At 39.3% G+C, this 54,245-nt stretch carries 41 protein-coding genes, 13 tRNA genes and 1 pseudogene (2 of these 55 running past the window's edge); 44 read left to right on the top strand and 11 right to left on the bottom strand.

Annotation, left to right across the window (positions count from 1 at the left end; all coding sequences use genetic code 11):
• The 14 genes and pseudogenes from J9537_RS08730 to J9537_RS08665 form a co-directional block, all read left to right on the top strand.
• Positions 1-46: transfer RNA gene (locus J9537_RS08730), tRNA-Asn, on the top strand (it extends 28 nt beyond the left edge of the window).
• A gap of 49 nt (positions 47-95) precedes the next feature.
• Positions 96-184, top strand: a tRNA-Ser gene (locus tag J9537_RS08725).
• A gap of 16 nt (positions 185-200) precedes the next feature.
• A tRNA-Glu gene (locus J9537_RS08720) sits at positions 201-272 on the top strand.
• Between the two features lie 13 nt (positions 273-285).
• Positions 286-358, top strand: a tRNA-Val gene (locus J9537_RS08715).
• 3 nt (positions 359-361) lie between these two features.
• Positions 362-437 (top strand) — tRNA-Asp (locus J9537_RS08710).
• Positions 438-470: 33 nt separating this feature from the next.
• Positions 471-546: transfer RNA gene (locus tag J9537_RS08705), tRNA-Phe, on the top strand.
• Position 547: 1 nt separating this feature from the next.
• Positions 548-628, top strand: a tRNA-Tyr gene (locus tag J9537_RS08700).
• 8 nt (positions 629-636) lie between these two features.
• Positions 637-707, top strand: a tRNA-Trp gene (locus J9537_RS08695).
• A gap of 11 nt (positions 708-718) precedes the next feature.
• A tRNA-His gene (locus J9537_RS08690) sits at positions 719-791 on the top strand.
• Positions 792-801: 10 nt separating this feature from the next.
• Positions 802-873, top strand: a tRNA-Gln gene (locus J9537_RS08685).
• 69 nt (positions 874-942) lie between these two features.
• Positions 943-1,013: transfer RNA gene (locus J9537_RS08680), tRNA-Cys, on the top strand.
• A 24-nt stretch (positions 1,014-1,037) separates the two neighbouring features.
• A tRNA-Leu gene (locus tag J9537_RS08675) sits at positions 1,038-1,121 on the top strand.
• 58 nt (positions 1,122-1,179) lie between these two features.
• Positions 1,180-1,252 (top strand) — tRNA-His (locus tag J9537_RS08670).
• Positions 1,253-1,477: 225 nt separating this feature from the next.
• Positions 1,478-1,963: pseudogene (locus J9537_RS08665) on the top strand (cysteine hydrolase family protein); the annotation flags it as partial.
• An 80-nt stretch (positions 1,964-2,043) separates the two neighbouring features.
• Here J9537_RS08665 and J9537_RS08660 read toward each other — a convergent pair.
• Entirely contained in the window at positions 2,044-3,210 is a 1,167-nt protein-coding gene (locus J9537_RS08660) for an RtcB family protein (protein ID WP_218255739.1), read from the bottom strand.
• A 376-nt stretch (positions 3,211-3,586) separates the two neighbouring features.
• Positions 3,587-4,423: a MerR family DNA-binding transcriptional regulator gene (locus tag J9537_RS08655; RefSeq protein WP_218255737.1), complete on the bottom strand. Its 837-nt coding sequence runs from the start codon at positions 4,421-4,423 to the stop codon at positions 3,587-3,589.
• A 77-nt stretch (positions 4,424-4,500) separates the two neighbouring features.
• Here J9537_RS08655 and J9537_RS08650 point away from each other — a divergent pair, with 77 nt between their 5' ends.
• The 7 genes from J9537_RS08650 (at position 4,501) to ilvA (ending at position 14,663) form a co-directional block, all read left to right on the top strand.
• Positions 4,501-6,243: an ABC transporter ATP-binding protein gene (locus tag J9537_RS08650; protein WP_218255735.1), complete on the top strand. Its 1,743-nt coding sequence runs from the start codon at positions 4,501-4,503 to the stop codon at positions 6,241-6,243.
• A complete protein-coding gene (locus J9537_RS08645) occupies positions 6,224-8,029 on the top strand; it encodes an ABC transporter ATP-binding protein (protein ID WP_218255733.1) in 1,806 nt (601 codons plus the stop codon). The genes J9537_RS08650 and J9537_RS08645 overlap by 20 nt, the downstream gene beginning before the upstream one ends.
• 430 nt (positions 8,030-8,459) lie before the next feature.
• Positions 8,460-10,142, top strand: coding sequence for a dihydroxy-acid dehydratase (ilvD, locus tag J9537_RS08640; RefSeq protein WP_218255731.1), 1,683 nt, complete (start codon positions 8,460-8,462; stop codon positions 10,140-10,142).
• Between the two features lie 20 nt (positions 10,143-10,162).
• Positions 10,163-11,860, top strand: coding sequence for a biosynthetic-type acetolactate synthase large subunit (ilvB, locus tag J9537_RS08635; protein ID WP_218257355.1), 1,698 nt, complete (start codon positions 10,163-10,165; stop codon positions 11,858-11,860).
• A 1-nt stretch (position 11,861) separates the two neighbouring features.
• Positions 11,862-12,338 carry an acetolactate synthase small subunit gene (ilvN, locus tag J9537_RS08630; RefSeq protein WP_010745028.1) on the top strand — a complete coding sequence of 159 codons (477 nt, stop codon included), beginning with the start codon at positions 11,862-11,864 and terminating at the stop codon, positions 12,336-12,338.
• Between the two features lie 59 nt (positions 12,339-12,397).
• Positions 12,398-13,393, top strand: a complete 996-nt coding sequence (ilvC, locus tag J9537_RS08625) for a ketol-acid reductoisomerase (RefSeq protein ID WP_010745027.1) — start codon at positions 12,398-12,400, stop codon at positions 13,391-13,393.
• A 13-nt stretch (positions 13,394-13,406) separates the two neighbouring features.
• Complete coding sequence (gene ilvA, locus J9537_RS08620) at positions 13,407-14,663, top strand: threonine ammonia-lyase IlvA (protein ID WP_218255729.1); 1,257 nt, start codon at positions 13,407-13,409, stop codon at positions 14,661-14,663.
• Positions 14,664-14,705: 42 nt separating this feature from the next.
• Here the strand turns inward: ilvA and J9537_RS08615 are convergent, their stop codons facing one another.
• The 3 genes from J9537_RS08615 to J9537_RS08605 are packed head-to-tail and all read right to left on the bottom strand — an operon-like array spanning position 14,706 to position 16,379.
• Positions 14,706-15,467, bottom strand: coding sequence for an ABC transporter permease (locus J9537_RS08615; protein WP_010745025.1), 762 nt, complete (start codon positions 15,465-15,467; stop codon positions 14,706-14,708).
• Complete coding sequence (locus J9537_RS08610) at positions 15,464-16,102, bottom strand: ABC transporter ATP-binding protein (protein WP_218255727.1); 639 nt, start codon at positions 16,100-16,102, stop codon at positions 15,464-15,466. The genes J9537_RS08615 and J9537_RS08610 overlap by 4 nt, the downstream gene beginning before the upstream one ends.
• Before the next feature lies 1 nt (position 16,103).
• Positions 16,104-16,379: a hypothetical protein gene (locus tag J9537_RS08605; RefSeq protein WP_218255725.1), complete on the bottom strand. Its 276-nt coding sequence runs from the start codon at positions 16,377-16,379 to the stop codon at positions 16,104-16,106.
• A gap of 334 nt (positions 16,380-16,713) precedes the next feature.
• On the opposite strand from J9537_RS08605, the gene tuf reads away from it, so the two are divergent.
• Together tuf and J9537_RS08595 are read left to right on the top strand one after the other, a co-directional pair.
• Complete coding sequence (tuf, locus tag J9537_RS08600; RefSeq protein ID WP_010745022.1) at positions 16,714-17,901, top strand: elongation factor Tu; 1,188 nt, start codon at positions 16,714-16,716, stop codon at positions 17,899-17,901.
• Between the two features lie 130 nt (positions 17,902-18,031).
• The gene (locus J9537_RS08595) at positions 18,032-19,075 is read left to right on the top strand and encodes a glycerol dehydrogenase (RefSeq protein WP_218255724.1); all 1,044 of its coding nucleotides are present in this window, start codon (positions 18,032-18,034) and stop codon (positions 19,073-19,075) included.
• A gap of 21 nt (positions 19,076-19,096) precedes the next feature.
• On the opposite strand, the gene J9537_RS08590 is transcribed toward J9537_RS08595, so the two are convergent.
• Complete coding sequence (locus tag J9537_RS08590) at positions 19,097-19,846, bottom strand: amino acid ABC transporter ATP-binding protein (RefSeq protein ID WP_218255723.1); 750 nt, start codon at positions 19,844-19,846, stop codon at positions 19,097-19,099.
• Positions 19,847-22,009: an amino acid ABC transporter substrate-binding protein/permease gene (locus J9537_RS08585; RefSeq protein ID WP_218255721.1), complete on the bottom strand. Its 2,163-nt coding sequence runs from the start codon at positions 22,007-22,009 to the stop codon at positions 19,847-19,849.
• A gap of 245 nt (positions 22,010-22,254) precedes the next feature.
• Here J9537_RS08585 and uvrB point away from each other — a divergent pair, with 245 nt between their 5' ends.
• The 7 genes from uvrB to whiA all read left to right on the top strand — a co-directional run bounded on the left by uvrB (position 22,255) and on the right by whiA (position 32,431).
• Entirely contained in the window at positions 22,255-24,246 is a 1,992-nt protein-coding gene (gene uvrB / locus J9537_RS08580; RefSeq protein ID WP_010745018.1) for an excinuclease ABC subunit UvrB, read from the top strand.
• A 76-nt stretch (positions 24,247-24,322) separates the two neighbouring features.
• Complete coding sequence (gene uvrA, locus J9537_RS08575; RefSeq protein WP_218255719.1) at positions 24,323-27,145, top strand: excinuclease ABC subunit UvrA; 2,823 nt, start codon at positions 24,323-24,325, stop codon at positions 27,143-27,145.
• Positions 27,146-27,246: 101 nt separating this feature from the next.
• Positions 27,247-28,503 (top strand): carboxylate--amine ligase, encoded by a 1,257-nt coding sequence (locus J9537_RS08570; protein ID WP_218255717.1) that lies wholly within the window; start codon positions 27,247-27,249, stop codon positions 28,501-28,503.
• Between the two features lie 2 nt (positions 28,504-28,505).
• Complete coding sequence (locus J9537_RS08565) at positions 28,506-29,219, top strand: amino acid racemase (RefSeq protein WP_218255715.1); 714 nt, start codon at positions 28,506-28,508, stop codon at positions 29,217-29,219.
• Positions 29,220-29,514: 295 nt separating this feature from the next.
• Positions 29,515-30,402, top strand: a complete 888-nt coding sequence (gene rapZ / locus J9537_RS08560) for an RNase adapter RapZ (RefSeq protein WP_010745014.1) — start codon at positions 29,515-29,517, stop codon at positions 30,400-30,402.
• Positions 30,399-31,397 (top strand): gluconeogenesis factor YvcK family protein, encoded by a 999-nt coding sequence (locus tag J9537_RS08555; RefSeq protein ID WP_010745013.1) that lies wholly within the window; start codon positions 30,399-30,401, stop codon positions 31,395-31,397. The genes rapZ and J9537_RS08555 overlap by 4 nt, the downstream gene beginning before the upstream one ends.
• 98 nt (positions 31,398-31,495) lie before the next feature.
• A complete protein-coding gene (whiA, locus tag J9537_RS08550; RefSeq protein ID WP_218255714.1) occupies positions 31,496-32,431 on the top strand; it encodes a DNA-binding protein WhiA in 936 nt (311 codons plus the stop codon).
• Positions 32,432-32,453: 22 nt separating this feature from the next.
• Here the strand turns inward: whiA and J9537_RS08545 are convergent, their stop codons facing one another.
• Positions 32,454-32,969, bottom strand: a complete 516-nt coding sequence (locus J9537_RS08545) for a thioredoxin domain-containing protein (protein WP_218255712.1) — start codon at positions 32,967-32,969, stop codon at positions 32,454-32,456.
• A gap of 279 nt (positions 32,970-33,248) precedes the next feature.
• Between J9537_RS08545 and nifJ the strand changes: the two genes are divergently transcribed.
• The 4 genes from nifJ (at position 33,249) to glmM (ending at position 40,482) form a co-directional block, all read left to right on the top strand.
• Positions 33,249-36,920 (top strand): pyruvate:ferredoxin (flavodoxin) oxidoreductase, encoded by a 3,672-nt coding sequence (gene nifJ, locus J9537_RS08540; RefSeq protein WP_218255710.1) that lies wholly within the window; start codon positions 33,249-33,251, stop codon positions 36,918-36,920.
• A gap of 201 nt (positions 36,921-37,121) precedes the next feature.
• Positions 37,122-38,006 carry a diadenylate cyclase CdaA gene (gene cdaA, locus J9537_RS08535; RefSeq protein WP_218255708.1) on the top strand — a complete coding sequence of 295 codons (885 nt, stop codon included), beginning with the start codon at positions 37,122-37,124 and terminating at the stop codon, positions 38,004-38,006.
• Complete coding sequence (locus J9537_RS08530; protein WP_218255706.1) at positions 38,003-39,103, top strand: CdaR family protein; 1,101 nt, start codon at positions 38,003-38,005, stop codon at positions 39,101-39,103. Before cdaA ends, J9537_RS08530 begins: the two co-directional genes overlap by 4 nt.
• Before the next feature lie 23 nt (positions 39,104-39,126).
• On the top strand, positions 39,127-40,482 hold the full coding sequence (gene glmM / locus J9537_RS08525; protein WP_218255705.1) for a phosphoglucosamine mutase: 1,356 nt from the start codon (positions 39,127-39,129) through the stop codon (positions 40,480-40,482).
• 84 nt (positions 40,483-40,566) lie between these two features.
• Here glmM and glmS read toward each other — a convergent pair whose 3' ends face one another.
• Positions 40,567-42,375 (bottom strand): glutamine--fructose-6-phosphate transaminase (isomerizing), encoded by a 1,809-nt coding sequence (glmS, locus tag J9537_RS08520; protein ID WP_218255703.1) that lies wholly within the window; start codon positions 42,373-42,375, stop codon positions 40,567-40,569.
• Positions 42,376-42,854: 479 nt separating this feature from the next.
• On the opposite strand from glmS, the gene J9537_RS08515 reads away from it, so the two are divergent.
• The 8 genes from J9537_RS08515 to yihA all read left to right on the top strand — a co-directional run bounded on the left by J9537_RS08515 (position 42,855) and on the right by yihA (position 50,724).
• Positions 42,855-43,142, top strand: coding sequence for a hypothetical protein (locus J9537_RS08515; protein ID WP_010745005.1), 288 nt, complete (start codon positions 42,855-42,857; stop codon positions 43,140-43,142).
• A gap of 10 nt (positions 43,143-43,152) precedes the next feature.
• Positions 43,153-44,181 carry a signal peptide peptidase SppA gene (gene sppA / locus J9537_RS08510; protein WP_218255701.1) on the top strand — a complete coding sequence of 343 codons (1,029 nt, stop codon included), beginning with the start codon at positions 43,153-43,155 and terminating at the stop codon, positions 44,179-44,181.
• Positions 44,182-44,183: 2 nt separating this feature from the next.
• A complete protein-coding gene (locus J9537_RS08505) occupies positions 44,184-44,729 on the top strand; it encodes an RDD family protein (RefSeq protein WP_218255700.1) in 546 nt (181 codons plus the stop codon).
• A complete protein-coding gene (locus J9537_RS08500) occupies positions 44,726-45,649 on the top strand; it encodes a tetratricopeptide repeat protein (RefSeq protein ID WP_218255699.1) in 924 nt (307 codons plus the stop codon). Before J9537_RS08505 ends, J9537_RS08500 begins: the two co-directional genes overlap by 4 nt.
• Positions 45,650-45,752: 103 nt before the next feature.
• On the top strand, positions 45,753-47,036 hold the full coding sequence (tig, locus tag J9537_RS08495; protein ID WP_218255697.1) for a trigger factor: 1,284 nt from the start codon (positions 45,753-45,755) through the stop codon (positions 47,034-47,036).
• Between the two features lie 254 nt (positions 47,037-47,290).
• Positions 47,291-48,670 (top strand): GH25 family lysozyme, encoded by a 1,380-nt coding sequence (locus tag J9537_RS08490; RefSeq protein ID WP_218255695.1) that lies wholly within the window; start codon positions 47,291-47,293, stop codon positions 48,668-48,670.
• Between the two features lie 153 nt (positions 48,671-48,823).
• Positions 48,824-50,071 carry an ATP-dependent Clp protease ATP-binding subunit ClpX gene (gene clpX, locus J9537_RS08485; RefSeq protein WP_010744999.1) on the top strand — a complete coding sequence of 416 codons (1,248 nt, stop codon included), beginning with the start codon at positions 48,824-48,826 and terminating at the stop codon, positions 50,069-50,071.
• A gap of 56 nt (positions 50,072-50,127) precedes the next feature.
• Positions 50,128-50,724, top strand: coding sequence for a ribosome biogenesis GTP-binding protein YihA/YsxC (gene yihA / locus J9537_RS08480; RefSeq protein ID WP_010744998.1), 597 nt, complete (start codon positions 50,128-50,130; stop codon positions 50,722-50,724).
• Here yihA and J9537_RS08475 read toward each other — a convergent pair.
• On the bottom strand, positions 50,721-50,873 hold the full coding sequence (locus J9537_RS08475; protein WP_010744997.1) for an SPJ_0845 family protein: 153 nt from the start codon (positions 50,871-50,873) through the stop codon (positions 50,721-50,723). The genes yihA and J9537_RS08475 overlap by 4 nt on opposite strands.
• A 133-nt stretch (positions 50,874-51,006) precedes the next feature.
• Here J9537_RS08475 and J9537_RS08470 point away from each other — a divergent pair, with 133 nt between their 5' ends.
• Together J9537_RS08470 and J9537_RS08465 are read left to right on the top strand one after the other, a co-directional pair.
• Entirely contained in the window at positions 51,007-52,335 is a 1,329-nt protein-coding gene (locus tag J9537_RS08470) for a hypothetical protein (RefSeq protein WP_218255693.1), read from the top strand.
• Positions 52,336-52,425: 90 nt separating this feature from the next.
• Positions 52,426-52,611: a hypothetical protein gene (locus J9537_RS08465; RefSeq protein WP_010744995.1), complete on the top strand. Its 186-nt coding sequence runs from the start codon at positions 52,426-52,428 to the stop codon at positions 52,609-52,611.
• Between the two features lie 40 nt (positions 52,612-52,651).
• Here the strand turns inward: J9537_RS08465 and J9537_RS08460 are convergent, their stop codons facing one another.
• Positions 52,652-54,245, bottom strand: the 3' portion of a protein-coding gene (locus J9537_RS08460) for a PTS fructose transporter subunit IIABC (protein WP_218255691.1). It continues 329 nt past the right edge of the window; the window shows 1,594 of its 1,923 coding nt (coding positions 330-1,923); the start codon falls outside the window, past its right edge; it ends in the stop codon at positions 52,652-52,654.

The following is a 54,245-nucleotide window of genomic DNA, read 5'->3' as shown; positions in this document are numbered from 1 at the left end:
ATGACTGTTAATCATGATGTCGTAGGTTCGAGTCCTACTGCCGGAGTTTCTCGAAAGAGAATAATTAGAGTATTGGGCCTTTGTGCTCCTATCTTGGAGAGTTGTCCGAGTGGCCGAAGGAGCATGATTGGAAATCATGTAGACGGGTATTCCTGTCTCAAGGGTTCGAATCCCTTACTCTCCGTAGCAACATTTTTACTGGCCCGTTGGTCAAGCGGTTAAGACACCGCCCTTTCACGGCGGTAACACGGGTTCGAGTCCCGTACGGGTCATTTAATTAAATATGGAGGTTTAGCTCAGCTGGGAGAGCATCTGCCTTACAAGCAGAGGGTCAGCGGTTCGATCCCGTTAACCTCCATTCGGTTCCGTGGTGTAGGGGTTAACATGCCTGCCTGTCACGCAGGAGATCGCGGGTTCAAATCCCGTCGGGACCGCCATTATTTAATTAAATACTTTAAACTATTATATATGGCGCGGTAGCTCAGTTGGTAGAGCAACGGATTGAAGCTCCGTGTGTCGGCAGTTCGATTCTGTCCCGCGCCACCATGGAGGAGTAGCGAAGTGGCTAAACGCGACGGACTGTAAATCCGTTCCTTAGGGTTCAGTGGTTCGAATCCACTCTCCTCCATTTGTTTCAGGGGCATAGTTTAAAGGTAGAACAGCGGTCTCCAAAACCGTTAGTGTGGGTTCAATTCCTGCTGCCCCTGTTCTTATTATGGCGATCGTGGCGAAGTGGTTAACGCACCGGATTGTGGCTCCGGCACTCGTGGGTTCGATTCCCATCGTTCGCCCTTGTATTATTGGGGTATAGCCAAGCGGTAAGGCAACGGACTTTGACTCCGTCATGCGTTGGTTCGAATCCAGCTACCCCAGTTTTCTTAGAAAAGTTTCAGGAAACTCTCTTGAAAATGACTTGTTCTAGGAAGAAAACAATAGTATAATGGCGGTATAGCCAAGTGGTAAGGCAGAGGTCTGCAAAACCTTCATCACCGGTTCAAATCCGGTTACCGCCTTAGTACTAGAATATTTATTGACATGCCGGCGTGGCGGAATTGGCAGACGCGCTGGACTCAAAATCCAGTGCCCTCACGGGCGTGCCGGTTCGACCCCGGCCGCCGGTATAAAGAGCTAAGATGTTATTTCATCTTAGTTTTTTATTTGAAATTGAATAGGGTAATGGCGGATGTGGCGAAGTGGTTAACGCATCGGATTGTGGCTCCGACACTCGTGGGTTCGATTCCCATCATTCGCCCTAATTAGTGAAGACTCAGCAGAGATGTTGAGTCTTTTTTGTTACCAGTACTTCTTTATGTAACAGAAACTAAAACGATGTGTTTATTTTGTGTGATCGAGGCTTTATAATGAAACTACTAAATCTTGTTTAATTAGAATTTTGACTATTCGGAAGTGTATAGCATTTTTTGTTTTTGGTTGATCGGTTAGGAGGTAAGGCGATGGGAAAAAAGTATTACTTGTTTTAGATGGACAGAAGGGGATACTTGATAAAGCTATTTACGAGAAGGCTCAAACGGTTTCTGCTATTAATACAATGGTTGCTTCATTTCAGAAAGCTGAGCAACCGATTATTTTTACTCGGCATACCAATAAAACATCATTAATTTGCGAGTCAGCGTTATGGACGTTAGATGCTACCCTTGATTGTCCTGAGGAATCACTGATTTTCGATAAAAGAAGAAGCAACATTTTTGATGAGCCAGGTTTTGAGAAATTATTGAGAAAACTTGATATGCAAGAATTGTATATTTGTGGCTTTGTTACGAATGGTTGTGTCCAAGCTGCTTGTTTAAAGGGGCAAGCCAAGGGATATAGGATTTGTTTATTAAAGGATGCCCATAGTACTTTTGTGAAGAACGCGAATCATGTCATTGAGTCCTGGAACGCTAAACTCGTTAAATCAGGTATTACAGTGATTCCTGCTGATGAAGCGAAACGGCAGCTCTAAAAAGATAAAATGGTTGAATGATCGTACAAAAGCTATTACTACAGGACCCTCCATAGGTCTTCATAGTAATAGCTTTTACTTTACGCTTTAAAGTTATACAGAGGCCGGATGATTTCTTTTACTTCCATCGTCTCATGCAAATTCGTCAATAACTGCTTCTTCGATTTATACGCTTTAGGAGCCTCATCCAATGTTTTTTTAGAAACAGATGTCGTCCAAACATGCCGCATCATATGCTGATAGTTTTCTAGGCTGATCGAGGCTCTGGCTTGAGAGCGACTCATCATGCGACCAGCCCCATGGGGACCAGATTGATTCCATTCATCATTGCCTTTCCCAATACCAATGATTGAACCATCCTTCATATTTAATGGAACAATCATTTTTTCCTGCTTGCGAGCAGAGGCAGCCCCTTTACGTAAAATCATGTGCTTCAGATCAATATAATTGTGTGGACTGTCAAAACTTTCAATCACATATTTTTCCCACTTCATTGCTTTTAAGATCGTCAATGCCATACTTTGTCGATTGAAGGCAGCATATTGTTGTGCAATTTTCATATCTGATAAATAATTTTCTAGGTCCTTTTCTGCTACATAGGATAATTCATAGGGGATTTTTATCTCCTCTCGTAATTGCATCAGAAAATCCTTTTCAGCTGGATCTATTGCTGAAGCTGCTCGCTGTTTTAATTCTTGCCGTCGTTGTGTTAGCTTTCGATAAGCGATTTCTTGATGATATTCTGCAATTTCTTTACCTAACAGGCGACTGCCACTATGAACCACCAAGTAAAAGCCGTCTGATCCTTCGTTAACCTCAATGAAGTGGTTTCCTCCGCCTAACGTTCCCAAGCTTCGTAACACTCTTCCTCGATGAATTGGTGCTTCAACGCCTTCTAGAGGAAAAGTATATTGCGGTTTGCTGTGGGAATGATGTCCACTAGGTATACGGTTGCGGATGATTCGATCGAGTTTATCAAAATTGAGTTTGACCCCCTTCTTGATTTTCGCGACGTATAAGCCGCAGCCGATATCAACACCTACGAGATTAGGGATTACCTGATCTTGTATAGTCATTGTTGTCCCGATCACACAACTGGAACCGCTGTGAGTGTCAGGCATCATTCGAATTTTTGCATCCTTCGTAAATTTTTGATTGCAAAGGCTCATGATTTGACCCACTGTACTGTCAGTTAAATTATCAGTATAGAGAGTCGCTGTATTGTATTTTCCTTTTATTGTTAACATATTTAATCCTCTCATAGAGGAATTAAATCATTCCTCTTCTTAATTTGTATTTAGGTCTGACTTCTTTCTTTTTCCACTCATAGGGAACACCTCCGTTGATTTTTAAATATCTTCGACTTAATTTTTATGAAACAAAAAAACTGCCAATCCTTCGATTGACAGTTTAACAAATAGGCTTTATTCAGAAGCTTAGAGAGCCTGTAGAATAAGACTCTTGCTTCGAACAAAACAGATCCAACCGTTCAATCAACTGTATGAAGTTTAGATAATTTGTCTTAATCATTGTACTCTCTCCCTTCGTTTATTGCTTTATAAAGCCTACCATCTAATTTATCAAGCTGTCAAGATTATTTTGAGCAAGAAACCGATAAATAAGTTATTTTTCTTCTTTATATTGGACAGGAATTAATACTTCAAATACCTGATCTTCTGGCTGCTCAGAGGTAGTCTCATCCTGCCAAAGCAATTCCCAAATATCTCCATTTAATTCTAGTTTATTCTCCTTCAGATAGTTCCTGAAGCGATTGTTAAAGGTATTGATGTGGTGAATCTCATCTTTCATAAAACCAGAAACATAGTATCCCGCTGGGCGCTTTACTACACGTTGCTGATCATAAATGTGTAGGCGATCTTCGGAGATCTTTACTAAGGCGCGATAAGGAGCGGTGTGGAAATTTTCCTGATAAAAGGCGGAACCATCCACAAGGAAACCAATCGGGTATCCGCTAAATAAATCCCTGCTTTCTACTGAGGAATAGAAACGACCGTAAATTTGAACAGAGTTTATATCATAATTCTCGATTGTCCCAGAAATGACGAAGGACTCAGCCTCTCGATAGGAAAGAGTGATAGATTCAAGATCGAAGTTTTTTAGGGTAGTATAGCGTTCGATGTAGCTATCTAAAGAATCCCGAATGCCATTTAGTTTATTTATTTGTTCATTCACTTTTTGTTTCTGTCGAATAAATCCATCTAAAACATAGTCAACGTTCCGGTTCTTTAAAAATACATGAATGTCTTCTAAGGAGACGTCAAGATTTTTCAATAATAAAATGACGTCTAACTCAAAATATTGATCAATGCCATAATAGCGATAGCCATTTTCACCAACTTTTGCAGGTTTAAAAAGATCGATTTGGTCATAGTAAATCAAGGTTCTTCGGCTAATGCCCGCGTATTTTGCCATCTCGCTAATCGTTAATAATTCTTTCATTAAAAAAATTCCTTTCCTGCTTGACTGTGACGTTACGTTACAGTTTATTCTACCATAGAAGAAGGAGGGAAAAAAAGATGAAACTATTCAAAATCTTTTTCAAAGAATACCATAAGATGTTCTTCGGCACCTTCATCTTAATGATCGTGCAAGCGGTTGGAACGCTGATGATTCCTTACTTTGTTGCTGAAATTATAGATGAAGGTATTTTAACTCAGGATCAAGGAGCGATTTGGCATAATGGTGCATTTATGCTGGGGATAGCTGTATTGACGGGGATCGTGTCGATTATCGCCAGCTATTATTCCGCGATTTTGGCCGGACGTTTCGGCTATTTTTTACGGAAACAATTGGTCAACAAAACACAGCAGCTCTCCATGGCTGACATGGATGAGTTTGGGACACCAACCCTACTCGCTCGAACAACTAGCGACATCACCAATATTCAGCAAATCATGATGATGGTCTTTCAAATGATTATTCCAGCACCGTTGATTTGTTTGGCTTCAATCGTTTTAACGGGAGTCATTTCGTGGCGCTTTGTTTGGATTCCTATGGCTTCAATCGCTCTATTTTCAATCGTAGCCTTATTAGTGATCAAAAAGGCCATTCCGCTTGCAGAGGTGATGCAGCAGCGGATGGATAAAATGATGCAAATCTTGAGAGAGTTTTATACAGGGGTTCGTGTGATTCGAGCATTCAATAAAACTAGCTTTGAAAAGAAACGGACAGATCAAACCTTTAGTAATTATGCTGAGGTCATGATTCGCGTGAATAAATTATTTGCCGTCCTAAATCCAACAGTCAACTTAGTAATGGGCTTAGGAATGACCGCAGTATTAGCCTTTGGCGGTGTTCTTGTACTTCAAGGAAATGTCCCTATCGGAAGTTTAACAGCAATCAGTGAATATACTATCTTGAGTCTATGGTTCCTAACGATGGCAGCCATGGTTATTGTCATGATTCCAAAGGCTTTAGCTTCATTGGATCGGATCGATGAAGTATTAACGAAAGAGGAAGAGATCGTGGATGGAGTGAAAGTATCCTTTGAATTGAAAGAGGATGCACCGATTGCCGTTTTTGATCATGTCGATTTTGCATACAGCGGAGCAGAAGAATCAGTTCTATCCGATATTAGCTTTGACATTCCTAAAGGTGTGACAGCGATTGTGGGCGGAACAGGCTCAGGGAAGAGTACTATTGCTAAAGCCTTGCTGCGTTTAAAGGATACGACGAAAGGAGAGATACGCTTTCTTGATGAACCTGTTCAATGCGTCACACAAGAAGCGTTAAGAGAGCGAATTAGTTACGTTCCTCAGAAAGCTTTCTTATTTAGCGGAACGATTCGAGAGAATTTTCTGTTTGGTAAGCAGGCAGCTACAGAACAAGAAATGAAGCAGGCAGCCGAAGTAGCTCAAGCGGCTGCATTTATTAATACCCTCGATGGTCAGTATGATGCTTTGGTTGCTCAGAAGGGAAATAACTTCTCCGGCGGGCAAAAACAACGTTTGAGTATTGCGCGGGCGTTAATTAAGCCTGCAGATCTGTATTTCTTTGATGATAGTTTCTCAGCCTTAGATTATCAAACAGACGCTAAGCTGCGGAAGGCTTTAAAGAGTTATCTGCAAGACGCGGCAATTGTGATTGTCGCTCAACGGCTATCGACGATTAAGGATGCGGACCAAATCATTGTTTTAGAAGAAGGAAAAATCGTGGGTAAAGGGACGCACGAAGAGTTGCTCCGTACCTGTAAGGTGTACCAAGAATTTGCCAAATCTCAAGGAATGGAGGGGAAGAAGCATGAGCATCAAGCAAGTTGATGAAAAAGAATTAGTGTCTGAAAAACCAAAAGAATTTAAAAAAACGGGATTACGATTGTTTAAATTGCTGATGGAGCAGAAACGTCGATTTATCATTATTGTTGGCTCAGCTATTTGCTTTGCCACATTAATGGCGATCACTCCCTTAATCTTAGGATGGGGATTGGATGCCATTATAGGTCTGCTGAGAACACAGCAGGCATCTTTAAAAAATATAGTTGAAGCATTACGGCGCCCAGTGCTTCTACTCTTTTTAACGTGGGGTGGCGTATCACTCTTTTCTTTATTACAGGAATATACGATGGCGAGCGTTGCTGAGACACTAACCTTACGACTTAGAAAAACATTGACAGAGAAGCTGAATCATTTACCGATGAAGTTTTTTGATCAATATAAAACCGGTGATATATTAACAAGAGCGACCTTGGATTTAGATAAAGTCTCTGAAGTCTTGCAAGTCGGTTTAATGCAAATGATTTCAGCGATTTTATCCATCATTATTGGTTTAGGCTTGATGATTTATTTGAGTCCGCTTTTAACGCTAGGGATTGTTGTGATTTTATTGATTAGCTTATTGCTGACCAATTATCTGGCTCATAAAAATCAAGAGTATTTTTCTGAAAATCAAGCAGCATTAGGGGCTGTAGGAACAAAGGCTGAGGAAAATTATTCGGGAAATCTACTTATTAAAGCTTATAATCGGCAAAAGGAAACTGCCGAGGAATTGGATAAATTGAATGAGGCACAGTTCCAAGCCTTCAAAAAAGCCCAATTTGTTAGCTTTGCCATCAATCCATTAATTCGTTTAATCAACCAGTTAGGATTTGTGACGAGCGCAGTTGTTGGAGGCATCATGGTGATCAATGGACAACTATCGATTGGGTTGGTTCAAGCTTATCTGCAATATGTGAATCAAGTTTCCGAACCAATTACACAGGTCTCCTATGTAATCAATAGTTTGCAAAGCGCTTTTGCAGCCTTAGAGCGAATTTTTGAGCTTTTAGATTTGGAGGAAGAAACAGAAGAAGTATTAAGTGTTGCCGTTCCAGAAAACCTTCGTGGTGAAGTAACTTTTAAGCATGTTGCATTCGGCTATACTTCAGATCGGCTTTTAATGGATGACGTGAACTTCAAGGTGAAGCCCAAGCAGATGGTAGCAATCGTTGGTCCGACAGGTGCGGGTAAGACAACGATGATCAATTTATTGATGCGTTTTTATGAATTGACAGGGGGGCAAATCGAAGTAGACGGTAAGAATATCAGTCATTTTTCACGTGCGGCCATTCGCCAGAAGTTTGGTATGGTCTTGCAGGACACATGGCTGTTCGAAGGAAGTGTAGCTGATAATATTGCATACGGCAATCCAGAGGCGACAAAGGAGGAAATTATTCAAGCAGCAAGAGACGCACAATGTCATCACTTTATCCGAACGTTGCCAAATGGGTATGATACCATCATCTCATCAGATGGCAGTCAGATTTCTCAAGGTCAGCAGCAACTCTTAACGATTGCTCGAGCGATCTTAGCAGATCCGCAGTTGTTGATCTTAGATGAGGCAACCTCTAGCGTAGATACACGAACAGAGGGAATGATCCAACAGGCGATGGATCGTTTAACTGCTGAAAGGACCAGCTTCGTGATTGCGCATCGCTTATCTACCATAAAAAATGCCGATCTGATTTTAGTGATGAAGGATGGTTCGATCATTGAACAGGGCAGCCATCGGAGTTTAATGAAAAAAGGTGATTTCTACGCGAATTTGTACAATAGTCAATTTGCAGGATAAGCTCGACAAATATTGTCGGGCTTTTTTAATGTTTTATGAAAATAATTTATTAGAGAGCCATCATGAGAATTTACTACTTAAGAGGATATTAATATTGGTGCTATAGGACTCTTTTTTACCAGTAAGAAACCAAAAAATTGCTAAGTTAGAAAATATTCTGAAAATTCATTGACTTTTAATCTTATGAAATGTATAGTATAAAAAAATGATTAAGATATTATTAGAAAAAACAAGGAGCCGATTTTTATGCGCAAGAGTAAATACAATAATTTTGATGGCATCGTCTTATTAATTATTGAGTCCAGGACTTAGAACGCGGAGAAGTAACAACCGTTAGTTTGAGTCCTATTTGCGTTAGAAATGGGATTCTTGCAAGAGCATCCCATTTATTGATGGGATGCTCTTTTTTTGAAGGTAGGGAGATGTGACTATGAGAAGTGATCAGATTAAAAAAGGTATTGATGCAGCACCCGCCAGAAGTTTGTTATACGCGACTGGCCAAGTAAAAAATATCCACGATATGGATAAGCCATTTATTGCTATTTGTAATTCTTATATCGATATTGTACCGGGACATGTCCACCTACGAGAACTCGCCGATGTAGCAAAAGAAGCGATTCGTGAAGCCGGAGGCATTCCGTTCGAATTCAATACGATTGGTGTAGACGATGGAATTGCGATGGGGCATATCGGAATGCGCTACTCGCTGCCGAGTAGAGAACTTATCGCTGATGCGGCAGAAACAGTCATTAACGCCCATTGGTTTGACGGAGTATTTTATATTCCCAACTGTGACAAAATCACTCCGGGAATGATCATGGCTGCTATGAGAACGAATGTGCCATCCATCTTTTGTTCAGGCGGTCCAATGAAGGCTGGGATTGATCCCCGTGGTCACCAAACGACACTTTCGTCAATGTTTGAAGCTGTTGGCGCATTTAAAGAAGGTCAAATGACCAAAGAAGATTTTCTCTTTATGGAACAAAACGCGTGTCCAACTTGTGGTTCGTGCGCCGGAATGTTTACAGCAAATTCTATGAACTGTCTATTAGAAATTCTAGGGTTAGCTTTACCAGGAAATGGGACAATTTTGGCTGTTTCTGATGAGCGTCGTGAGTTGGTTCGTGAATCGGCGAAGCATTTAATGGATCTTGTGAAGAAACAAATCAAACCACGAGATATCGTGACTAAGGACGCTATTGATGATGCCTTCGCGTTAGATATGGCGATGGGCGGCTCAACTAATACGGTTCTTCATACATTGGCAATCGCCAATGAAGCAGAGATTGATTACGATCAATCCGATATCAATGAGATTGCAAAAAGAGTTCCTTACCTTTCAAAAATCGCGCCGTCTTCCAATTATTCGATGCACGATGTTCATGAGGCAGGTGGTGTTCCAGCAATTATCAATGAATTGGTCTCCATTGACGGAGCGATTCATTCTGATCGAATCACAGTGACAGGCAAAACCTTACGGGAAAGTGTTGCATCTGCAAAAATTCGGAATGAAGAGGTAATCCATCCGAAAACGTCTCCTTATAGTCCAGTCGGCGGTCTTTCTATCTTATATGGCAACATTGCACCAGAAGGTAGTGTAATTAAAGTCGGGGGAGTAGACCCAAGTATTAAGGTCTTTAAAGGAAAAGCGATTTGCTTTAGCTCCCATGATGAAGCGGTGGAAGCTATTGACAATCACACAGTTACGAAAGGACATGTTGTTGTTATTCGTTACGAAGGTCCAAAAGGCGGACCTGGTATGCCGGAAATGTTGGCACCGACGTCTAGTATTGTCGGGCGTGGTTTAGGGAAAGATGTAGCACTGATTACTGATGGGCGTTTCTCAGGAGCTACTCGAGGAATCGCTGTTGGACATATCTCTCCAGAAGCTGCTGCAGGTGGACCAATCGCGCTGGTTCAAGATGGTGATGAAATCACGATCGATTTAACGAATCGAACATTGAATGTGGATGTATCAGCAGAAGAATTAGCAAAACGGCAAGAGGGGTTAAAAAAATTCCAGCCGAAGGTCAAAAAAGGCTGGTTAGCACGTTACTCGGCAATGGTCACTTCAGCACATACTGGCGGTGTCATGAAATTGCCTGAAGAATAGGGGGAATCGGGGTGGAAGAAATGAAACAAAAAGTGGAAACAGAAAACCTATACAATGGTGCAGATTTGTTAATCAAGTGTCTGGAGCATCAAGGAGTCGAATTGATTTTTGGGTATCCCGGAGGGTCCGTCCTACCATTATTTGATTCCCTTTATGATGAATCTATCCCAAATATTCTTACACGACACGAGCAGGGTGCAGTTCACGCAGCTGAAGGGTACGCGAAAGCTACAGGAAAACCGGGAGTTGTGATCGTAACTAGCGGTCCAGGTGCAACGAATGTCGTGACAGGAATCGCTGATGCAATGATCGATTCTGTTCCACTAGTAGTAATCACTGGTCAGGTAACAACTCCAGGAATCGGAAAAGATGCCTTTCAGGAAGCGGATATGCTGGGAATTACCGTTCCCATCACCAAAAATAATTATCAAGTTCGCGACATCGAAGAGCTTCCACGTATCGTTAATGAAGCCTTCCATATTGCTACAACTGGACGCAAAGGACCAGTTTTGATTGATTTACCGAAGGACATCACAGTATTGAAATCAAATCCAAAGATTGATCGGCCGGTTCATTTAGAAAGCTATCAGCCAACAACGACCCCCTCGATTTTACAGGTTGAACGCTTAATGAGCTTACTAAAGAAAGCTAAAAAACCTCTTCTTTTGGTTGGCGGCGGAGTAGTAGCAGCGAATGGTGCTGAGGAATTAAGGCAGTTTGTTGATAAATACCAAATTCCAACCGTTAGTACGCTTTTAGGCTTAGGGCTACTGCCCCATGATGACCCTAATTTCTTAGGAATGGGCGGAATGCATGGGACCTATGTAGCAAATATGGCAATGATGGAAACGGATCTGTTAATTAATATTGGCAGTCGTTTTGATGATCGCCTTGCCTGTTCACCTGAAGCTTTTGCACCACATGCGAAAGTTGCTCATATTGACGTGGATCCAGTTGAAATCGGCAAAATCATCAAGACGGATGTACCGATTGTTGGCGATGCAAAAATTGCTTTGCAGCAAATGCTGTCAATCGAAATTGAAGCCCCCGATTGCCAAGCTTGGCGTGATCTCTGTGATGAACGGAAGAAAAAGTATCCATTAAAATATGATCGTCACGAAAAAATCATCAAACCGCAAGAAGTAATAGAAATCATCGGTCGAATTACAAAAGGAAAATCCTATGTTGTAACAGACGTAGGACAACATCAAATGTGGGTAGCTCAATATTATCCATTCCAATTTCCTAAGCAGCTGATCACCAGTGGTGGACTTGGGACTATGGGATATGGCATCCCCGCAGGAATCGGCGTGAAATTTGGTAAACCAAAAGAATCCGTAGTTGTTTTTGTGGGAGATGGCGGGTTCCAAATGACGAATCAGGAGCTGGCAATCTTAAACCAACACCAATTGGACATCAAATTTGTCTTATTGAACAATCAATCATTGGGAATGGTTCGGCAATGGCAGGAGAAGTTTTACAATGAACGACGCTCCCAATCCGTCTTTAATGAGCAGCCAGACTTTATGAAAATGGCGGAGGCTTATGGAATTGGGAATAAGAAAATTACCGACCCAGCTTCTTTGGAGAAGGAGTTACAGGAGGCTTTTGCTACACCTGGACCAATGCTGATTGAGGTCATGATCTGCAACAAAGAGCATGTATTACCGATGATCCCAGCCGGGATGCCAAATGATCAAATGTTAGGGGTTGATTAAGATGAGACGGATGATTACAGCGATGGTTCATGACCAAGCAGGGGTGCTCAGTCGAATTACAAGTGTGCTAAATCGTCGGCAAGTAAACATGGACAGTGTCTCCGTCGGGCGAACGGAAAAAGACGGCGAATCGCGGATGACGATCATTATTCAAGCGGATACCTTAGCGGATGTTGAACAAGTAACAAAGCAATTAAATAAACAAATCGATGTCGTTAAAGTTTCTGATGTAACCGATGAGCCGCATTTAGAACGAGAGTTGGCCTTGATCAAAGTCAGTGCTCCAGCGGCTACGCGCTCTGAGATTCAGGCGATGATCGATCCATTTAGAGCGGACGTTGTAGATGTAGGATTGAAAACAATCGTGGTACAAGTGGCTGGCTCTACAGATAAGGTCAATGCTTGTATCGACGTCTTGCGGCCTTACGGGATTAAACAATTAGCAAGAACCGGTGTTACCGGATTTAGTAGAGGTTAAACGCAAAATTGATTATTCGTTTTGCTATTAATATAGTTTAAAAAATTGGAGGAAAAATTATGGTTAAAGTTTATTATGATGATGCAGTAGCGAAGGATGCTTTGGAAGGAAAAACAATCGCAGTGGTAGGGTATGGATCGCAAGGTCATGCTCATGCACAAAATCTTAGAGATACAGGTCATCAAGTAGTGATCGGTATTCGAGAAGGAAAATCCGCTGAGGCTGCTCGCGAAGATGGGTTTGATGTGTTGCCAGTAGCTGAAGCAACAAAGAAAGCCGAAGTAGTCATGATTTTAGCTCCAGATGAAATTCAAGGAACACTTTACGAAAATGAAATCGCACCAAACTTAGAGGAAGGCGATGCTTTAGTCTTTGCTCATGGGTTCAATATTCACTTTGACGTTATCAATCCACCGAAGAATGTCGATGTATTCTTAGTGGCTCCTAAAGGTCCAGGGCATTTGGTCCGTCGTACCTTTACTGAAGGATTTGCGGTACCTGCTTTATTTGCTGTTTATCAAGATGCAACAGGAACTGCTCAAGATTTGGCATTGTCTTATGCGAAAGGAATCGGTGCTACACGAGTAGGTGTCTTGGAAACAACATTTAAGGAAGAAACCGAAACAGATTTATTCGGGGAACAAGCAGTGCTTTGCGGTGGTTTAACTAGTATGATCGAAGCTGGATTTGAAACCTTAGTTGAAGCTGGCTACCAACCTGAACTAGCTTACTTTGAAGTTTGCCATGAAATGAAATTGATTGTTGATTTGATTTATGAAGGTGGCTTTGCCAAAATGCGTAATTCAATCTCCAACACAGCTGAATACGGCGACTATGTTTCTGGTCCTCGCGTAATCACTGAAACAGCAAAAGCCGGGATGAAGGAAGTGTTAACTGATATCCAAAATGGTAAATTTGCGAAAGGCTTCATTGACGATAATAAGAATGGCTTCCCTGAATTCAAGAAGATGCGTGCTGAGAGTGCCGGACATCAAATTGAAGAAGTCGGCGGTGAATTAAGAAAAATGATGCCATTTGTAAGTCGTAAAGATTAGTGGAGGTGCAGCGATGGAATTGATCAAAGATACCGAGGTTCGCAGTGCGTATCAATTATTGAAAAACGCTGTAAACCATACACCGTTGCAATATGATCGTTATTTATCCGAAAAGTATCAGGCAACGGTGCTTTTGAAAAGAGAAGACCTGCAGAAAGTTCGTTCATTTAAGTTACGCGGCGCTTATTACGCAATTAAGAAGCTTCCAGAGGCAGAATTGAAAAAGGGTGTAGTTTGTGCGAGTGCGGGAAATCATGCACAAGGTGTCGCTTATACCTGTCATGAGTTAAGAACAAAAGCAGCAATTTTTATGCCGACTACTACACCGCAGCAAAAAGTTTCTCAAGTGAAGTTCTTTGGTGGTGAGTTTGCGGATATTCATTTAGTTGGTGATACCTTTGATGCTTCTGCCGCTGCCGCAAGAAAATACTGTGAAGAAAACGGCATGACATTTATTGATCCTTTTAACGATAAAAATATTATTGCCGGTCAAGGAACCTTGGCGTTGGAAATGATGACGGACGCAGAAAGTGAAGGCTACAAACCTGATTACGTCATCTCTGCTATCGGTGGTGGGGGCTTGATCAGCGGTGTCTCCTCCTACGTAAAAAATACTTCACCAACCACTAAAGTAATAGGCGTTGAGCCAAAAGGTGCTGCTTCTATGCAGGCAGCCTTTGACGAAGAACAGCCGATCAAATTGAATGAGATTGACAAGTTTGTCGATGGCGCCGCCGTTCAACGTGTCGGTGAAATCACATATTCTCACAGTAAAGAATACGTAGATGAGTTGATGTCTGTTGATGAAGGACTAATCTGTTCAACTATTTTAGATCTTTACGGGAAGCAAGCGATCGTAGTGGAACCTGCGGGTGCTTTAAGCGTGGCCGCCTTAGATTTAATGAAAGATAAAATCAAAGGCAAAACGGTTATTTGCATTATCAGCGGTGGAAATAATGATATTAATCGAATGGCTGAAATCGAAGAACGTTCATTGATCTATGAAGGGTTGAAGCATTATTTTGTGGTGAATTTTCCACAGCGACCCGGCGCTTTAAAAGAATTTGTATCAGAAGTTCTAGGAGAAGGGGATGACATTACTCGATTTGAATATACGAAAAAGAGTAATCGTGGAACCGGACCAGTCGTGATAGGTGTCTTATTGAAGAAGCCTGAAACGTTACCAAATTTACTGAAGCGACTTAAGACATTTGATTCAACGTATATTGAACTAAGTCAAAATAAAACACTCTATAATTTATTAGTCTAAGAAAAGGCCTCCGAAAGCGAACTTTTGGAGGCCTTTTTCGAATTAAATCGTCAATTGATGATTTTCATTAAAATAGTTTTTATAAGCAGAGTATCCGCCGATAATAGATCCTAGACTGGTAGCTGATAGTAGCATAAAGGTGACCATGATCTGATATTTGATTGCGTGGACCGGATCAAGGCCAGCGAAGATTAACCCAGACATCATCCCCGGCAAGCTAACCAAACCGACTGTTTTGGCAGAATCAATGGTTGGCTGCATCGCTGTTTTAATGCTTTGCTGAAGAATAGGCTTAGAGGCCAATTTGATAGAAGCACCTAGAGCTAATTTCTCCAAAGTTTGCTGTCGCAAGTCGTGAAATTGCGTATTCAACGCACGATAACATAAGCCGAGCGCCACCATCGAATTGCTGGCGATCATTCCCGTGATAGGTACGATTTGCGAAGGGATGAATTTGATTGCTCCTGCTAAAATCAATACACCAAGAGTGATATAGGTACTTACGAAAATAGCTGCCAAAGAGTGCAGGTATTTTTTTTGGCGAGCAGGATTTCTTTTATGGGCGTTCCACGCCGCATTTAATACAATAAAAAGACTCATCCCTGAAGTCAGTAAATTGTTGTTAACTTGAAAAATGTATTTCAATAAATAGCCGACAATGACTAATTGGATAATTGCCCGTACAATGCTGAAGAAAATATCTTTAGATAAGTTCAACTTCTCTTTATAGCTTATTCCAACAGCGATTAAGACAAGTGCAAAGGCTAACAACAGAGAAAGATTATTTACAGCAAGTTGATTCATTGATCCAGTTTTCCTCCTTGAACATGTAGCAGTTTCTTTGCAGATTTGATTTCTGCTTCATCATGAGTGACCTGAAGAATGGTGCAGCCTTTTTTCTGAATGTCATCCATTAGGCGATGAATAATTGTTTTCGTTTGTTCATCTAAGCCCGCTGTTACCTCGTCCAAAAGCAAAACCTTAGGCAGGAATAAAATATTACGAATCAATGCGATCCGCTGACGCTCACCGCCAGAAACTTCATTGATACTTTTAGAAAAATAGCTTTCTGGCAGATCAACTAATTGAAGCTGATCCAGCATGTCCTTCCGATTAGGTTCTGCTTCTCTTATTAGATAGGGAAAGGTTAAATTATCTTCTACCGTATCTCCAAATAAAGAGGGCTGTTGATAGCAATACGATACCTGCTGTCGATAGTCAGTGTAGTCATAGGTTTGCTGCGCTTTTCCATCAAAAAGTATCTCGCCACTTGTCGGCGTTAATAAAGAAGCAATCAGTCGCAGCAGGGTACTTTTTCCTCCGCCAGAGGGACCAGTAATCGTTAAAAAATCACCTTTTTCAACAGATAGAGTGATCTGATTCAAAATCAATCGATCATCTGTCTGATAATTCACATCATGTAGTTCTAATAAGGCCATATTATTGTTTCTCCTTTCTAGGATCGTAAGGGATGATAATCAAAAGTTCAGGAATCTCATCGATCCTTAACTGCTTTAAACTTAGTTCAGGGTAGGAGATAAACCGGCCTTCCTTTCCAAAACGTTCAAAAAAATAATCCTGAATTTGCTGCTCTGTCCACTGTCTAGCGGGGAAATGCCAATAATGCTCTTTTTCTCTAACAAAAACAAAACCGATGCTCCAGGCTTGCTTTATATCTAAGGGCGATTGAGCCAACTGTTTCTGAAATTCTTTCATAGCTATCCTCCATTCATTTTATAATTTCAAACGAGTCAATTAGAAAAATTTCCATTCACTATTAAACCAATTATTTATTTTTCTGTACACTCTTTAGTCTATATTATATCCTAGTTCATTTGCTTCCAATGAACTTATTTCACTTAAAATCAGGTTCAATTTCTCATCTAATTAAGTAGAGAAACAAATTGTTTGGAGTTTGACCAATTCTGATGTATTATAATCTCGGATAGTTACTTACGAAAAGTAAAAGTGTAAATCTTTTTCATTTTGCTCAAAATGCTTTACACTATATCCGTAAGAATTTTTACACTTTTTAGGAGGTTTGTTTATTATGGCAAAAGAACATTATGATAGAAGTAAACCACACGTTAATATTGGTACCATTGGCCACGTCGACCATGGGAAAACAACTTTAACGGCAGCAATTACAACGGTATTAGGTAAGAAAGGTCTAGCAAACCCTCAAGACTATGCTAGTATCGATGCTGCACCAGAAGAACGTGAACGCGGAATTACCATCAATACTGCACACGTTGAATATGAAACTGAAAAACGCCACTATGCCCATATTGATGCTCCAGGACACGCGGACTATGTAAAAAACATGATTACCGGTGCTGCTCAAATGGACGGTGCGATCTTAGTAGTATCTGCTACTGATGGACCAATGCCTCAAACACGTGAGCACATTTTATTATCACGCCAAGTAGGTGTTAAATACTTGATCGTCTTCTTGAACAAAGTTGATTTAGTCGACGATGAAGAATTGATTGATTTAGTTGAAATGGAAGTACGTGAGTTGCTTTCAGAATATGGTTTCCCAGGCGATGATATTCCTGTTCTTAAAGGTTCAGCTCTGAAAGCTTTAGAAGGCGATCCTGAACAAGAACAAGTAATCATGGACCTAATGGATACGGTTGACGAATATATCCCAACACCAGAACGTGACACTGACAAACCATTCTTGTTACCAGTGGAAGATGTTTTCTCAATCACAGGACGTGGGACCGTTGCATCTGGTCGTATTGATCGTGGGGAAGTTAAAGTCGGTGACGAAGTTGAAATTATCGGGATCAAACCTGAAGTTCAAAAGGCTGTCGTAACTGGACTTGAAATGTTCCGTAAAACATTGGATTATGGTGAAGCTGGAGATAACGTTGGGGTTCTATTACGTGGTATTACACGTGATGAAATCGAACGTGGTCAAGTATTAGCTAAACCAGGTTCAATTACACCACATACGAAATTCAGTGCAGAAGTTTATGTGTTGACGAAAGAAGAAGGTGGACGTCATACACCATTCTTTAACAACTATCGTCCTCAATTCTACTTCCGTACAACAGACGTTACCGGTAATATCGTGTTGCCAGAAGGTACTGAAATGGTCATGCCTGGCGATAACGTAACAATCGACGTTGAATTAATCCATCCAATCGCTGTAGAAAAAGGAACAACTTTCTCTATTCGTGAAGGTGGACGTACCGTTGGTTCAGGTATCGTAACTGAAATCGAAGCTTAATTTGATTTTCTAGCACGTAAGCGTTCAACGCTTACGTGCTTTTTGTGTTTTATAAAGCTGTTACTAGAATAACTTGCAACAGTTTTCTCTGATTGCTATGATGAGTTTAAAATGGATAGAAGGAGTAACTATGGAAAAAGTCTTTGTTAGTCCAATGACGTATCGTCAGGGAGAAAATGTTTTATGGAATCATTTGAGAGATATTCTAGCATTTGGTAAAAAGGGGTTACTAGTAACGGATCAATTTGTTTACGAGATGATTGGCAAACGTTTGGTGGATGAGTTGACTTCTTTAGGCGGTCAAATTTCTGTGCGGTTCGCAGAAGAGAACAGCACGATAGATGAATGCGATTATGTAATCGCTCTAGGTGGTGGACGGGCGATCGATATAGGAAAAGCATTGGCTTTTAAGTCAAGCAGACGATGTATCGTTGTTCCAACATCTGCTTCGACAGACGCGCCCACTTCAAGAATCTCTGTGAAATATCAAAATGGCTATTTCGAGAAGTATACCTATTATACTCAAAGTCCTGCCTTGGTTCTAGTTGATACGGCTATTTTGATCAATAGTCCGGTCCATTTCTTAACTGCTGGAATAGCAGATGGTTTGTCTACATTCATAGAAGCAAGGACTGTACGTGAAAATTTTGGAAAAAATACCTTAGGGGCAGCACCAACACTAGCAGCAGAAGCAATTGCCGAAAAATGTCGTGATGTTTTACTCAAAAATGCAGAAGCAGCAGTTAAGGCGAATAAGAGAAAAGAGATCACAGTAGAATTTGATGCAGTGGTAGAGGCCAACACGTTATTAAGTGGCATTGGATTTGAATCCGGGGGCTTAAGCATTGCCCATGCGCTCCATAATGCGATGGTTAGTTTGTGGGGAGGAGAGATAAAGGGAAGTCATGGACAGATCATTGCATTGACGACATTGCAGCAATTACGTATTGAAGGTCGCCATGAAGAACTGACAAGTCATCAAGAACTATTTGAAAAACTCAATTTGCCCATTACTTATGAAATGTTGTCAATTTTCCCATCTGTTGATGAACTAAAGAAAATTGTTGATCTGGCATTTTCTCCAGAAGACGGCATCGTTCGAAGTCAATCGCCTGCAACAAAAGAAGAGGTTTATCAAACGCTATTAACATTCAGAAAAACCCGTGAAATCTAACTAGATTTCACGGGTTTCGTATTAAATATTCAATACTTTATTTAAGAAGTCTTGGGTTCTCGGATTGTGAGGATTATTGAAGACCTGTTCAGGTGTGCCATCTTCTAGAATTTTTCCACCATCGGTAAAGATGACGCGGTCAGCAACTTCTTTCGCAAAGCCCATCTCATGAGTGACAATGACCATGGTCATACCTTGCAGTGCCAGATCCTTCATTACTTTTAAAACATCTCCAACCATTTCTGGGTCCAAAGCGGAAGTTGGTTCATCAAAGAGCATAATATCAGGATTCATTGCTAACGCGCGAGCAATTGCGACACGTTGCTTTTGTCCTCCGGAAAGGCTATCAGGATAATCGTCTTTCTTTTCTGCTAAACCGACTTGTGTCAACAACTCCACACCACGCTTGTTTGCTGACTCTTTTGATTCCCCCTTTAAATCGAGTGGGGCTAACGTTATATTTTCTAAAACTGTCAGGTGAGGGAACAGGTTGAAATGCTGGAACACCATACCAATATGTTGACGAACTAAGTTAATGTCCGTATGCTTATCCGTCAAATCTTGCCCATCAATAATAATTTCCCCAGACGTAGGTTCTTCTAGGTGATTCATACAGCGAAGGAAGGTACTTTTCCCTGAACCAGATGGGCCAATGATACAAACAACTTCCCCTTCGCTGATAGTAATATTCAAGTCATTCAAAACGGTATTGTCACCGAATTTTTTTACTAAATGATTTACGACAATTTTCTTATCTAATTTATTTTCCATCTATTTCACCTTCTTATCTAAACGGTTCGCTAACTTAGTCAAGATCGTGATCAAGATTAAGTACATGATCGCGATGATCAAGTAAACGTAAGAACTTTGAGTTGTACGAGCAACAATGATTTTCCCTGTTTGCAGTAATTCTACTACACCGATAGCCGAAATGATTGTCGTATCCTTCAGACTGATAACGAATTGATTGATGAAAGAAGGAATCATGATCTTCACAGCTTGAGGTAAAATAATCTTCTGCATGGTTCGGTTATAGGACAATCCCAAACTTCGAGAGGCTTCCATTTGACCGACAGGAACCGCATTGATACCGCCACGAACTATTTCAGCGATATATGCGCTGGCATTTAATGTCAGTGTGATGATTCCCGCAGCAAAGTCAGGGATTTTTATACCTGTAATTCCCGGTAAACCAAAGAAGATAAAGAAGGCTAATACCATCATTGGGATTCCGCGGATGATATCAATATAGATACCGGCCAACGTACGTAATACACGAACAGGAGAAACACGGAACAATCCAAAGATAACTCCTAAAACAAGAGCCAGTGCAAAGGAGACTAAAGCCAATACAATGGTCTTCCATAATCCTTCTAGTAATGATTTGTAATTATTTTTCAATAAACCAGTGATAGTAGACTCATCAACAGTTTCTTTCTTGTCTTCACTACCGGAGCCGATGTACTGATCAACAATTTCATCGTACTCGCCAGTACGTTTCAATTCTTTTAGGCCTTCTGTAAACATCTCGCGCAATTCAGGGTTCTGACCTTTTTTCACAGCAAAACCATATTCACCACCAACTTCGCGTTTGATTGGTGTTTTCAAATCTTGCCCCTGTTTTACAGCATAACCGATGACCGGATAGTCATCCATCATCGCATCGATAGAACCGACTTTCAGCGCGTCATACAATTGATCCGCTGCATCAAAACTTTTGATTGTATAGCCATATTCCTTTTTGTGAGCCTCTAAAAAGTCGGCACTTTCCGTTCCAACCTTAGCTCCTACGGTTTTGCCTTTTAAATCCTCGTAAGACTTAATATCTTTATTGTCTTTCGCAACAGCTAATTGAATCCCGCTTTGGAAGTAGGGGTCCGAAAAATCATAATTGGCTTTTCGCTCATCGGTAATGGTCATTCCTGCGATCATACCATCAGCCTGTCCTGACTCTAAAGCCTGCATTGCTGAGGAGAATCCGATGAATTTAAAATCAATTTTGAATCCTTGCAGCTCTGCGATTCGTTTTAACAGGTCAACATCAATCCCTTTGTATTCGCCGTCGCTGTCCTTATACTCAAAAGGGGCGAAAGCAGAATCGCTGGCAATAACATAAACATCTTTTTTTGGCTCGATTTTTTTCATTTCGCTTGAAGCGCCTTGATCACCGGAACCAGTAGAAATATACTTGCTGACGATTTTATCATAGCTGCCATTTTCCTTTAGGTCCTTCAGTCCTTGATTAAACTTTTCCAGCAGCTCTTTGTTTTCGCCTTTTTTCACAGCGAAGCCGTAAGAACTGCCTTTTTCAGGTTCACCGACTAATTTGAATGGTTGACCATTAGTTACAGCATAACCAAGTACAGGGTAGTCATCAAAAATCGCTTCAACATTCCCGTTTGTCAGGGCGTTGTACATAGCATCAGCAGCTTCGTATTGTTTTACTTCATAGCCATATTTGTCTTTGTTCTTGTTTAAAAAAGTCGCACTTTCTGTACCGATTTTTGCGGCAACTGTTTTTCCTTTTAAATCTTTGTAATTCTTGATGTCTTTATTGTCATTTTTAACAGCCATCTGGATTCCGCTATCAAAATAAGGTTCAGAAAAATCAAACGTTTTTTTCCGTTCATCTGTAATACTCATGCCAGCAATCATTCCGTCCAGTTGATCGGATTGCACTCCTTGGATGGAGCTGTCGAATCCTAATGGACGCAAATCAACTTTAAAGTTTTGGTCCTTAGCGATTTGATTAAGCAAATCTACATCGATACCTATGTATTCGCCATCGGAATTCTGAAATTCGAAAGGAGCAAAAGTCAAGTCCGTCCCGATCTTATATGTTTTTTCCGCGGCGTCAGTCTTGTTGGCAAAGCTAAGTGTGAAAATACTTGCCATTAAGAAAACAACGAATGGAATTAATTTGTTTTTTCTCATAATAATCCTCCTAATTACTTATCATTTGTTTATTATATGTTAGTTTATGGATAAAACACAAGAGGGTTCATTGTTGGATAGAAAAAAAGCAAAATTTTTATAACATGGGATGTCAGAAAATGTGACACGGTTGTTTTTAAGAACTTCTTATGGTAAGAAGAAAAAATGGCGAAAATATGTTCGGTATGCTATAATTTTGGAATGGAAAATCTTTGTTCATTTAATAGAAAAAGGGGGATTTTTGTATGATTGAAAGAGTAACGGATAATACGTTTGACCTTCATTCAAAATATCAGCCTGCTGGCGATCAGCCTGAGGCCATTGAACAACTTGCCGAAGGAATCGTCGATGGAAAAAAAGCGCAAATCCTTTTAGGAGCTACCGGGACTGGTAAAACTTACACGATTTCCAATGTTATTAAGGAAGTAAATAAGCCAACCTTGATTATTGCCCATAATAAGACGTTAGCGGGGCAATTATATGGAGAGTTTAAGGAATTCTTTCCTAACAACGCGGTGGAGTATTTCGTTAGTTATTATGACTACTATCAACCAGAGGCGTATGTGCCTTCTAGTGATACGTATATTGAAAAAGACTCAAGTATTAATGATGAGATCGATAAGCTTCGCCACTCGGCGACAAGCGCCTTACTTGAACGAAATGATGTGATCGTCGTAGCTTCAGTTTCCTGCATTTTTGGTTTGGGATCACCAAAGGAATATTTGGAGCAAGTGGTTTCTTTGCGTGTAGGAATGGAAATGGATCGGAACCAATTATTACGGAATTTAATTGATATTCAATTTGAACGAAACGATATTGACTTTCAGCGTGGTCGTTTTCGTGTTCGTGGGGATGTAGTGGAAATATTTCCCGCATCACGTGATGAACGTGCGTTACGCGTGGAATTTTTTGGTGATGAGATAGAACGAATTCGCGAAGTAGACGCGTTAACAGGAGAAATCACCGGTGAAACAGAGCACGTAGCCATCTTCCCGGCGACCCACTTCTTAACCAATGAAGAGCATATGGAAGTGGCGATTAGTAATATTCAAAAAGAGCTTGCTGATCGATTAGAAGTCTTGAGAAATGATAACAAGCTATTAGAGGCTCAGCGATTAGAACAACGAACCAATTATGATATCGAAATGCTTCGAGAAATGGGCTATACATCTGGTATAGAAAACTATTCTCGTCATATGGACGGACGTAAAGAGGGCGAGCCGCCCTATACGTTGATCGACTTTTTCCCAGATGACTTTTTACTAGTTGTGGATGAATCTCATGTGACGATGCCGCAAGTAAGAGGTATGTACAACGGTGACCGAGCACGTAAACAGATGCTGGTAGATTATGGTTTCCGGTTGCCATCAGCTTTAGATAATCGTCCATTAAGATTAGAAGAGTTTGAAGAGCGCGTGAATCAGATTGTTTACGTTTCGGCGACTCCTGGTCCTTATGAACATGAAGAAACAGATACAGTAATAGAGCAAATCATCCGTCCGACTGGACTACTAGATCCGGTCATTGAAGTCCGCCCGATTATGGGACAAATAGACGATTTGGTTGGAGAAATAAACGAACGTTCTGAAAGAAATGAACGTGTTTTTGTCACGACCTTAACAAAAAAAATGTCCGAAGATTTAACAGACTACTTTAAAGAACTAGGTATCAAGGTTAAATACCTCCACAGTGATATCAAAACCTTAGAACGTACTGAGATTATTCGTGATTTGCGATTAGGAAAATTTGATGTGCTAGTTGGTATTAATTTACTTCGTGAAGGTCTAGATGTACCTGAAGTCTCATTGGTGGCTATCTTAGATGCAGATAAAGAAGGCTTCCTTCGCAGTGAACGTTCACTTGTTCAAACAATTGGTCGTGCTGCCCGAAATTCAGAGGGAAAAGTTATTATGTATGCTGATAAGGTGACGGATTCAATGCAACGTGCAATGGATGAAACATCACGCCGTCGTAGTATTCAGCAACAATATAATGAAGAGCATGGCATTGTACCTAAGACGATTATTAAAGAAATTCGTGATTTGATCGCAATTAGTAAGGTTGCAGAAGATACTGGAACTTACGATACGACCTCTTATGAAGAGTTATCTAAATCTGAACGTAAAGAACTTATTGCGAAACTTGAAGATGAAATGCGAGAAGCGGCTAAAACACTTGATTTTGAAACTGCCGCAACATTACGAGATACAATCTTAGAATTAAAAGCAGCAGAATAACTGGTGAAAAAATGGCACGTTTTTTCGGCTGTGGAAAAAGAACTACAGTTAATGAACAATGAACAAGGAGAAATAAATGGCAAATGATAAGATAGTAATTCATGGAGCGCGAGCTCACAATTTAAAGAATGTAGATGTCACGATTCCTCGTGATAAGATGGTGGTTGTTACTGGTTTATCAGGTTCAGGAAAGAGTTCGCTGGCCTTTGATACGCTATATGCTGAAGGACAGCGTAGATACGTGGAAAGCCTATCTGCTTATGCGCGGCAGTTTTTGGGTCAAATGGATAAGCCTGATGTTGACAGCATTGATGGATTGAGTCCAGCGATATCTATTGATCAAAAAACTACAAGTAAAAACCCTCGGTCAACAGTAGGAACCGTGACGGAGATTAATGATTATTTGCGTTTGTTATACGCACGAGTAGGTCATCCAATCTGTCCGAACGACCATATTGAAATTACCTCTCAATCTGTTGAGCAGATGGTCGACAAGGTGCTTGAATTACCTGAGCGAACCAAAATTCAAATATTAGCGCCAGTTGTTGCAAAGAAAAAAGGACAACACAAAAAAGTTTTCGAAATGATTCAACGAGAAGGTTATGTCCGTATGCGTGTTGATGGAGAATTATATGATGTGACAGATGCTCCAGAACTAACCAAGAATAAAAAACACGATATCGAAATCATCGTCGATCGTATTGTTGTTAAGGAAGGTATCCGCTCGCGTCTATTTGATTCCTTCGAAGCAGCGTTACGCTTAGCTGAAGGGTATGCGATTGTTGATGTGATCGGGGAAAAAGAAATGCTATTCAGCGAACACTACGCTTGTCCTTATTGTGGTTTTACAGTAGGCGAACTTGAACCTCGACTGTTTTCATTCAACGCGCCGTTTGGAGCTTGTCCAGATTGTGACGGATTAGGGGTTAAGTTGGAAGTCGATTTGGATTTAGTTATTCCTGATCAAAGTAAAACGTTGCGTGAAGGGGCATTGATTCCTTGGAATCCGATCAGTTCTCAATACTATCCTCAAATGCTAGAGCAAGCATGCTTGAGTTTCGGTATTGATATGGATACTCCGTTTGAGGATTTGCCAAAAGAACATCAAGAAATCATTTTGAATGGTTCAAATGGAGAAAATTTCCATTTCCATTATGAAAATGACTTTGGCGGTGTTCGTGATGTAGAAGTTCCTTTTGAAGGGATTATTAACAATATTAACCGACGTTATGCAGAAACGAACAGTGATTTTACCCGTGATCAAATGCGTTTATATATGACGGAATTAACATGTCAAACCTGCCACGGTTATCGGTTGAATCCACAGGCTTTATCAGTGAAAATCAATGATGTTAATATTGGACAAGTTAGTGAAGACTCTATTAATAGAGCACTCGATTTTTTCGAAACCGTTGCATTAAGCGAACAGGAAAAGGTAATCGCTAAGCCTATTTTGAAAGAAATCAAGGATCGTCTTAGCTTCTTACGAAATGTTGGGTTAGATTATCTTACCTTGAGCCGAGCTTCAGGGACCTTGTCTGGTGGAGAGGCTCAAAGAATTCGGTTGGCGACTCAAATCGGTTCAAACCTATCTGGTGTCTTGTATATTTTAGATGAACCCTCGATTGGTTTGCATCAGCGAGACAATGACCGCTTGATTGAGTCTTTGAAGAAAATGCGAGATTTAGGAAATACTTTGATTGTAGTAGAGCATGATGAAGATACAATGCGTGCGGCAGATTATCTGATTGATGTCGGTCCAGGTGCAGGGGATCAAGGTGGCGAGATTGTCGCTGCTGGAACACCTAAACAAGTTGAAAAAAATCCAAAATCCTTGACTGGTCAATATTTATCTGGAAAACGAGAAATCGCTGTGCCAAAAGAACGTCGAAAAGGAAATGGAAAGAAAATAAAAGTTACTGGCGCTGCTGAAAATAACTTGAAAAGCATTGATGCCGAGTTCCCATTAGGGAAATTTGTTGCTGTGACGGGTGTCTCAGGATCTGGGAAGTCTACTTTAGTTAATCAGATCTTGAAAAAGGCTCTCGCACAGAAGTTGAATCGTAATTCAAACAAACCAGGAAAATTCAAAAAAATTACTGGTTACAACAATATCGAAAAATTAGTTGATATTGATCAAAGTCCAATCGGGAGAACACCGCGGAGCAATCCAGCAACCTATACAAGTGTTTTTGATGATATTCGAGATTTGTTTGCTCAGACAAATGAAGCGAAGATTCGCGGTTACAAAAAGGGTCGGTTCAGCTTTAATGTAAAGGGCGGACGTTGTGAAGCTTGTCGCGGAGATGGAATCATCAAAATTGAGATGCATTTTTTACCTGATGTTTATGTGCCGTGTGAAGTTTGTCACGGCAAACGCTACAACTCCGAAACATTGGAAGTTCATTATAAAGGAAAGAATATTGCGGATATTCTGGAAATGACTGTTGAAGATGCTGTGGAATTCTTCAAACACATTCCTAAAATTCATCGAAAACTTCAAACAATTGTTGACGTTGGTTTAGGCTATGTCACGATGGGGCAGCCTGCGACAACACTTTCAGGTGGAGAGGCTCAACGAATGAAGCTTGCTAGTGAACTTCATAAGAATTCCAATGGAAAGAATTTCTATATTTTGGATGAGCCGACAACAGGACTTCATACAGATGATATTGCTCGTTTGTTAAAGGTTCTGGAACGTTTTGTTGACGCAGGAAATACGGTATTAGTGATTGAACATAATTTGGATGTGATTAAATCAGCCGACTACGTTATCGATCTAGGACCAGAAGGCGGCGACGGTGGTGGAACCATACTAGCAACAGGGACACCGGAAGAGATTGCTGAAGTACCAGACAGTTATACAGGACATTATTTAAAACGCGTCTTAAAAAAATAAATAACTGATAAAGCTTGATGCAAGCAAAGGATTCTCCTTTGCTTGCATTTTTCTTTATGGTATGATTATCAAGGATTTAGAATGAGAAGGTGTAAGAGAATATGAATGAAAATCAAAAATTTGTCCCGATTTTATTAGGGAGCGATATCAACGTTTACGGTATGGCCCGTTCTTTTCACGAAGCCTATGGAATCGTATCAGAGGCTTATGCTGGTCTACAATTAGCACCAACAAAATATAGTAAGATCGTGAACGTACATGTTGTACCAGGATTTGATAAGGATCCTGTGTTCATCGAGCAGATGCGCGAATTAGGAAAAAATACGTACAACGATCCTAATGTAAAATATTTATTGATTGCTTGCGGTGATGGATACGCTGAGCTAGTTTCACAACATAAAGAAGAGCTTTCCGAATGGTTTATTTGTCCGTATATTGATTTTGATTTACTCCAAAGTCTGATTAGTAAAGTCAGCTTTTATGAAATTTGCGAAAATTATGATTTGCCTTATCCAAAAACATTTATCATTACTGAAGATATGTTAGAGGCTGGTAAGTTAAAACAGGATTTACCCTTTGATTTTCCTGTTGCACTAAAACCAGCGAATAGTGTGGAATGGCTATCAGTTGATTTTGAAGGAAGAAAAAAAGCCTTTATTTTAGATACTCGTGATGAATTTGACACAATCATTGAGCGTATTTATCAAGCTGGTTATACGAGTGAAATGATTGCGCAGGACTTTATTCCTGGAGACGATAGCAACATGCGTGTATTGAATGCTTATGTCGATCAAAACCATCAGGTTCGCATGATGTGCTTGGGACATCCATTATTAGAAGATCCTTCTCCAGAAGCGATTGGAAACTATGTGGCGATCATGCCTGAATATAACGAGAAGATCTACCAGACAATTAAAGGATTTTTAGAGAAAATCAACTATACCGGTTTTGCAAATTTTGACATGAAGTACGATCCTCGTGATGGAGAATATAAATTGTTTGAAATCAACTTACGGCAAGGACGCAGTAGTTTCTTCGTTACTTTAAATGGCTTCAATTTAGCACAATACGTAACTGAAGATCGCGTTTTTGAAAAGTCGTTTACTGAAACGATTTACGGTAAAGCAGAACCAGCTACATCCATGTTATGGATGGGGGTTCCGAAGGGTGTTTTTGAGAAATTTGCTCGAAATAATAAGGAAAAAGAAAAAGCTCTAGAAATGATCAAAAATGACCATTGGGGAACGACAGTCTTTTACAAGAAAGATATGTCCTTGATGCGGTGGATTTTAATGAAGTATATGTTCAGCAAGTACAAAGGACGCTTCGATCTATTCTTTAAAGAGAAAGAAGGATAAGTATGGAAAATTTCTTTAGTATTCTTGGTGGAATGGGGACGATGGCGACGGAAAGTTTTATTCGAATCCTTAACCAACGTACACATGCTCATAATGATCAAGAATACTTAAACTATGTGATGTTCAATCATGCAACGGTTCCTGACCGCACGGCTTTTATTTTAGATCACGAAGCACCAAGTCCATTACCCTTTTTATTGGATGATATAGAGAAACAAAACCTATTACAGCCGGATTTTATTGTACTCACTTGCAATACTGCTCATTACTTTTTTGATCAACTACAGGGGGCAACAAATATTCCGTTGCTGCATATGCCGCGTGAAGCTGTAAATGAAGTGACAAAGCATCATAAACCCGGCGAGAAAATCGCAGTATTAGCAACTGCTGGGACAATTTCCGCTAAGGTCTATCAAAGTGAGCTAGAGGCAAAAGGATTTGAAGTTTTGATTCCTAAGCCAGACTTACAAGAGAAGGTTAATCATCTAATTTATCACGATGTAAAAGAGAATGATTATATCAACAGTGATTTGTATCTAGAGATTCTTTCAGATGTTTTTGAAAAATATGGTTGTCAGAATGCTATTCTTGGCTGTACCGAGCTGTCTTTAGTTCAAGAATTGACAAAAGAAGTTCCTTTTCCAGTAATTGATGCGCAATCTATTTTAGCGGATCGGACAATTGAATTAGCACAGAAAAACAGATCTTCTAAATAGGAGATCTGTTTTTTATTTGCACATTTTTTTCAGTTTCTATTCTATTAGGAAAATCTAAAGAATGACAAATGAGTAGCAAAGACACGCCAGGAGTGTTATAATTTTTTTAGATAGCGAAAGAAGCTAGCTTATGGTTTCTTTGGCATCTTTTTATTTGGTTCAAAAATTTTGCTTATGATTATTGATGAGCCTATCAACGTATTTCAAATCGCAATATCGTCTATATAGAACAATAGTAAATTAAAATAATCATTCTCAGGAGTGAGTTTCTAATTACGTGAAAGGAGTGACACAAATGACTGATAGTTTACATTTGGTTGTCATTACAGGTATGAGTGGTGCAGGTAAAACTGTCGCAATTCAAAGTTTTGAAGATATGGGGTATTTTTGTGTAGATAATATGCCTCCAGGTTTAATTCCGAAGTTTTGGGAATTGATCCGTGAATCAGGAAAAGTAACTAAGATCGCTTTAGTAGTAGATTTACGTTCTCGCTCATTTTTCGAAGATATTCAAAAAATGCTAATAGAGATAGAAAATACAGGGTTCATTGATACAAGTATCTTGTTCTTAGATTGTTCAGATGAAGAATTAGTCTCTCGCTACAAAGAGACGCGTCGCGCACATCCGCTTGCGATGGATGGCATGATCACTGAAGGTATTCGTAAAGAACGCGCAATCTTGGAAGATTTAAAGAATAGAGCTACTCTAATGATTGATACAACAGATTTAACGCCACGTCAATTACGAGAAAAAATTAATCAAACGTTTAAAGATAAGGATGACGCGGGATTCCACGTGGAGGTAGTTTCTTTTGGCTTTAAATATGGGTTGCCAATCGATGCTGACATAGTTATGGATGTTCGTTTTTTGCCGAATCCACACTATATTCCAGACCTGCGGCCTCAAACCGGGCTAGACAAACCGGTATATGATTATGTAATGTCATTTCCTGAAACAGAAAGTTTTTACACGAATTTTGTTCGTTTAATTATGGACATTCTGCCTGGCTACATTAATGAAGGAAAAAGTTCATTAACGATTGCTATCGGCTGTACTGGTGGACAGCATCGGTCAGTCGCTTTGACAGAGCGTATTGGAAAGGCAATTACGGATGCAGAGTACAAGGTAAATATCACTCATCGCGATAAGGATAAGCGGAAAGAGACGGTGAATCGTTCATGAAAATGAAAACATACCGTATTCGTAAACCGAAGATCGTGGTTATCGGTGGTGGGACAGGATTACCAGTTATTTTAAAAAGTTTACGAAATCAAAGTGCTGATATTACAGCAGTGGTAACTGTAGCAGATGACGGTGGCAGTAGTGGTGAACTACGCGATTCGATCGACATGGCCCCCCCAGGTGATTTGAGAAATGTTTTGGCCGCCTTATCTGACATGCCGAAGCTCTATGAAGACTTATTTCAATATCGTTTTCATGAGGATGACAAATTTCTTGCAAATCATACGATTGGGAACCTTTTAATCGCGGCTTTATCAGAAATGCGAGAAAGTACGTATGAAGCAATTCAATTACTTTCCATGATGATGCACGTGGACGGGCATATTTACCCTTCTTCGGAAACACCGCTAGTGTTGCACGCGGATTTTGATGACGGAACAAGTGCAGTGGGAGAATCAAAAATAGCTCTGGATCGTAAGACGATAGAAAGAGTTTATGTCACAGAAAAAAATGGTGAAAAAGCGATTCACGCAGCACGTAAAGTAGTTAATGCTATCAATGAGGCAGATATGGTTGTCTTAGGACCAGGCTCCTTATTCACTAGTATCTTGCCTAACTTAGTCATTGAGGAACTAGGAAATGCGGTTCGTACAACAAAGGCAGAGGTAGTCTATATTTGTAACATTATGACCCAAAAAGGTGAGACCGAACATTTCAGTGATGCGGATCATATTCGTGTTCTTCACAAACACCTCGATAGCAAATTTATTGACACTGTATTAGTCAATACTGAAAAAGTTCCTGAAGGATATATGGATCCAGAGATCTATGATGAGTACTTGGTACAAGTTACACATGATTTTAATGGTTTAAGGGAAGAAGGCTGCCGAGTTGTTTCAACTGACTTTTTAAAACTTCGTGATGGTGGCGTCTTTCATGATGGAGACAAAGTTGTCGATGAGCTATTTCGAATTGTTTTTGGTGCAAAAATTTAAGACTGGATTTTTAAATAAGTGTCGAAATAGTAAATCATTAGTTAGAACTAATTTTATTTAGGAAAATTAGTTCTTTATTATGAGAAGGAGGGCTCGTCATGTCTTTTGCGGCAGAAGTAAAAAAAGAGTTAACGGGTCTGGCAGTCCAAAAGAATCTCGCACAAGCTGAGTTAGCCGCATTGATAAGAATGAATGGTTCCCTTAGTTTGAGTAATCATCAATTTGTTTTGAATGTGCAAACTGAAAATGCGGCGATTGCTCGTCGAATTTTCACCTTATTAAAAGAGCATTACAATGTGCGAAGCGAGTTACTGGTCCGTCGGAAAATGAAATTGAAAAAAAACAATGTTTACATTGTTCGATTGAAGCAAGAAACACAGAAAATTTTATTGGATTTGGATATCATGGACGGTATGATGTTTCAAGCGCATATATCGAATGAAATTAAGCAATCAGATGAAAAAACTCGTGCGTATTTACGTGGTGCATTTTTGGCCTCTGGTTCAGTTAATAATCCAGAAACGAGCCGTTATCATCTAGAAATATCTTCAATTTACGAGGAACACAATCAAGATATTTGTGACCTGTTGAATCAATTTGACTTGAATGCCCGTACGCTGGAACGCCGAAATGGCTATATCACTTATCTTAAAGGCGCAGAGAAAATAGCTGATTTTCTAACTTTGATTGGTGCGACGAATTCAATGTTAAAATTTGAGGATGTTCGAATCGTTCGTGATATGCGAAATTCTGTCAATCGACTAGTGAATTGCGAAACAGCCAATATGAACAAAACGATAGATGCTGCGTCTAAGCAAATTGAGAACATTCATTTTATTGAGTCGACGGTTGGACTACAATCGTTACCAGAAAAGCTGCAGGAAATAGCAGAATTAAGGATTCAAAATCCTGAAATCAGTCTAAAAGAACTAGGAGAAATGATTCCATCAGGAGCCATTTCGAAATCAGGTATCAACCATAGAATTCGAAAAATTAATGATTTTGCCGATAATTTACGAAAAAAAACCGTTTGATAGTCAAACGGTTTTTTTCTGTTTATTCAGCAATGTAAGCTTTTAAAGTTGCTTCATCAATGGATTCGTCAAAAATATGATCACCTAATACAATGGTTGGTACGAATTGAATGTTTGCTTGGGCTGCCTCATTGCGGATTTCTCCTTGCAGATTTTGGTTTGCTTGTTGAATAAAACCCAATGTTTTTTCAGCATACTCAGCTACAGCTTCTAAAGCAAGGTCTTGCCAATTTTCTTGTGTTTCAAAAGCTTGTCTGATTTGAATCATAGCCTTGGCAGGATTATTGTCAATATATTCGTGCATTACATTTCCGCGCTGTAAGCTAATTTTATCTTTATCTAATAACTTGATAACACGTTGAACTTTGCCTTCTTCGACCGCTTGACTCAGCGTTTCATAGGATTCCTCAAACCATTGTTTGCAGTAGGGACATCGTAGGTTAATAAATTCAATTAAACGCTTTGGCGCAGTGTCTGATCCAATTTTAATTCCATTGAAATCATTTACTAAGTTTGCTTTTATTATAGAAATATCCATGAATAAACACGTCCTTTCATAGTCTAGTTTACAAAAGATTCTAAAGAAAACAAACTCTTTTGATATAAATAAGTTAAAAAGATTGAAACGTCTGTTTGAAAATAACTCAGCTTAGTTTATAATAAATCCGTTGTTATAAAGATTATAAGGTTAAGATTTCTATTTTTAGGTGAGCAAATTTTTTAGCTGTCATTTTACCACTTAAATGAAATGTTACAAAACAATAGAATCGTTGTCTTTTCCAAGAAAAAAGGACGAATTACAATAAGGAGGAGAACTATGCGTAAGAAAAAAACGATGGATGGAAATACAGCAGCAGCTTACATTTCATATGCATTTACTGAGTTAGCTGCAATTTATCCAATCACTCCTAGCTCAACAATGGCTGAACTTGTGGACCAATGGTCTTCAGAGGGAAAGAAAAATATATTTGGTCAACCGGTATCAATTACTGAAATGCAATCAGAGGCGGGTGCCGCAGGTGTTGTTCATGGTGCGCTTAAAACGGGTGCACTAACAACTACTTATACTGCATCGCAAGGATTATTACTAATGATTCCAAACATGTATAAAATGGCAGGAGAGTTACTGCCAGCCGTTTTTCATGTGGCTAGTCGCGCAGTTACAACAAATGCGTTAAATATTTTTGGTGATCATGGAGATGTAATGGCGGCACGCCAAACGGGATTTGCGATGCTACAGGAGAGCAGTGTACAAGAAGTAATGGATTTGTCTGCGGTGGCGCATCTAGCAGCTATTGAAGGCAGCATCCCATTCATGAACTTTTTTGACGGTTTTCGTACTAGTCATGAGATTCAAAAGGTTGAGGTATTAGACTATGAAGAATTGGCGCCGCTTGTTGATCAAGAAAAGTTAAGAGCATTCCGTAAGCGAAGCATGAATCCAAATCATCCAACAATTAGTGGGACGAATCAGAATCCTGATATACATTTTCAACAACGCGAAACAGTCAATCGTTATTACGATGAATTGCCAGCAATCGCTCAAAAATATATGTTTGAAATCAATAAACTCCGTGGTACTCAATATGATTTGATTACTTATTACGGGGCAGAAAATGCGGAAGAAGTCATTGTAGCAATGGGTTCTGTGGCACAAACGATCGAACAAACGGTGGACTATTTAAATGCTAATGGTCGGAAAGTTGGTTTTTTAAATATTCATTTGTATCGTCCGTTCCCAACCGAGAACTTTTTGGAAAAGCTTCCAAATTCTGTGAAGTCTATTGCTGTTTTGGATCGTTCAAAAGAGCCTGGAGCTGATGGTGAGCCATTATTATTAGACGTTCAAGGCGTCATGTATGAAGCGGATATCCGTCCTAGAATCATCGGTGGACGTTTTGGTTTAGGCTCTAAGGATGTCACACCAGACCAAATTATTGCTGTATATGATGAATTGTTAAAAGAGAAAGGAAAAACCAAAAAGCGTTTTACTATTGGTATTGTTGATGATGTAACTAATATGTCGCTCGAAACAAAGGGAACCCTTGACTTGACGAACCCTAATACTTATCAGGCAAAATTCTGGGGTTTTGGTTCAGACGGAACAGTGGGGGCAAATAAATCAGCAATTAAAATTATCGGGGATCATACGAACAAATATGCGCAAGGTTATTTTAGTTATGATTCAAAAAAATCAGGCGGATTGACTGTTTCACATTTGCGCTTCGGAGATACACCTATTCGCTCGACCTATCTTGTCGAAAGTGCTGATTTTATCGCCTGTCATACACCTGCTTATATTCACACCTATGACTTGCTGAAAGGATTGAAACCAGGCGGGATATTCTTAATGAATACTATGTGGAATGATGGGCAGATTGATAAATTATTACCTACTAAGATGAAACGCTATATCGCCGAGAATAATATTAGATTTTACACAATTAATGCTGCTAAATTAGCCATGGAAGTCGGGCTTGGTTCGCGGATCAACACAGTGATGCAAACGGCATTCTTTAGTTTGACGGGCATTATCCCATTTGATGAAGTGATAGAGATTTTAAAATCTGAAGCCGATAAAAGCTACCGCCGTAAATCACTAGAAATCGTAGAAAAGAATATTGCGGCGATTGATCAAACCGTTGAATTATTGCATCAGGTACAGATTCCTAAAACGTGGAAAACCATTGAAACGCCTGCCCATGTACGGAAATCTCCCGTGCCACAATATGTTGAACAAATTGTTGAACCGATCAATTCTCAACGAGGAGATGCACTTACTGTTAATGACCTTGTAGCAAACGGCATGACAGATGGAACCATACCAACAGGTACCACAAAATTTGAAAAACGCGGGGTGGCATTAGAGGTTCCTCATTGGATTAGCGATCGTTGTACAATGTGTAACGAATGTTCATTTGTATGTCCTCATGCGGCTATTCGCCCATTTTTGGCAGATGAAGAAGAAATGGAAGAAGCACCAGAAGGATACATCGTCCGAGAAATGCGCGGTGCCGATGGCTTGAAGTATCGTATTCAAGTTTCAGTTGAAGACTGTACTGGCTGTGGTCTTTGTGTCGAAGCATGTCCAGCTAAAGGCAAAGCACTAGTTATGAAACCATTTGAAGAAGAGAAGGAACAAGCAATCAATTGGGCCTTTTCAATGACATTAAAGCAAAAGGCAAATCCAGCAAAAACAAATTCCGTTTTAGGTTCACAGTTCAATCAACCACTGCTTGAATTCTCGGGAGCATGTGCAGGTTGTGGTGAAACACCTTATGTGAAATTAATGACACAAATGTTTGGTGATCGGATGATGATTGCAAATGCGACAGGCTGTTCATCTATTTGGGGAGCGGCTGCCCCCGTCAGTCCTTACACAACAAACGAAAAAGGTCAAGGGCCAGCGTGGTCTAACTCATTGTTCGAGGATAATGCTGAATATGGATATGGAATGTTTTTGGCAAATCAAACCCGACGTAAAGAATTAGCAGATAAAATTAATGACGTTCTAAATATGGTTTCTGATGATTTACGGGAGTTAATGGAAGACTGGATGGATCATATGTATGAATCTGACGGAACCCAGCAAAGAGCAGCTAAGTTAACTTCAGCGCTTGAAGCAGAAGGGTTGGAGAATGCTAAACTAGCTGAGATCTATGACAACCGTGACTTATTTGTCAAAACTAGCCAATGGATGTTTGGCGGAGATGGTTGGGCGTACGATATTGGTTTCGGTGGTATTGATCATATATTAGCTAGTGGAGCAGATGTAAATATCTTAGTAATGGATAATGAAGTCTATTCGAATACCGGCGGTCAAACATCTAAAGCAACACCAGCTTCTGCCATCGCAAAATTCTCAGCGGGTGGTAAATATCAATCTAAGAAGGATTTAGGGATGATGGCGATGACATATGGCAATGTTTATGTTGCGCAAATCGCTTCAGGAGCTAATCAAATGCAGACAATCAAAGCTCTGGAAGAAGCTGAAAAATTCCCAGGACCTTCTTTGATTATTGCTTATACACCATGTATTAATCACGGCTTGCGCGGTGGAATGAGCAAAACTCTACAAGAGGCCAAAGATGCAGTAAATTCTGGTTATTGGTCATTGTATCGTTACAATCCAATTCAACGTGAAAAAGGAAAGAACCCAATGACGTTGGATTATAAAAAACCAAACTTTGATGATATGATTGGCTTTATGAAACAGCAGACACGCTTCTCAGCACTAGAAAGAGTGCAGCCTGACGATGCACAGCGCCTATACCAAAAAACAGTAAACGATGCTCAAACACGTTTTTATAACTATGCACGCATGGCGGGACAGGAAGAAAAAATTCGTGCGAAATTAGAAGGAACAAAAGTTGAAGTAACGAAGACTACTAGTGAAAAGAAAGTAAAAAGTGAGCGGAAAGCTGATCCAGAAGCAGCAGCACGGCGTGCCGCTCGCAGAGCTGCTCGCGCTGAAAAAAGAAACCAATAACTTTTTGGATGTTGTCGTTATATCGAGATAGTAAGATAAGAAAGCATGTAACCATCAAAATTATTATAGAAGAAATTAAACAGTAGTAGGAGAAGGAGTCTTTGTTTATTAAGGCTCCTTCTTTCCTTCTTAAATTTTATGCTAGACCTGTACCACTGTGGTATAATTGTAGAGAATTTTGGATAGAAAGAGAGGTTATCTATGCCTAATCGTCTAATTGAATTATTCAAACCGGAATATTGGCTTAGCTTTTTTTCTGAGAATCTTTCAACCTGGGATATCATCGTCAACCTTTTAGATATATTTGTTGTCTGGTTTTTGATTTATCGTTTGTTTGAACTTGTTCGCGGAACGAAGGCAGTCCAACTGATCAAAGGTGTGGCGATTTTTATTGGGATACGAATTGTTGCTGAATTGATTGGTCTGCATACATTGTCCTGGTTGATGAATCAAATCATTACCTATGGTGTAATTGCGGCGATTGTTATTTTTCAACCAGAGGTCCGACGCGGTTTGGAACATTTAGGTCGCAGTTCATTCTTTAAAACATCAAAAAAGGAAGAACGTGACGACGAGCGAATGATCCTTGCGTTTGACAAAGCGATTCAATATATGTCAAAAAGGAAAATTGGTGCATTAGTAACGATCCAACGTTTTACAGGGCTAGAAGAATTTATCGAGACTGGGATTGCTCTGGATGCAGATATTACCGGAGAACTATTGATCAATATATTTATACCGAATACGCCGTTACATGATGGTGCAGTTATTGTAAAAAATGGAAAAATCGCGGTTGCTTCGGCATATCTCCCATTATCGGACAGTATGCTGATCCCCAAAGAGTTTGGTACTCGACATCGAGCCGCGGTAGGTATCAGCGAGGTCAGTGATGCGTTAACGTTTATAGTATCTGAAGAAACAGGTGGGGTTAGTATCACGCTGAATAATGATTTTCTTCACGATTTGTCTCAAGAAGAGTATCTGGCTGTAATGCGTAGAGAGTTGTTGCCAGATGAAAAAAATGCCAGCAAGAAGAGTCTTCTGCAAACCTTTTTCGAAGGGTTGACTAAAGGAGGACAAAAATGAGAATTAAGTTTAAAAAAAGTAATGCCCCATATATGCTGATCTCATTGGTGTTTAGTTTAATTCTATTTTTTAATGTAAATAGTCAAAATTTTAGTCAGTTAATTTCGTCTGAAACAAACTATGAGGAATCTATTCAGAACGTTCCTATAAATGTCCTTTATGATTCAGATGAATACTTTGTTCATGGTTTTTCATCGAATGTATCGGTTAAATTAAGCGGGGCTAACCGCATACAATTGAATAAGGAAGTAGATCCTGACACAAGGGATTTCAGTGTTGTTGCAGATTTAAGAAATCTGTCTTCTGGAACCCACGAGATTCGGCTAAAAACAAAAAATTTATCGAGCTCTCTTTTTGCCACGATAGAACCAGAAAAAATTTCTGTGACTATCGAGAAAAAGGTAAAGAAAGAATTTGACGTATCCCCAATCTTAAGCAGTACAACTAGCAATAATGGGCTGAAAATCGGGGAAATGTCTACACAGCCTGAAAAGGTTGAAATTACTACTGGCGAAAATACTATGAAGGAAATTGATCGTGTTGTTGCTTCGGTTGACAGTAGTAAGTTGACCACAGATCAAGATAGTATACAAGCGCCTATTCAGGCGTTAAATGCTAGTGGAGAAGCACTGCCAATTCAGTCTGATCCACAAAATGTAACAGTTAATTTTGAGATTCAAACGCCTAGTAAAGAAGTGTCGATCTACCCTATCCAAGAAGGGGACTTGCCTTCGGATGTAGAAAGCGTCAAAATAGACTTGAATCGTACAAAGGTAACAATTACTGGTGTGCAGTCAGTAATTGATCAAATAGACAGTATCGGCATTCCAGTCGATGTGAGTCGAATCCAAGGGACTGTAAAAAAGTTTATTGATGTACCTTCTGGGGACTATCAAATAAACCCTAAAACAGTGAGTGCACAAGTAACGCCTGTCTTTAAGAAGTCCCAAGGATCGGAAACTAGCAGTACAAATCATTCTAGTTCGTCGACGACTGAAGATGTAGCAGAATCAGACGACGCTTCCAGATTTTCTGAAACAAGTGCTACACAGACAACAAACAGTCAAGAAGATTCGACAAATCAATCTACTAACTAGATGAAGAAGGGAAATATAATTTAATGGGTAAATATTTTGGAACAGATGGAGTAAGAGGAATCGCGAATAAGGAGTTAACACCTGAACTAGCATTTAAGTTAGGACGTTGTGGTGGTTATGTTTTAAGTCAACATCATGAAAGTGAAGGTCGTCCACGTGTACTAGTTGGGCGTGACACTCGAATTTCTGGAGAGTTACTAGAAACAGCTTTGATTTCTGGATTATTATCTGTAGGTATCGAAGTATTTCAACTTGGTGTCATTTCTACACCAGGAGTTGCTTATTTAACAAGATTGCAGAAGGCTTCTGCAGGAGTGATGATTTCTGCTTCTCATAATCCAGCTGAAGATAATGGGATTAAGTTTTTTGGCGGTGATGGATTTAAACTTGTTGATGAACAAGAAGCTGAGATTGAGGCTTTAATTGATGCGGAGGAAGATACATTACCTCGTCCTTCAGCCGAAGGGCTTGGGACATTGGATGAGTTTCATGAAGGACTTCTGAAGTATTCACAATTCTTAGTACAAACAATTTCAGGAGATTTATCCGGGTTAACTGTTTGTGTTGATGCTGCAAATGGTGCCACATCTACTAGCGTTAATCGTCTGTTTGCAGATTTAGAAACAGATTTTTATACAATGGGTACATCACCTAATGGGTTAAATATCAATGCCGGAGTAGGTTCTACTCATCCAGAAGCATTAGCTAAATTAGTTGTTGAAAAAGGTGCAGATGCTGGTTTAGCATTTGATGGAGATGGCGATCGTGTAATTGCTGTTGACGAACTCGGCAATATTGTCGATGGTGATCGAATTATGTATATTTGTGCGAAATATTTAGCTGAACGTAAACGATTGAAAAAAAATACTGTGGTTACTACAGTAATGAGTAATTTAGGATTCCATAAGGCAATTGAAGAGATTGGTCTTGAAGATGTCATCACGCAGGTCGGTGATAGATATGTTGTTGAGGAAATGCGTAAAAATGATTACAATCTTGGTGGGGAACAATCTGGACATGTTTTATTCTTAGATTATAATACGACAGGTGACGGAATGTTAACCGGTGTTCAGCTATTGAACATTATGAAGCAAACGGGTAAAAAGCTCTCTGAGCTAGCTAGTGAAGTAACTATTTATCCGCAAAAGTTAGTGAACATTCGAGTAAGCGATAAGTACGGAGCGATGGATGTTCCCGCTATAAAACAAGCGATTGAAGAGGCAGAAGCAGAAATGAATGGAGATGGTCGAATTCTCGTACGTCCTTCAGGCACAGAACCATTACTACGTGTCATGGCAGAAGCACCAACAGATGAAAAGGTTGATTACTATGTTGAAAAAATCGCAACTGTTGTTCGAGATGAAATTGGATTAGATTAATAATAAACGTCCGACTTTTTTAGTCGGGCGTTTTTCTGCATAAAAAAGGTTGAGAAATTTTTCTCAACCTTTTAATTTATTCAATTATTCAACTGTTACTGATTTTGCCAAATTACGAGGTTTATCAACATCGTAGCCGCGTAATAATGTTGCATAGTAGGCAATTAATTGTCCTGGGATAACAGAAACAAGCGGACGTAAGAATTGGTGAACTATAGGTAAAATGATTTGGTCACCATCTTTACTTAATTCTTCTGAAGCTATTACTAGTGTATGAGCGCCGCGACTTTCAACTTCACGGAGATTTCCTCGTGTGTGAGGAGCTGTAACAGCTTCGGTAATGATGCCGATAACCGGTGTTCCTTCTTCGACCAATGCGATTGTTCCGTGTTTCAATTCACCAGCGGCAAAGCCTTCTGCCTGAATATAGGAAATTTCCTTTAGCTTCAAAGCAACTTCCATAGAAACATAGTAATCTTCAGAACGGCCAATATAAAATGCATTACGAGTTGTTGCCAAATATTCTTCAGCAATTTCTTCGATCATAGCTTTTTCAGCGATCATGACATCCATCGCATTAGCTGCAATGCCTAATTCCTTTGTTAAGTCGAATTCTTTAGCAGCAGAAACTCCTTTTGCTTCACCTACAGCTTTGGCTAAAACCGTCAAAGCTGCAATTTGCGCAGTATAAGCCTTGGTAGAAGCTACTGCAATCTCTGGACCTGCATGTAGCAACATGGTGTAGCTCGCTTCACGAGATAATGTTGAACCTGCTACATTTGTTACAGTAAGAGAAGGGTGTCCTAGTTCATTGGTTTTTACTAAAACTTGACGGCTATCTGCAGTTTCTCCACTTTGCGTTAAGTAGATAAAGAAAGGCTTTTCTGAAAGCAATGGCATATTATAGCCAAACTCGCTAGATAAATGAATTTCAACGGGAATGTTAGCCAAGCCTTCAATAATTTGTTTACTTGCCCAACCCGCATTGTTACTTGTTCCGCAAGCGACAATGTAAATACGGTCGCTGTTTAGTAAAGTCTGCAACAACTCATCTTCGATCACGACGGTTCCTGTTTCATCGGTGTATTCACTGATGATCCGGCGCATCGTAGCAGGTTGTTCATCAATTTCTTTCAACATGTAATATGGATAAGTTCCTTTTTCCATATCGGAAAGATCAATTTTTGCTTCGTAAGGGGCACGTTGGACTTCGTTGCCGGCAGCATCTTCAATCTCTACGTGATCACTTGTTACAATAACCATTTCACCATCGTTAATCTCGACGAATTGATTGGTTTGTTCTAACATCGCCATTGCATCGCTACAAACAACATTGAATCCGTCGCCTAAGCCAATTAATAAGGGGCTTTTGTTCTTTCCGACAAAGATCGTCTCCCGGTCCTTCTTATCAATTAACCCAAAAGCATACGACCCATGAATTTCTTTGAGAGCTTTCCGAAAAGCATCTTTGGTTGAAAGGCCTTGATTTGCGAAATACTCAACTAAATGAACAGCGATTTCTGTGTCTGTTTCACCGTAAAAGGTATCATCTGTTAAATATTTTTCCTTCAATTCATCATAATTTTCAATTACACCATTGTGAACCAATACAAAACGTTTACTTTGTGAAGTGTGAGGGTGTGCGTTTTCTTCACTAGGCTCCCCGTGTGTTGCCCAGCGTGTATGCCCAATGCCAATGGAACCATGGACTTCAGAGCCAATCTTTTCAGCTAGCTCTTTAATACGACCTTGTGACTTAATTAAGAAATCTTCTTTTTCGTCAGCCACGAAAATACCGGCAGAATCATACCCGCGATACTCCAATTTCTCTAAACCATTTACTAAAATACTTGTTGCTTGCTCATTTCCCACAATTCCTACAATTCCACACATAATGTCTTCCTACTTTCCTGTCATTATATGTTTCCGAGCTGTATGACCATTTCTTTGTTCTTTAAAAAAGTTTTTGTAATAGTCTGTAGAGTACAGCTGCCCTGAAGCCACCCGCCGAATATTTCGATTAGCTTCTTCCTCGTCACCTTATAAAAGGTCTGGCGCTATCTTATTGGTACATTTAAGATTTTTTTGTTTTAACATCGGAAACAATGATTAATATAATATAAACTTCGCTTGTAGTCAAATGTTTTTTTATTTTAAACAAATTGGTATATATGATATTTGTGAAATTGAAATGCAAAAAGCAAAATACCTTCTGCATTTCATCTATTGGAAGAATAGGGTAAAATAGAAAAGTATCATTTAATAGGCATCTTTTAACCACTTTTTTTATAGCTTGCCAAAGACGTTTATTATGATAAAAAAATATTACGGGAAATCAATTTTCACAGAATAAACGGAGAGGAGAAAATAAAATGAATCAACCAGAAAACTTAACTGTTGGCGATTTACGTAAGTTTTTAGAAAAAATTACGAATAATCCCGAAGTGAACAACGAAACAAAAATTTTTTTAGATACAGGCTGGGATAGCATTCAAGAAATCAGCCCGGATGCCTTAAGTATTGAGGAAGCTCAAACCTTTAATATTGAAGATCCATTAACACATGAGCTTTTCGGGGGCTATTCTTTAGTAGAAAAAGCAGAAAAAATGAATGCTGATGGACCGATAGAAAAAGTAGTAATTATTCGTAACTTATACTAGGAGGTAGAAAATGAATAAGAGACGTTGGGTTGCGATTGGTATTGCGGTAGTGTTGTTAATTTTTTCAGCAATATCTTCATCAATCAGCCGTAGTAACGAAAGCAAAAAGGAACTCAGTCAAGTGAATGAATTATTGTATGGAAACAATGAGCCTCAAGAAGAGACCGTTGAAGAAGGATCAGACACAGAAAAAATTGCTAAATTAGTTGTAGAGGGCACCATCATTAACGATGGCACAAGTGGGTTGTTTTCAACTGGCGGCTATAATCATACTTCGTTTATGAAACAGCTAGAGAAAATTAAAGATGATTCAACTGTTAAAGGCATTTTATTAGAGATAAATTCTCCAGGTGGCTCTGTTTATGAAACAGCAGAAATCACTCGTGCTTTGAAAGAAATTCAAAAGGACAAGAAAATTCCGATTTATGCTTCTATGGAGAGTCAAGCTGCTAGCGGTGGTTATTATATTGCCGCTAACTCTGATCGGATTTTTGCCTCTGAGGACACGATGACCGGATCTATTGGGGTCATCATGTCAAGTGTTAATTATTCTGGACTGATGGAAAAACTTGGAATCACAGATGCAACAGTTAAAAGTGGTGCGCTTAAAGACATTGGTTCGTCTTCGCGTCCGCAAACAAAAGAAGATAAAGAAGTTTTGCAGTCCTTTGTTGACAGCATGTATAGTCGATTTGTTAAGACTGTTGCTGAAGGGCGTAATATGGATGAAGCAAAGGTAAGGAAATTGGCAGACGGAAGGATCTATGATGGTGCACAGGCACTCGATAACGGTTTGATAGATGAAATTGGATATCCTGATCAGGCTTTGATCGCACTTAAACGAAATGAAGGTCTGACTGGGGCGAAAGTCATTTCATACAAAAGTGGAACTACTAATTTCATGAATACATGGTTAGGAAACAATTTAGCAGATATGCAAGGTCTTAAGCCTTCGCAAGAGGAATTGATGACAAATATTGTAAAAAGTATTGGAACTCCACAAGCACCTAAAGCAATGTATTTATATGGAGGGGAATAATAATGGAGGAAGAAACTAATCAAAGACCAGCAGTAGGACCAGTGACACAATTGTTAGAAAAAAAACAGCGTCAACATCAATTTCATGATTACCCAGACTATTTTTATGCTGGTTTCTGGATTCGTTTTTTTGCTTATCTATTGGATTTAGCTTGTATTACAGCCCTAACAGGAATCATTATAGGGTTCCCTGCAAATCTAATTGGGGTGTCTAAAAGCGAGGAATTACTTAGTCTTTACGGATTTTTATCATTGCTCGTATACTTAGCGTATTTTATTTTATTGACAAAACTAAATCATGGACAAACAATAGGAAAAATGGTTTTTGGAATCAGAGTTATCTGTTTTGAGGAAGAGGAACTGAGTTGGCCAACGGTTTTAGTCCGTGAAGGTGCCTGTCGTTTTGTTCTACGTGGCTCTATTTTTATGTTAGGATACCTTGTCACTATTTTTACCCCCAATAAACAACACATAGGTGATTATTTTTCAGATACGAGTGTTGTGACACTAAATCTATTAGCAGCTAGAGAGGGCTTTGTACAGAAATGAATCCAATAGATTTTCCAAACAATGATCAGTATTACTTAACGCTTGCGGCAAAGGCTTTTTCCGCAGGAAATTATCAAGAAGCGTTAGAAAACTATAAACAGGCTTATAAAGAGAAGCCAACAGCGAAGCTTAACTTCTTAATTGCTAGCATGGCTTTGGAACAAGGAGAATTTTCTGAAGCATTATTGTTTGCAGATGAAATGCCAGATAGTTACTTAGAAACTCTGGATACAATCGATTTGTTTCTACAAATTCAATTATATGCACAAAAATTTTATGAAGCTAGAGAATTTTTATGGCGTTCGCAAAAGATAAAACAGTTGACAGAAGAGCAAAGAGATATCTGGTTGACACGAATTGATGATCAAGAGAGGTTTTACCAACATCAGCAACAAGCAGTATTCAAACAACTTGAGGATGAGCTGAATCTGCTTCCAACCATGAATGCGCTCGAGCAATTAACCCTAGTACGAAGGATTAGGCAGCTGCCTGTAGATCGGCTACAAACTTTGGCTAAATCGTATATGATAGACAGACGAATTGCACCATTGGTTCGAAGTTATTTATTCGAAAGTTTAGCACGTGTAGGGGTATCTGAAAGTGTACGTTATCTAACCATACAAGATGAAATTGTAGAATTATCTCCTGCTTATTCTGGATTTGACGATACGCTGCAAAAAAGAATTGAAAAACACCTGAGTGAGGAGTTAGAAGACGAGAATCCAATCTTGTTAGCGAGTTTAATGGAGCAAGTAAAACTAGAAATGGCTTTTTTATACCCTCTTCAAAGTTCGTTCATGAAACCGGATGCTTGGGTGTCCAGTTATCTATCCGAGTATTCGGAATGCTCAAAACCACTTGATGAAGCGATCGAAAGCGTGCGTATGAAAATAAAACAACTTATGTTCGATTATCATTAAAAAATGCCCAGAGTAAAAGCTTTATATTTACAATTCATAATCAGTAGTGTAATATTTAATGGTATGCAAAATGCAAGTATATTAGTATTCGGAGGGAACAAACGTGACTGCAAATTTTGAAAAAACAGGCACCAATGATGGTGTGTTAACTTTCTCAATTGAACAAACTGAGATTCAAAAGGGATTAACAAATGCATTCAACAAAGTGAAAAAAAATCTTAATGTACCTGGCTTCCGTAAAGGAAAAGTTTCTCGTCAAGTATTTAACCGTATGTACGGTGAAGAAGCATTGTATGAAGATGCGTTGAATGATGTATTACCAGCAGCTTATGAAGCTGCCGTAAAAGAAGCAGACATCGATCCAGTCTCTCAACCCAAAATTGATGTTGACAGTATGGAAAAAGGCGAAGCTTGGGTTATTAAAGCAGAGGTTACTGTAAAACCTGAAGTTAAATTAGGTGACTATAAAGAGTTAGAAGTTCCTAAACAAGATGTTGAAGTTTCTGACGCTGATGTAGAAGCGCGTTTGAAATCAGAACAAGAATCTCAAGCAGAGCTAGTTATCAAAGAAGACGAAGCTGCTGAAAACGGCGACACTACTGTAATTGATTTTGAAGGTTTCGTTGGTGAAGAAGCATTTGAAGGCGGAAAAGGTGAAAACTATTCTCTTGAATTAGGTTCTGGTTCATTTATTCCTGGCTTTGAAGAGCAATTAGTCGGACACAAAGCAGGTGAAAGCTTAGATGTAACAGTTACTTTCCCAGAAGATTACCAAGCAGAAGATTTAGCTGGTAAGGAAGCTGTATTCAAAGTAACGATTCACGAAGTAAAGGCAAAAGAACTTCCTGAATTGGATGATGATTTTGCTAAAGATGTTGATGAAGAAGTGAATTCATTAGATGAATTAAAAGCAAAATATCGTGATGAACTAACAAAACAAAAAGAAGAAGCTGCGAAAGAAGCAAAAGACGAAGCTGCAATCAAGCAAGCTGTTGAGAATGCTGAAATCGTAGAACTTCCACATGTAATGGTTCATGATGAAGTTCACCGTTCGATGGATGAATTTTTAAATAACATGCAACGTCAAGGAATCTCACCAGAAATGTACTATCAATTAACTGGTTCAACTGAGGAAGATCTTCATACTCAATTTGAAGGTGAAGCAGAAGGACGAGTGAAAACAAACTTAGTCATGGAAGCTATTGTTGAAGCAGAGAAAATTGAAGCTTCTGAGGAAGATATCGCGAAAGAAATCAAAGACTTGGCTGAAATGTATCAAATGCCAGAAGAGCAAATCCGTCGTGTTTTAACGGAAGATATGCTTGAACACGATATTAAAATGAAAAAAGCTGTTGAATTAGTAACTGGAACTGCTGTAGAAAAATAAGCAGTACTGGTTAATTAAGCAGGTAGTTAAACTATGTGGCGCAGATTATGCGTCACATTTTTTTATTCACTAGTATTTTTGCTAACTAAGGATACTCATGAATTTAGTTTCTCACTTTTTTTATAGATATTTATAACGAATAACTTCAAAATAACTCTTAAATTTGGTAATATTGAATTATTAATGAAATGAGGGTCATTCTCGTTTTTAAATGATGTAATTATTTTATGTTTTAATACCCTAAGGAGGAGAAAATGAAGAGAAAAATTTTAGGACTATGTTTTTTATCAGTGCTATGTTTAAATTTTTCGACTATAGCTCTAGCTGAAGAAAATCAAATAGAAAGCAGTCAACAAATCACTCAAAGTTCATCGATCACTGATTCAACTGCAAGTGTTCCACAAATCGAATCACAGACTACGGGAAATTCTGACTCTGAACAAACGACTGATAGTGTTGAAACAGAAGCAGAAGAAGTGACAGTTCCGCAATCGCAAATGGAGACAGCAGAGGGAACAATGTCTTTACCGAAAGGACGTTCTGATTTATATCCAAGTATCCAATTATTTGCTTCGCTTCCATCTGTATCAGCAACGAATACTAATACCCCTAGTAAAAGTTTTATTGATATTTCCTCTCATAATGGAAATATTTCTGTTGCAAACTTCCAAAAAATGAAAGGCTATGGTGTTACGGGGGTTGTTGTCAAGCTAACAGAAGCTACCAGTTATACTAACCCTTACGCTCAGTCACAGATTAACAATGCTATGGCAGCGGGAATGAAAGTTTCTGCCTACCACTATAGTTGGTTTACGAGCGATGCTCAAGCCGTGGCAGAGGCGAATTATTTTGCGGCTGCAGCTAAGAAATTCGGTTTGAGTAGTGGTACAGTTATGGTAAATGATATCGAGGAACCTCAAATTCTTGGTAAAGGAAACCATACAAATAACTCTAGGGCATTTGAAAATCGTTTAAAAAGCTTAGGATATGGAAATGTTCGACATTACATTGGTTTGAATTGGTTGACCACTGGACGGATTAATGCTGCTACTATTGGATATAAAAATATATGGGTTGCTGCTTATCCATATAATTTATCAACAACAAATTTTTATACCCAATACGGAGCTTGGCAATGGTCTTCGCAATTATCATTCCCTGGTATTAGCGGGAATTTTGACATTAACGCAGATTATACATCAACCTTTAGTAACCCGACACCAACGCCTCCGGCAAATAGTGTGCAAATGTACCGTGTTTATAATCCGAACAGCGGCGAACATTTTTATACACAAAATGTTGCTGAAAAGAACAACTTAGTTTCAAAAGGCTGGAAATACGAAGGGATTGGTTGGAATGGACCAACCTCCGGCAATCCAGTTTATCGTTTGTACAACCCTAATGCAGGAGATCATCATTATACTCTTCATGCTTATGAAAAAGACAATTTAATCAAGAAGGGCTGGAGATATGAAGGGATTTCTTGGTACTCTGGCGGCCCTAATGCGTTACATCGATTATACAATCCAAATGCTAAAGCTGGCGCGCATCACTACACATTGAACACGAATGAAAAAAATAATTTAGTTAAGCACGGCTGGAAATATGAAGGTTTAGCCTGGTATGCAAAATAGTCAAAAGGTTCTCGATTTTCGAGAACCTTTTTTTCTTTAGATTTCCTTTTTATTTGCAATTGGTTTCTTTGTCTTTTTAATGCTTTATGTTATTATAGATAAAGACTGCAATCGTGGAAACACTTGTAGAGAATGAAACAAGAGGTGACAGCCATGTATGAGAGCACAGGCGCAGGAGAAACAGTTCGCTGTTCATTTTGCGGAAAGACCCAAGAGGAAGTAAAAAAAGTCGTTGCGGGTCCAGGCGTTTACATTTGTAATGAATGTATCGACCTTTGTAAAGAAATTATAGATGAAGAATTCCATGAGGAAGCTATTCGTGAGTTTATTGATGTGCCAAAGCCCAAAGAACTATTGGATGTTTTAAATCAATATGTTATTGGTCAAGATCGGGCGAAGAAAGCATTATCGGTTGCAGTGTACAATCATTATAAGCGAGTAAATACTGAAAATGATGGTATCGACGAAGTAGAATTACAGAAAAGCAATATTTGTTTGATTGGACCAACCGGTTCCGGAAAAACGTTCTTGGCACAAACATTAGCTAGAACGCTGAACGTACCATTTGCTATTGCAGATGCAACAAGTTTAACTGAAGCGGGTTACGTTGGTGAAGATGTTGAAAACATTTTATTAAAGCTCTTGCAGGCTGCTGATTATAATGTTGAACGTGCTGAAAAAGGAATCATTTACATTGATGAAATCGACAAAATTACTCGTAAAAGCGAAAATGTTTCGATCACTCGTGATGTTTCAGGTGAGGGAGTTCAGCAAGCTTTGCTTAAGATCCTTGAGGGAACAGTTGCTAGTGTACCACCGCAAGGAGGACGCAAACATCCTCATCAAGAATTTATCCAAATCGATACAACGAACATTCTATTTATCGTTGGCGGAGCCTTCGATGGTATCGAAACAATTGTGAAAAACCGTTTAGGTGAAAAAACCATTGGATTTGGAAAGAACAACAAAAAGATTGATGAAGATGCGAGTGTGATGCAGCAGATTATTCCTGAAGATTTGCTGAAATTCGGTTTAATACCAGAATTTATCGGACGATTACCGGTTACGACAGCATTGGAGAAATTAACAACCGAAGACTTAGTTCGGATATTAACAGAACCTAAAAACGCATTAGTTAAACAGTATCAAAAATTACTTTCATACGATGACACGGATCTAACATTTGATGAGGATGCATTAAGTGCAATTGCTGACAAAGCCATTTCTCGAAATACGGGCGCTCGTGGTCTGCGATCAATTATTGAGGATGTTATGATGGATGTAATGTTCGACATTCCTTCAGATGAATCAATTGAAAAAGTAATCGTGACGAAAGACTCTGTTGAGGGTTCTGGCAAACCAATTATTGAGTATCATAATGATAAGAAAAAAGCAGGTTAGCAAGTGTTGAGGGTTCACAAATTAATTTGTGAGCCCTTTTTGAAAGGCGTGAAAATATGAAAGTTCATAATGCAGAGATTGTTATTAGTGCAGTCTCACCTAAACAATATCCCGAAACTGATTTGCCGGAAATCGCCTTAGCGGGGCGTTCCAATGTTGGGAAGTCTTCATTTATTAATACACTGATTGATCGTAAAAATTTAGCGCGAACGTCAGGTAAACCAGGGAAGACGCAAACGTTAAATTTCTACTTAATTGAGAATGCTTTGCATTTTGTGGACGTTCCTGGTTATGGGTATGCAAAAGTCTCGAAGACAGAAAGAGCAAAATGGGGAGAAATGATTGAGACATATATTACTTCACGCAAACAATTACGTGCGGTAGTTTCGTTAGTAGATGTGCGTCATGATCCTAGTAAAGAAGATATTCAAATGTACGATTTTCTGAAGTACTATGGGATTCCAGTGATTGTGGTGGCAACTAAAGCAGATAAAATTCCTCGTGGAAAATGGAATAAGCATACGAGTGCTATCAAGAAGAAGTTGGATTTCGACCCAAATGATACCTTCATTCTTTTCTCATCTGAAACAAAAAAAGGAAAAGAAGAAGCATGGGCGGCCATCGAAGCTGCAATCGAAAAGGATCAGGCTTAAGCCTGATCCTTTTTTTTATCGTTTTGTTCAGTTTTTGGTTTTAAGAACTTCTGAATGTCTTCGTCTTTTTGTACTTTTTTATCTGGATCAACGACAAATGATTCAAACAACTTATCTAAATCATCGGTTTTTTCAAATTTTAGTCCCATTTGAACACCTCCATTTCAGTTTTAACATAGTTTATTATAGTATACAATTTTTTTACATTTAGTAATCAATTTCATAGGGTTTTTTAAATCTTTAAGATATAATTATAATAGAGTAATGAGAAAGGGGAAAGCAATGGAGAATAATCAAAAGATTTACAGTGTCAGCCAGCTTTACGATTTAAAGCAAGCCGATATTCAGTTGAAGACCAAAGATTGGTTAGTTATGAGTCGTCTATTGCTGGAACCAGACAGAATGTTGATTAATGGGAAAGAACAGGCCTTTGATCCAGATTATTTACAGCGTACAATTAATGCTTTTGGGACAAAAGAAGATTACTGGCTTCAATTAAAAAACCAAGATGAGGAAATGACTGTTCACTTACTGGGGGATACACTTTTTGAAAAATCTATTCTTGTTAAACAGAATTTTTATTATTGGGAGAATGTCTATTTAGATTATCTAAAATCGCGCTTAATTGAACACGGTTTCTTTGCTTATATCCGTTCCTATGAAGAATACCTCTATCATAATACAAGTGAGCTATCTAAACGTCGTTCATTTGAAACGGCTGAAGAGACGAGTGCTTTGCCTAAAATGAAGGGACTAAATGGAGATGTTGTGGTAGATTGTAATGCTTTTCCTGGTTATGACGTTTTTTATAAAGGGGTTTGTCTTACTGCTTGCTGGTGGTTATTCCTAGGAGATCCATACAAAAAACTTTTTGCAAAACAGTTACTGCTTGAGATTCAACAAGTGGACAAAGTAACCGAGCTAGGTGAGGGAGTTTTTTTTGAGCTATACAAGGATCCATTTCAATGGAAGGAAGAAGCCAATTTGCGGTTCCAACAATTATTTCGTGATCAATTGGGAATTTCTCAATTGTCTTATACGAATGGTGTAGGATTGTTAAAACAGCCCTACATTGAATTTGCTTTTGAGGATACTGTAATTCAAACCGTCCAATATCAAAATGAACAGTTTCAACCGACCAAGAAAAGTGATGCTTCTTATTTTGTAACACGGACCTATAATTTTTTGACGAATCAATACCGTGTGAATCGAATGAAGGGAGGACTAAACGCTTTAGCTTATTTTCCTTGGATTGATGATGAGAGTGAACGAATGATGAATTATCATATCTTGTATCCTGAACTGACATTGGATAAGGGACTGGCCGCATTCGAATATTATATCCGTGATTCTATCGAATTTGAGATACAGGATATGCGGTACAAAGATTATACTGCTGTACTGCAATTATTCATTCCCAAAAAAGCATTTTTAGATTTTCCTTTGGAGGAACTAAAAGGTGCTTTAAAGGATATGACGATTCATCAGGTTAGTCGTAAAAATGATTCACTCACCTTTTCTTTAGAGAAAGAAGCGAAGCACCTAATTGTCTCATTTATTGATCAAAAAAAAGTGTCAGCAAAAAATCAATTGGATATACTGGAAATTTGATAATTCGTGGATGTTGCCTTTTCAAGTGTCTAAATATTGAAATTCTATTTTTTGAAAGTAGATTCTCAATTTGAGAAAGGAGAGGTTTTTATGGATCGAAGATATATCAAGATTATGGGTAGTTGCTTATTGATTGTTGGAATAATTTTTATGTTGCCACTTGCGTCATTGGAGATTCCGTTGTCTATTGCAGTGTTCTTTATTGGTATGATTTTGTTTACGATTAAACCAAAACCTCAGCCTGTTCGTGCCCGCAGAAAGGATCGCTGGTTGTAGAAAAAAGAAGGCCACTCTCAATTTGAGAGTAGCCTTCTTTTTAAGCTACAGGTTTTTTTACTAATCCGTAAATAACACCTGAAACGATTGCTCCAATAGCAATAAATAAAAGATAAAGTAATGGATGGCTTAATAATAAGACAACAAAGATTCCTCCGTGGGGAGCCAGCAATTTGATGCCGACAGCACCGACTAGGCCGCCAGCTAAAGCTGAACCTACAACAAAACTCGGAATTACTCGAATTGGGTCAGCTGCTGCAAAAGGAATTGCTCCTTCAGTAACAAATGAGAGTCCCATAACGATGTTTGTTAAACCAGCATCTACTTGACTCTTTTCAAACTTATTTTTGAATAGACGAGTAGCGACAAAAATAGCTAATGGGGGAACCATCCCACCGGCCATAACGGCGGCCATGACGATTGAACCACCTTGAGCAACAGAGGACGCTAAAGTTGCAGTACCAAATACATAGGCAGCTTTATTAATTGGTCCACCTAAGTCGACTGCCATCATCCCACCAAGTAAAGCGCCTAGCAAAATAGCATTTGATCCGCTTAGACCAGTCAAGAACCCATTTAAGCCATCATTGATTGCTTTCATCGGTACATTTACCAAGAGCATTAAGAAACCAGTAATCATTAAACCAAAGAAGGGGTAGAAAAGAATCGCTTTGATTCCTTCAAGTGATTTAGGCAAGTTTTTAAACAATTTCTTCAAGAAAATGATGACATAACCAGCTAGGAAACCGCCGATTAATGCGCCCAAGAAACCTGCGCCTCCAGCATTCGCTAAAGCACCAGCAGCAAAGCCGGCGATTAGGCCAGGACGATCAGCAATACTTGAAGCAATAAAACCTGCAAGAACAGGTAGCATAAAGCCAAATGCTGCTCCGCCGATTTGGTTGAACCAGCTAGCGATTTGGTTGTAATTTCCTAAATTAGCAAGTTCTGCTTGAGGTACGCCCATAAATTGATCGATCATGAATGATAATGCGATCATGATTCCGCCACCGATAACGAATGGCAGCATATGTGATACACCATTCATCAAGTCTTTATAAATGCGTTGACCTAAAGTACCGTTATCACTTTTTTCTTCATTGGCTGAAGTATCTTCGCCGCTTCCATGATAAACAGGTGCTTTACCACTTAATGCTAAGTTGATCAATTCTTCTGGTTTACGAATCCCATCACTTACAGGACGGTTAACTAATTCTTTTCCACTGAAGCGATTCATTTCAACTTTTTTATCAGCAGCGACGATAACGCCATCTGCACGAGCAATGTCTTCGTCTGTTAAGCGATGTTTGATTCCCTCTGAACCGTTTGTCTCAACTTTGATATCAACGCCCAGTTCCTTTGCTTTTTTCTTCAAAGCATCTTCTGCCATGTAGGTGTGAGCAATACCAGTAGGACAGGCTGTTACGGCCACGAGATAACGTCGGTTTGTATCTTTGATTTTTTGTTCTGCCTCCGCCTGAGCTTCTGCTTTTTCTTCCGCTTCTTTAGCCTTTTCAGCAGTATCAAAAGTTTCTTGGATTTGATCAGGTGTTTCGGCCGCTTTTAATTTAGCAACAAAATCTGGATCAACCAATAATCTTGATAGCGCAGCTAATGCTTGAAGGTGAGTATCG

Source organism: Enterococcus raffinosus (genome assembly GCF_019175485.1).
Taxonomy (GTDB): Bacteria; Bacillota; Bacilli; order Lactobacillales; family Enterococcaceae; genus Enterococcus_A; species Enterococcus_A raffinosus.
This window is presented reverse-complemented; position numbering and strand designations above follow the sequence as displayed.

Excerpts from the sequence above, each read along its gene's own strand:
- ilvD (WP_218255731.1), top strand. The coding sequence starts at position 8,460 with ATGAGAAGTGATCAGATTAAAAAAGGTATTGATGCAGCACCCGCCAGA.
- tuf (WP_010745022.1), top strand. The coding sequence starts at position 16,714 with ATGGCAAAAGAACATTATGATAGAAGTAAACCACACGTTAATATTGGT.
- J9537_RS08490 (WP_218255695.1), top strand. The coding sequence starts at position 47,291 with ATGAAGAGAAAAATTTTAGGACTATGTTTTTTATCAGTGCTATGTTTA.
- cdaA (WP_218255708.1), top strand. The coding sequence starts at position 37,122 with ATGCCTAATCGTCTAATTGAATTATTCAAACCGGAATATTGGCTTAGC.
- J9537_RS08615 (WP_010745025.1), bottom strand. The coding sequence starts at position 15,467 with ATGAATCAACTTGCTGTAAATAATCTTTCTCTGTTGTTAGCCTTTGCA.
- J9537_RS08590 (WP_218255723.1), bottom strand. The coding sequence starts at position 19,846 with ATGGAAAATAAATTAGATAAGAAAATTGTCGTAAATCATTTAGTAAAA.
- nifJ (WP_218255710.1), top strand. The coding sequence starts at position 33,249 with ATGCGTAAGAAAAAAACGATGGATGGAAATACAGCAGCAGCTTACATT.
- whiA (WP_218255714.1), top strand. The coding sequence starts at position 31,496 with ATGTCTTTTGCGGCAGAAGTAAAAAAAGAGTTAACGGGTCTGGCAGTC.
- J9537_RS08645 (WP_218255733.1), top strand. The coding sequence starts at position 6,224 with ATGAGCATCAAGCAAGTTGATGAAAAAGAATTAGTGTCTGAAAAACCA.
- ilvN (WP_010745028.1), top strand. The coding sequence starts at position 11,862 with ATGAGACGGATGATTACAGCGATGGTTCATGACCAAGCAGGGGTGCTC.
- yihA (WP_010744998.1), top strand. The coding sequence starts at position 50,128 with ATGAAAGTTCATAATGCAGAGATTGTTATTAGTGCAGTCTCACCTAAA.
- uvrA (WP_218255719.1), top strand. The coding sequence starts at position 24,323 with ATGGCAAATGATAAGATAGTAATTCATGGAGCGCGAGCTCACAATTTA.
- J9537_RS08530 (WP_218255706.1), top strand. The coding sequence starts at position 38,003 with ATGAGAATTAAGTTTAAAAAAAGTAATGCCCCATATATGCTGATCTCA.
- J9537_RS08605 (WP_218255725.1), bottom strand. The coding sequence starts at position 16,379 with ATGAAAGAATTTCAGAAACAGTTGGCTCAATCGCCCTTAGATATAAAG.
- J9537_RS08650 (WP_218255735.1), top strand. The coding sequence starts at position 4,501 with ATGAAACTATTCAAAATCTTTTTCAAAGAATACCATAAGATGTTCTTC.
- J9537_RS08470 (WP_218255693.1), top strand. The coding sequence starts at position 51,007 with ATGGAGAATAATCAAAAGATTTACAGTGTCAGCCAGCTTTACGATTTA.
- glmS (WP_218255703.1), bottom strand. The coding sequence starts at position 42,375 with ATGTGTGGAATTGTAGGAATTGTGGGAAATGAGCAAGCAACAAGTATT.
- J9537_RS08660 (WP_218255739.1), bottom strand. The coding sequence starts at position 3,210 with ATGTTAACAATAAAAGGAAAATACAATACAGCGACTCTCTATACTGAT.
- J9537_RS08555 (WP_010745013.1), top strand. The coding sequence starts at position 30,399 with ATGAAAATGAAAACATACCGTATTCGTAAACCGAAGATCGTGGTTATC.
- J9537_RS08570 (WP_218255717.1), top strand. The coding sequence starts at position 27,247 with ATGAATGAAAATCAAAAATTTGTCCCGATTTTATTAGGGAGCGATATC.
- rapZ (WP_010745014.1), top strand. The coding sequence starts at position 29,515 with ATGACTGATAGTTTACATTTGGTTGTCATTACAGGTATGAGTGGTGCA.
- ilvB (WP_218257355.1), top strand. The coding sequence starts at position 10,163 with ATGAAACAAAAAGTGGAAACAGAAAACCTATACAATGGTGCAGATTTG.
- J9537_RS08595 (WP_218255724.1), top strand. The coding sequence starts at position 18,032 with ATGGAAAAAGTCTTTGTTAGTCCAATGACGTATCGTCAGGGAGAAAAT.
- clpX (WP_010744999.1), top strand. The coding sequence starts at position 48,824 with ATGTATGAGAGCACAGGCGCAGGAGAAACAGTTCGCTGTTCATTTTGC.
- ilvA (WP_218255729.1), top strand. The coding sequence starts at position 13,407 with ATGGAATTGATCAAAGATACCGAGGTTCGCAGTGCGTATCAATTATTG.
- sppA (WP_218255701.1), top strand. The coding sequence starts at position 43,153 with ATGAATAAGAGACGTTGGGTTGCGATTGGTATTGCGGTAGTGTTGTTA.
- J9537_RS08565 (WP_218255715.1), top strand. The coding sequence starts at position 28,506 with ATGGAAAATTTCTTTAGTATTCTTGGTGGAATGGGGACGATGGCGACG.
- J9537_RS08475 (WP_010744997.1), bottom strand. The coding sequence starts at position 50,873 with ATGGGACTAAAATTTGAAAAAACCGATGATTTAGATAAGTTGTTTGAA.
- J9537_RS08655 (WP_218255737.1), bottom strand. The coding sequence starts at position 4,423 with ATGAAAGAATTATTAACGATTAGCGAGATGGCAAAATACGCGGGCATT.
- J9537_RS08500 (WP_218255699.1), top strand. The coding sequence starts at position 44,726 with ATGAATCCAATAGATTTTCCAAACAATGATCAGTATTACTTAACGCTT.
- J9537_RS08465 (WP_010744995.1), top strand. The coding sequence starts at position 52,426 with ATGGATCGAAGATATATCAAGATTATGGGTAGTTGCTTATTGATTGTT.
- J9537_RS08610 (WP_218255727.1), bottom strand. The coding sequence starts at position 16,102 with ATGGCCTTATTAGAACTACATGATGTGAATTATCAGACAGATGATCGA.
- ilvC (WP_010745027.1), top strand. The coding sequence starts at position 12,398 with ATGGTTAAAGTTTATTATGATGATGCAGTAGCGAAGGATGCTTTGGAA.
- J9537_RS08545 (WP_218255712.1), bottom strand. The coding sequence starts at position 32,969 with ATGGATATTTCTATAATAAAAGCAAACTTAGTAAATGATTTCAATGGA.
- uvrB (WP_010745018.1), top strand. The coding sequence starts at position 22,255 with ATGATTGAAAGAGTAACGGATAATACGTTTGACCTTCATTCAAAATAT.
- J9537_RS08505 (WP_218255700.1), top strand. The coding sequence starts at position 44,184 with ATGGAGGAAGAAACTAATCAAAGACCAGCAGTAGGACCAGTGACACAA.
- J9537_RS08585 (WP_218255721.1), bottom strand. The coding sequence starts at position 22,009 with ATGAGAAAAAACAAATTAATTCCATTCGTTGTTTTCTTAATGGCAAGT.
- J9537_RS08515 (WP_010745005.1), top strand. The coding sequence starts at position 42,855 with ATGAATCAACCAGAAAACTTAACTGTTGGCGATTTACGTAAGTTTTTA.
- glmM (WP_218255705.1), top strand. The coding sequence starts at position 39,127 with ATGGGTAAATATTTTGGAACAGATGGAGTAAGAGGAATCGCGAATAAG.